General features: G+C 65.4%; 58 protein-coding genes (2 of these 58 only partly in view). 28 read left to right on the top strand and 30 right to left on the bottom strand.

Going from position 1 to position 55,615, the window contains the following annotated elements:
• The 3 genes from RJ527_04110 to queC form a co-directional block, all read right to left on the bottom strand.
• Positions 1–300, bottom strand: partial view of an adenylate/guanylate cyclase domain-containing protein gene (locus RJ527_04110; GenBank protein ID WND76935.1) — the 5' end (the start) only. It extends 1,881 nt beyond the left edge of the window; the window shows 300 of its 2,181 coding nt (coding positions 1–300); the start codon lies at positions 298–300; its stop codon lies beyond the left edge, outside the window.
• Positions 301–478: 178 nt separating this feature from the next.
• A complete protein-coding gene (queE, locus tag RJ527_04115; GenBank protein WND76936.1) occupies positions 479–1,108 on the bottom strand; it encodes a 7-carboxy-7-deazaguanine synthase in 630 nt (209 codons plus the stop codon).
• 273 nt (positions 1,109–1,381) lie between these two features.
• Complete coding sequence (gene queC / locus RJ527_04120) at positions 1,382–2,110, bottom strand: 7-cyano-7-deazaguanine synthase QueC (GenBank protein ID WND76937.1); 729 nt, start codon at positions 2,108–2,110, stop codon at positions 1,382–1,384.
• A gap of 78 nt (positions 2,111–2,188) precedes the next feature.
• Between queC and queG the strand changes: the two genes are divergently transcribed.
• Positions 2,189–3,268, top strand: a complete 1,080-nt coding sequence (gene queG / locus RJ527_04125; GenBank protein WND76938.1) for a tRNA epoxyqueuosine(34) reductase QueG — start codon at positions 2,189–2,191, stop codon at positions 3,266–3,268.
• Here queG and RJ527_04130 read toward each other — a convergent pair.
• Positions 3,265–4,248, bottom strand: a complete 984-nt coding sequence (locus RJ527_04130) for a CorA family divalent cation transporter (GenBank protein ID WND76939.1) — start codon at positions 4,246–4,248, stop codon at positions 3,265–3,267. The genes queG and RJ527_04130 overlap by 4 nt on opposite strands.
• Positions 4,249–4,375: 127 nt before the next feature.
• On the opposite strand from RJ527_04130, the gene RJ527_04135 reads away from it, so the two are divergent.
• Complete coding sequence (locus tag RJ527_04135; protein WND76940.1) at positions 4,376–5,221, top strand: formylglycine-generating enzyme family protein; 846 nt, start codon at positions 4,376–4,378, stop codon at positions 5,219–5,221.
• Positions 5,222–5,242: 21 nt separating this feature from the next.
• On the opposite strand, the gene phaR is transcribed toward RJ527_04135, so the two are convergent.
• Positions 5,243–5,836, bottom strand: a complete 594-nt coding sequence (gene phaR / locus RJ527_04140; protein WND76941.1) for a polyhydroxyalkanoate synthesis repressor PhaR — start codon at positions 5,834–5,836, stop codon at positions 5,243–5,245.
• Positions 5,837–5,983: 147 nt separating this feature from the next.
• On the opposite strand from phaR, the gene RJ527_04145 reads away from it, so the two are divergent.
• From RJ527_04145 to RJ527_04170, 6 genes are all read left to right on the top strand, one after another.
• Complete coding sequence (locus RJ527_04145) at positions 5,984–6,412, top strand: hypothetical protein (protein ID WND76942.1); 429 nt, start codon at positions 5,984–5,986, stop codon at positions 6,410–6,412.
• A gap of 16 nt (positions 6,413–6,428) precedes the next feature.
• Positions 6,429–7,472: an alpha/beta fold hydrolase gene (locus RJ527_04150; protein WND76943.1), complete on the top strand. Its 1,044-nt coding sequence runs from the start codon at positions 6,429–6,431 to the stop codon at positions 7,470–7,472.
• Between the two features lie 213 nt (positions 7,473–7,685).
• A complete protein-coding gene (locus tag RJ527_04155) occupies positions 7,686–8,861 on the top strand; it encodes an acetyl-CoA C-acetyltransferase (protein WND76944.1) in 1,176 nt (391 codons plus the stop codon).
• A 79-nt stretch (positions 8,862–8,940) separates the two neighbouring features.
• Positions 8,941–9,666 (top strand): acetoacetyl-CoA reductase, encoded by a 726-nt coding sequence (gene phbB / locus RJ527_04160; GenBank protein ID WND76945.1) that lies wholly within the window; start codon positions 8,941–8,943, stop codon positions 9,664–9,666.
• A 42-nt stretch (positions 9,667–9,708) separates the two neighbouring features.
• Complete coding sequence (locus RJ527_04165) at positions 9,709–10,722, top strand: VCBS repeat-containing protein (GenBank protein ID WND76946.1); 1,014 nt, start codon at positions 9,709–9,711, stop codon at positions 10,720–10,722.
• Positions 10,719–11,663, top strand: coding sequence for a DMT family transporter (locus RJ527_04170; protein WND76947.1), 945 nt, complete (start codon positions 10,719–10,721; stop codon positions 11,661–11,663). Before RJ527_04165 ends, RJ527_04170 begins: the two co-directional genes overlap by 4 nt.
• Positions 11,664–11,711: 48 nt before the next feature.
• Here RJ527_04170 and RJ527_04175 read toward each other — a convergent pair whose 3' ends face one another.
• The 3 genes from RJ527_04175 to RJ527_04185 are packed head-to-tail and all read right to left on the bottom strand — an operon-like array spanning position 11,712 to position 14,247.
• Entirely contained in the window at positions 11,712–13,091 is a 1,380-nt protein-coding gene (locus RJ527_04175; protein ID WND76948.1) for a hypothetical protein, read from the bottom strand.
• Positions 13,091–13,474 carry a hypothetical protein gene (locus tag RJ527_04180; GenBank protein ID WND76949.1) on the bottom strand — a complete coding sequence of 128 codons (384 nt, stop codon included), beginning with the start codon at positions 13,472–13,474 and terminating at the stop codon, positions 13,091–13,093. Before RJ527_04180 ends, RJ527_04175 begins: the two co-directional genes overlap by 1 nt.
• A gap of 5 nt (positions 13,475–13,479) precedes the next feature.
• A complete protein-coding gene (locus RJ527_04185) occupies positions 13,480–14,247 on the bottom strand; it encodes a hypothetical protein (GenBank protein ID WND76950.1) in 768 nt (255 codons plus the stop codon).
• 411 nt (positions 14,248–14,658) lie between these two features.
• Between RJ527_04185 and katG the strand changes: the two genes are divergently transcribed.
• Positions 14,659–16,866 carry a catalase/peroxidase HPI gene (gene katG / locus RJ527_04190; protein WND76951.1) on the top strand — a complete coding sequence of 736 codons (2,208 nt, stop codon included), beginning with the start codon at positions 14,659–14,661 and terminating at the stop codon, positions 16,864–16,866.
• Between the two features lie 24 nt (positions 16,867–16,890).
• Here the strand turns inward: katG and RJ527_04195 are convergent, their stop codons facing one another.
• The 3 genes from RJ527_04195 to RJ527_04205 are packed head-to-tail and all read right to left on the bottom strand — an operon-like array spanning position 16,891 to position 18,488.
• Positions 16,891–17,349, bottom strand: coding sequence for a MarR family transcriptional regulator (locus RJ527_04195; GenBank protein WND76952.1), 459 nt, complete (start codon positions 17,347–17,349; stop codon positions 16,891–16,893).
• Positions 17,350–17,400: 51 nt separating this feature from the next.
• Positions 17,401–17,856 (bottom strand): cupin domain-containing protein, encoded by a 456-nt coding sequence (locus RJ527_04200; GenBank protein ID WND76953.1) that lies wholly within the window; start codon positions 17,854–17,856, stop codon positions 17,401–17,403.
• A gap of 29 nt (positions 17,857–17,885) precedes the next feature.
• A complete protein-coding gene (locus tag RJ527_04205; GenBank protein WND76954.1) occupies positions 17,886–18,488 on the bottom strand; it encodes a glutathione S-transferase in 603 nt (200 codons plus the stop codon).
• A gap of 131 nt (positions 18,489–18,619) precedes the next feature.
• Here RJ527_04205 and RJ527_04210 point away from each other — a divergent pair, with 131 nt between their 5' ends.
• From RJ527_04210 to RJ527_04225, 4 genes are all read left to right on the top strand, one after another.
• Entirely contained in the window at positions 18,620–19,384 is a 765-nt protein-coding gene (locus RJ527_04210) for a methyltransferase domain-containing protein (GenBank protein WND76955.1), read from the top strand.
• 81 nt (positions 19,385–19,465) lie between these two features.
• A complete protein-coding gene (gene pheA, locus RJ527_04215; protein ID WND76956.1) occupies positions 19,466–20,359 on the top strand; it encodes a chorismate mutase in 894 nt (297 codons plus the stop codon).
• Positions 20,356–21,450, top strand: coding sequence for a histidinol-phosphate transaminase (gene hisC / locus RJ527_04220; GenBank protein WND76957.1), 1,095 nt, complete (start codon positions 20,356–20,358; stop codon positions 21,448–21,450). The genes pheA and hisC overlap by 4 nt, the downstream gene beginning before the upstream one ends.
• Positions 21,447–22,346, top strand: a complete 900-nt coding sequence (locus RJ527_04225; GenBank protein WND76958.1) for a prephenate/arogenate dehydrogenase family protein — start codon at positions 21,447–21,449, stop codon at positions 22,344–22,346. The genes hisC and RJ527_04225 overlap by 4 nt, the downstream gene beginning before the upstream one ends.
• A gap of 27 nt (positions 22,347–22,373) precedes the next feature.
• On the opposite strand, the gene RJ527_04230 is transcribed toward RJ527_04225, so the two are convergent.
• Both RJ527_04230 and RJ527_04235 read right to left on the bottom strand, forming a co-directional pair.
• Complete coding sequence (locus tag RJ527_04230; protein WND76959.1) at positions 22,374–22,892, bottom strand: copper chaperone PCu(A)C; 519 nt, start codon at positions 22,890–22,892, stop codon at positions 22,374–22,376.
• A 56-nt stretch (positions 22,893–22,948) separates the two neighbouring features.
• Complete coding sequence (locus tag RJ527_04235) at positions 22,949–23,395, bottom strand: hypothetical protein (protein WND76960.1); 447 nt, start codon at positions 23,393–23,395, stop codon at positions 22,949–22,951.
• Positions 23,396–23,539: 144 nt separating this feature from the next.
• Between RJ527_04235 and RJ527_04240 the strand changes: the two genes are divergently transcribed.
• Positions 23,540–23,953, top strand: coding sequence for a DUF350 domain-containing protein (locus RJ527_04240; protein ID WND76961.1), 414 nt, complete (start codon positions 23,540–23,542; stop codon positions 23,951–23,953).
• Between the two features lie 15 nt (positions 23,954–23,968).
• Positions 23,969–24,832 (top strand): serine protease, encoded by an 864-nt coding sequence (locus RJ527_04245; protein ID WND76962.1) that lies wholly within the window; start codon positions 23,969–23,971, stop codon positions 24,830–24,832.
• A gap of 26 nt (positions 24,833–24,858) precedes the next feature.
• Here RJ527_04245 and RJ527_04250 read toward each other — a convergent pair whose 3' ends face one another.
• A complete protein-coding gene (locus tag RJ527_04250) occupies positions 24,859–25,488 on the bottom strand; it encodes a YqgE/AlgH family protein (GenBank protein ID WND76963.1) in 630 nt (209 codons plus the stop codon).
• A gap of 46 nt (positions 25,489–25,534) precedes the next feature.
• Positions 25,535–26,632: a DUF2125 domain-containing protein gene (locus RJ527_04255; protein ID WND76964.1), complete on the bottom strand. Its 1,098-nt coding sequence runs from the start codon at positions 26,630–26,632 to the stop codon at positions 25,535–25,537.
• 203 nt (positions 26,633–26,835) lie between these two features.
• Here RJ527_04255 and RJ527_04260 point away from each other — a divergent pair, with 203 nt between their 5' ends.
• On the top strand, positions 26,836–27,366 hold the full coding sequence (locus tag RJ527_04260; GenBank protein ID WND76965.1) for a gamma-glutamylcyclotransferase: 531 nt from the start codon (positions 26,836–26,838) through the stop codon (positions 27,364–27,366).
• A gap of 16 nt (positions 27,367–27,382) precedes the next feature.
• Here the strand turns inward: RJ527_04260 and RJ527_04265 are convergent, their stop codons facing one another.
• The 5 genes from RJ527_04265 to ftsE form a co-directional block, all read right to left on the bottom strand.
• Entirely contained in the window at positions 27,383–29,680 is a 2,298-nt protein-coding gene (locus RJ527_04265) for an adenosylcobalamin-dependent ribonucleoside-diphosphate reductase (GenBank protein ID WND78011.1), read from the bottom strand.
• Between the two features lie 233 nt (positions 29,681–29,913).
• On the bottom strand, positions 29,914–30,675 hold the full coding sequence (locus RJ527_04270) for a lysophospholipid acyltransferase family protein (GenBank protein WND76966.1): 762 nt from the start codon (positions 30,673–30,675) through the stop codon (positions 29,914–29,916).
• Positions 30,676–30,686: 11 nt separating this feature from the next.
• Complete coding sequence (locus tag RJ527_04275; GenBank protein ID WND76967.1) at positions 30,687–31,322, bottom strand: YdcF family protein; 636 nt, start codon at positions 31,320–31,322, stop codon at positions 30,687–30,689.
• The gene (locus tag RJ527_04280) at positions 31,322–32,203 is read right to left on the bottom strand and encodes a cell division protein (GenBank protein ID WND78012.1); all 882 of its coding nucleotides are present in this window, start codon (positions 32,201–32,203) and stop codon (positions 31,322–31,324) included. The genes RJ527_04275 and RJ527_04280 overlap by 1 nt, the downstream gene beginning before the upstream one ends.
• Before the next feature lie 11 nt (positions 32,204–32,214).
• A complete protein-coding gene (gene ftsE / locus RJ527_04285; protein WND76968.1) occupies positions 32,215–32,985 on the bottom strand; it encodes a cell division ATP-binding protein FtsE in 771 nt (256 codons plus the stop codon).
• A 264-nt stretch (positions 32,986–33,249) separates the two neighbouring features.
• On the opposite strand from ftsE, the gene RJ527_04290 reads away from it, so the two are divergent.
• Positions 33,250–34,221 (top strand): DUF3426 domain-containing protein, encoded by a 972-nt coding sequence (locus RJ527_04290; GenBank protein WND76969.1) that lies wholly within the window; start codon positions 33,250–33,252, stop codon positions 34,219–34,221.
• Positions 34,222–34,250: 29 nt separating this feature from the next.
• Here the strand turns inward: RJ527_04290 and RJ527_04295 are convergent, their stop codons facing one another.
• From RJ527_04295 to argH, 4 genes are all read right to left on the bottom strand, one after another.
• Positions 34,251–36,929 (bottom strand): TIGR02302 family protein, encoded by a 2,679-nt coding sequence (locus RJ527_04295; GenBank protein WND76970.1) that lies wholly within the window; start codon positions 36,927–36,929, stop codon positions 34,251–34,253.
• Positions 36,930–37,061: 132 nt separating this feature from the next.
• Positions 37,062–38,327, bottom strand: a complete 1,266-nt coding sequence (lysA, locus tag RJ527_04300) for a diaminopimelate decarboxylase (GenBank protein ID WND76971.1) — start codon at positions 38,325–38,327, stop codon at positions 37,062–37,064.
• A gap of 55 nt (positions 38,328–38,382) precedes the next feature.
• On the bottom strand, positions 38,383–38,622 hold the full coding sequence (locus RJ527_04305; GenBank protein ID WND76972.1) for a hypothetical protein: 240 nt from the start codon (positions 38,620–38,622) through the stop codon (positions 38,383–38,385).
• Between the two features lie 40 nt (positions 38,623–38,662).
• Entirely contained in the window at positions 38,663–40,093 is a 1,431-nt protein-coding gene (argH, locus tag RJ527_04310) for an argininosuccinate lyase (protein ID WND76973.1), read from the bottom strand.
• 63 nt (positions 40,094–40,156) lie between these two features.
• Here argH and RJ527_04315 point away from each other — a divergent pair, with 63 nt between their 5' ends.
• The gene (locus tag RJ527_04315) at positions 40,157–40,786 is read left to right on the top strand and encodes a TlpA disulfide reductase family protein (protein WND76974.1); all 630 of its coding nucleotides are present in this window, start codon (positions 40,157–40,159) and stop codon (positions 40,784–40,786) included.
• A 56-nt stretch (positions 40,787–40,842) separates the two neighbouring features.
• Entirely contained in the window at positions 40,843–41,169 is a 327-nt protein-coding gene (locus RJ527_04320) for a hypothetical protein (protein ID WND76975.1), read from the top strand.
• Positions 41,170–41,279: 110 nt separating this feature from the next.
• Here RJ527_04320 and RJ527_04325 read toward each other — a convergent pair whose 3' ends face one another.
• Positions 41,280–41,744: a DUF1127 domain-containing protein gene (locus RJ527_04325; protein ID WND76976.1), complete on the bottom strand. Its 465-nt coding sequence runs from the start codon at positions 41,742–41,744 to the stop codon at positions 41,280–41,282.
• A 268-nt stretch (positions 41,745–42,012) separates the two neighbouring features.
• On the opposite strand from RJ527_04325, the gene RJ527_04330 reads away from it, so the two are divergent.
• The gene (locus RJ527_04330) at positions 42,013–43,821 is read left to right on the top strand and encodes an aminopeptidase P family protein (protein WND76977.1); all 1,809 of its coding nucleotides are present in this window, start codon (positions 42,013–42,015) and stop codon (positions 43,819–43,821) included.
• Here RJ527_04330 and RJ527_04335 read toward each other — a convergent pair whose 3' ends face one another.
• A complete protein-coding gene (locus RJ527_04335) occupies positions 43,822–44,343 on the bottom strand; it encodes a class I SAM-dependent methyltransferase (GenBank protein WND76978.1) in 522 nt (173 codons plus the stop codon).
• Positions 44,344–44,433: 90 nt separating this feature from the next.
• On the opposite strand from RJ527_04335, the gene RJ527_04340 reads away from it, so the two are divergent.
• Entirely contained in the window at positions 44,434–44,862 is a 429-nt protein-coding gene (locus RJ527_04340; protein ID WND76979.1) for a hypothetical protein, read from the top strand.
• Positions 44,863–44,940: 78 nt separating this feature from the next.
• Positions 44,941–45,525, top strand: a complete 585-nt coding sequence (locus RJ527_04345) for a TetR/AcrR family transcriptional regulator (GenBank protein WND76980.1) — start codon at positions 44,941–44,943, stop codon at positions 45,523–45,525.
• 18 nt (positions 45,526–45,543) lie between these two features.
• Here the strand turns inward: RJ527_04345 and RJ527_04350 are convergent, their stop codons facing one another.
• Positions 45,544–46,329 (bottom strand): DUF2971 domain-containing protein, encoded by a 786-nt coding sequence (locus tag RJ527_04350; GenBank protein ID WND76981.1) that lies wholly within the window; start codon positions 46,327–46,329, stop codon positions 45,544–45,546.
• A 208-nt stretch (positions 46,330–46,537) separates the two neighbouring features.
• Complete coding sequence (locus tag RJ527_04355) at positions 46,538–48,565, bottom strand: protein meaA (GenBank protein ID WND76982.1); 2,028 nt, start codon at positions 48,563–48,565, stop codon at positions 46,538–46,540.
• 226 nt (positions 48,566–48,791) lie between these two features.
• Here RJ527_04355 and ccrA point away from each other — a divergent pair, with 226 nt between their 5' ends.
• From ccrA to RJ527_04370, 3 genes are all read left to right on the top strand, one after another.
• Entirely contained in the window at positions 48,792–50,072 is a 1,281-nt protein-coding gene (ccrA, locus tag RJ527_04360) for a crotonyl-CoA carboxylase/reductase (GenBank protein WND76983.1), read from the top strand.
• Positions 50,073–50,118: 46 nt separating this feature from the next.
• Positions 50,119–51,792 carry an acyl-CoA dehydrogenase family protein gene (locus tag RJ527_04365; protein ID WND76984.1) on the top strand — a complete coding sequence of 558 codons (1,674 nt, stop codon included), beginning with the start codon at positions 50,119–50,121 and terminating at the stop codon, positions 51,790–51,792.
• Between the two features lie 143 nt (positions 51,793–51,935).
• Complete coding sequence (locus tag RJ527_04370) at positions 51,936–52,301, top strand: hypothetical protein (GenBank protein WND76985.1); 366 nt, start codon at positions 51,936–51,938, stop codon at positions 52,299–52,301.
• Positions 52,302–52,303: 2 nt separating this feature from the next.
• On the opposite strand, the gene RJ527_04375 is transcribed toward RJ527_04370, so the two are convergent.
• A complete protein-coding gene (locus RJ527_04375; GenBank protein WND76986.1) occupies positions 52,304–53,011 on the bottom strand; it encodes a ribonuclease activity regulator RraA in 708 nt (235 codons plus the stop codon).
• A gap of 106 nt (positions 53,012–53,117) precedes the next feature.
• Between RJ527_04375 and RJ527_04380 the strand changes: the two genes are divergently transcribed.
• From RJ527_04380 to RJ527_04390, 3 genes are all read left to right on the top strand, one after another.
• Positions 53,118–53,315: a twin transmembrane helix small protein gene (locus tag RJ527_04380; GenBank protein ID WND76987.1), complete on the top strand. Its 198-nt coding sequence runs from the start codon at positions 53,118–53,120 to the stop codon at positions 53,313–53,315.
• 30 nt (positions 53,316–53,345) lie between these two features.
• Complete coding sequence (locus RJ527_04385) at positions 53,346–53,930, top strand: cob(I)yrinic acid a,c-diamide adenosyltransferase (protein WND76988.1); 585 nt, start codon at positions 53,346–53,348, stop codon at positions 53,928–53,930.
• A 179-nt stretch (positions 53,931–54,109) separates the two neighbouring features.
• The gene (locus tag RJ527_04390) at positions 54,110–54,991 is read left to right on the top strand and encodes a 3-hydroxybutyryl-CoA dehydrogenase (protein ID WND76989.1); all 882 of its coding nucleotides are present in this window, start codon (positions 54,110–54,112) and stop codon (positions 54,989–54,991) included.
• A 28-nt stretch (positions 54,992–55,019) separates the two neighbouring features.
• Here the strand turns inward: RJ527_04390 and RJ527_04395 are convergent, their stop codons facing one another.
• Positions 55,020–55,615, bottom strand: the 3' portion of a protein-coding gene (locus tag RJ527_04395; GenBank protein ID WND76990.1) for a dipeptidase. It continues 424 nt past the right edge of the window; the window shows 596 of its 1,020 coding nt (coding positions 425–1,020); its start codon lies off the right edge, out of view; the stop codon is at positions 55,020–55,022.

The following is a 55,615-nucleotide window of genomic DNA, read 5'->3' on the forward strand; positions in this document are numbered from 1 at the left end:
GAAGTAGACGGAGGAGACCTGGGGATTGACCTCCATGAAGCCGGCGACATAGCGCCTGGCATCTGGACCGAAAGGCTCTCCCGACGCCGACCACGCCAAATCCTCGGCGTCGGCGGCAAGAGCCAGGGCCGGTCTGAGCGTCCCGTCGACCCGAGCCTTGATCCGTTGCGCCACATCGCTGATCGACTTGGCCGTATAGCCGTAGGTCAGGGCGGCGTTATGATAGTGATTGAAGTAGATGATGGCGGAAAACACCGCCAGCGTGATCAAGGCAAACGCAAGGATCAGGCTCCACGCCATGGGAAGCCTGAAAACACGCTGTTTTACCTTTACCTTGGGGTCAGCGGAAATAGACCCCAATTCATCATCGGGCATGGCCGAACAGCCTGGAAACCATGACCCCCCCGCATTAGGTAATCATAAAGCATCGTGATTTCATAGCGTTGTGTCGTTCTGCCGGCCGCATCGGCCGGTCAGGTCAGGGAATGCCCAGCAACTTGTGGGTCTGCAACGACAACCGCCATTTCGGATGCGCAAGGCAGAAATCCACGGCCGCCCTGGTATGGGCATCCCGATCGGGGCCGTCCATGGGCTGCAGCAGAAAGTTGGCGAACCCCCAATCCTCGAACCGCTGCGGCTCGGCACCCGGTTGGGGAAACACCAACTTCAATTCATCCCCGGCGCGCTGCACCACCTCGGTTCCGGCCTTGGGACTGACGCAGATCCAGTCGAGCCCTTGGGGCGCCTTGAGCGTGCCGTTGGTTTCCACGGCGACGCGGAAACCTGCATCGTGAAGGGCTTCGATCAACGCCTCGTCAACCTGCAACAAGGGCTCCCCGCCCGTGCAGACGACCAAAGGCTCCCCCCCGCCCGGCCAACTTGCCGCCACCGCCGCCGCCAGGGCAGCCGCATCCTTGAAGACGCCGCCGCCCGGACCGTCCGTGCCGACGAAATCCGTGTCGCAGAACCGGCATTGCGCCGCCGCGCGGTCCTGTTCGCGCCCGGACCACAGGTTGCATCCGGCGAAGCGCAGGAACACGGCCGGGCGGCCGGTCTGCGCGCCCTCGCCTTGCAACGTGAAATAGATTTCCTTGACCGAATAGGTCATCGCCCGTTCCCGGTTTCAGCACCCCGCACCGTGCCGGGCCGCGTTGCTATACGCCTCTCGGCGTGCAATTTGCAAATTTTGTGACCCAGGTCACGGACCGCAACCACATCCATATGTAATTTAGAAAAATATGATTTGTCCCGTTTGAATTTCGGAGGCGGCCATGCCGATCCTCAAGCCATCCACCTTACGCAAGGCGCTGAACGCGGTGCTGCTCGGCATTGGCGCCTTGTTGGGCCTGATGCTCGCCTTCTCGGCCGGCGGCGCGCAGGTCTAGACGGCGTAGGCCGTGGGGTCGGCGACCCCGGCCTCGGCGAACCCCTTCTTCCGCAGCAGGCAGGAATCGCAGCGCCCGCAATGGACCGGCATATCCGTGGCGCCGCCCGCACCCGGATGCGGGTCGTAGCAGCTCCACGTCTGCGCGTAATCGACGCCCAACGTCATTCCGTGCTGGATGATTTCCGCCTTGGTCATGTCCATCAGCGGGGCCTGCACATGGAATGGGCCGTCCGTGCCGCGGGCCATGGCCTCGACCCCTTCCTTGGTCGCCAGATTGGCCAGGCGCTGAAACGCCTTGATGAAGGCCGGGCGGCAATCGGGATAGCCGGAATAGTCGAGCGCGTTGACGCCGATGAAGATGTTCTTGGCGCCCCCCGTTTCGGCCAGCGCCAGGGCATGGGCCAGGAAGATGGTGTTGCGCGCCGGCACGTAAGTGACGGGAATGCCGTCGGCCATGGCGTCGGCATCGCGGTCCTTGGGCACGTCGATGTCCGCGGTCAGGGCGGACCCACCGTAGATCGTCAGGTCGATGTCGGCGACGGCATGACGGGCCACCCTCATGCGCCGGGCGACGCGGGCGGCGATGTCCAATTCCACGGAATGGCGTTGCCCGTAACGGAACGACAAGGCCAGAACGCGGTAGCCCTTGTCCCGCGCGATGGCCAGGACGGTCGTGGAATCGAGTCCGCCCGACAACAAAACCACGGCTGTTTCACCGTTCACCACGGGGTCATTCTCCAGGTATGTCTGTATGGTAGTGTCCCCTGCCTAGCACATTGCCGCGATGCGCACGAGAACCGGATGAACCCGACTGCACCAGACCTTCTGAAACGTCGCCTGATGGACGAGGCCAGGGCCCTCGGCTTCGACGCCGTCGGGGTCACCGACACGCGGGCGGCACCCCGCGACCGGCAGGCGTTGGAGGCCTTTCTCAAGGCCGGGCATCACGGCGACATGGCCTGGATGGCCGACGGCCCCCGGGGGGCGGTGCGCGGCGACCCGCAAGCCATGGTGCCGGGCGCGCGCACGGCCATCGTGCTGGCCCGCAACTACGGCCCCCCGGGCGATCCCATGAACATTCCCGGGCAGCCGGACAAGGGGGCGATCAGCGTCTACGCCCAGGGCAAGGATTACCATGACGTCATCAAGAAGCGCCTGAAGCAACTGGCCCGTTGGCTCCAGGCCGAAGCGGCCCAGGACCGGGACGACCCGCCCGACGTGCGGGTTTTCGTCGACACGGCGCCGCTCATGGAAAAGCCCCTGGCGCAACGCGCCGGAATCGGCTGGCAGGGCAAGCACACCAACCTGGTGTCGCGGCCCCATGGGTCCTGGTTGTTCCTGGGCGAAATTCTGACCACGTTGGAACTGCCGCCCGACCGGCCGGAAGCCGACCATTGCGGGTCCTGCGACGCCTGCCTGCGCGCCTGTCCGACGGACGCCTTTCCCGAACCCTACCGGCTGGATGCGACGCGCTGCATCAGCTATCTGACCATCGAGCACAAGGACGCCATCGCGCCCGACCTGATGGCCCGCATGGGCAACCACGTCTATGGCTGCGACGACTGCCTGGCCGCCTGTCCGTGGAACAAATACGCGCATCCGACGGACGAGCCCGCCTTCGCCCCCCGCCCCGACCTGGACGGACCGCGCCTCGCCGATCTGGCGCGGCTCGACGACGCGGCGTTCCGAAAGATGTTCGCGGGTTCGCCGATCAAGCGCACGGGCCGCGACAGGTTCGTGCGGAATGTGATGATCGCCCTGGGCAATTCGGGCGACCCGGCGCTGGCGCCGGTGGCGGAAGATTTATGCGGCGATGCATCGGACCTGGTCGCGGGGGCCGCCCGCTGGGCCCAGGCCCGCCTGACCGGGACGAACGGCTAGAGATAGCGGCGGTTGCGGAAATAAAGCCAAAGGGCAATCCCAAGGACCAAAAGCCCGCCGCTGATGGCCCAGAACCCGGCCTTCGATTCCGCAAGCGGTATGCCGCCCACGTTGATGCCGAGAAGCCCCGTGACGAAACCGAGCGGCAGGAAGATCGCCGCGACCACGGTCAACGTCGTGGTGATGTCCGTCGCCCGCTGGTTTTCCAGGGAACGCAATTCGTCCTGGGTAACCTGCGCGCGGCCCAGGATGGCTTCGATATCAGCCGCAAGGCGCCCGAATTCGGCCGACAGTTCCGCCAGTTCGTCGGCCGCAGAATCGTCGACCCAGGCCGGACGCCGTTCGGCGATATCGGCAAAGGCGGCGCGCTGAGGCTTGAAGAAGCGGTGCAGCTGGATCGCCCGGCGACGCAGCCTAGCGATCCGCGGACGCAGGGTCTTGGTCTCGTCGGCCTGGGCCAGGTCCTCGTCGATCTCGTCCAAGTCCTCGATCACGCCGGCGAGAATCTCGGCCTTCTCCTTGGCCATGTTGCGGCCGACGGCACAGAGAAATTCAGAAACGGAGCCCGGCCCTGATTTCTTCGCCAGGGCGATCTTGATGTCCTCGATGGCGGCAAGGTGGCGCAGGCGGGCGGAAATGATGCGCGCCGGCCCGATCCACAGACGCAGCGAAATCATGTCGTGGGGATCGGCGTTCTCGTGGGTGTTGACCTCGCGCAGGATCAGCAGGATGCCGTCGTCCAGCTCGGCATATCGTGGCTCCGTATCCGGCGCCAGAAGCCCCTCGACCGCAAGCTCCGGCAGGTCCGGCTGGTCGTGCAGCCATTGGCGGGCGGGTTCCTTGGTAATGTCCAGGTGCACCCATTCGACCCGGCCTTTTTCCTGCTGCACGGCAAGCTGATCGACCTCGAGCAGGCGCGCCCCGCCCTCGCCGTCCAACACCCCGGTGAACACAAACCCTGCATCGCTCGCAGCCGTCATCGTCCTAAACCCTCGTCGTTTCGCACCCGCCACAGGTCGCGGGATATCTCCTGCCGCCATCGACCGCACGGTCGTATATGATTATCCTAACAGAACCGGATTCCATTTTTGGGCAAATCAACACGTCATGATCTCCCGCTTTCCTCCCGTCCTCCGCATCACGGTCCTCCTGCTGGCCCTGTCCGCCGTCCCGGCCCTGGCCCAGACACCGGCTGCCCCGGCCTCTAAACCGGCGGTCAAGCCGGCGCCCGCGCCGCCCAAGGTGTTCAAGGACTGCGACGTCTGCCCGGAAATGGTCGTGCTGCCCAAGGGGGCGTTCATCATGGGCAGCGACCTGCTGCCGGCGGAACAGCCGAAGCACCCGGTATTCATCAAGAAGCCCTTCGCCATGAGCCGGTTCGAAATCACCTTCGACAATTGGGAGGCCTGCCTGGCCGACAAGGGCTGCACGCACAATCCCCACGACCACAACTGGGGCCGTGGCCGTCAGCCGATCATGAACATCGATTTCCACATGGCCGAGGGCTACGCCAAGTGGCTGTCGCAGAAGACCGGGCACAAATACCGCCTGCCGACGGAAGCGGAATGGGAATACGGTGCGCGGGCCGGATCGACCACGGCCTATTGGTTCGGCGACAACCCGGACGACGGCCTGATCAATTGCCGCAAATGCGCCGGCGCCGTGCCCGGCCACCGCAACGCCCCGGTCGGCCAGTACAAGCCCAATCCCTTCGGGCTCTACGACATGCACGGCAACGCCTATGAGTGGGTCTCGGACTGCTGGATCCCCAACTATAACGGGGCGCCGCGCGACGGTTCCGCGCGGACCGAAGGTGACTGCGACGTGCGCGTGATCCGGGGCGGGTCCTGGTATTACTTCGCACGGCAGTCGCGTTCGTCGTCACGGGCCAAGAACGCCGCGGCGGTGAAAAGCTATTGGCTGAGTTTCCGGGTCGTCCGGGAACTGGACTGAGGCGGGAGGCTCCCGAAACGCCTACTTCTTGTCGCCGGACAGGGAATCAAGCTGACGCTGCATCTCTTCCAGCTTGGCCCGCATGTCGTCGATGTCGGCGCCGCTCTTCGGCGCGGCGCCACCTTTCGGCGCGTCAGTCGGCTGCGTCGGCATGGGAAACGGCGAGAACATCTTCATGGCGTTCTCGAACAGCACCATGTTCTGCTTGGACACTTCCTCGAACTGACCGAACGGATTGAAGCCCCCGAGCGCGTCTTCCATCGTTTTGCGCAGCGCTTCCTGATTGGTCGCGAAGGACTGCATCGTCTGTTCCAGGTAATTGGGCACCACGGCCTGAAGGCTGTCGCCGTAGAAGCTGATGAGGTGGCGCAGGAAGCCGATGGGCAGCAGATTGGTGCCCTTGCTTTCCTCTTCGACGATGATGTGGGTCAGAACCTGGCGGGTGATGTCCTCGCCGGTCTTGGCGTCGTTGACGACGAACTCGTCACCATCCTTGACCATCTGGGACAGGTAATCGAGCGTCACATAGCTTGACGTCGCCGTATTATAAAGCCGCCGGTTGGCGTACTTCTTGATGATAATCGGCTCGCCCTCGGCAGGCTTTTTTTCCGCCATGGGTCTCCCCCAGGTAAACGCGTTGCGACGCGGCAAAATACCGCGTCCATTGCTGCGCCGCAATGAAAGTTTCCCCGCCCCCGGGGCGGGCGGTATAGTGAGCCCACCGGACACCCCAGCGACACGCGCGGAGACAAGGAAGCCGCCATGGCCGATCAACCGGACTTGGACCAACTGGCGAAACAATACCTGGATTTGTGGCAGGACCACATGCAGTCCATGGCCGCCGATCCCCAGGTCACGGAAACCATGTCGCAGATGACGCAGATGATGACCGGCTCGGCCACGGCCTTCGCGGCCCTGGCGCAGCAGGCGCTCAACGCGGGAAAGCCCCCCGGCCAGACCAGGGAAACCCAGACCCATGACCAAGCAGACGACGGACGCGGCCCGGCCGCCCCGCCCTCCGGCGGTGCCGGGGCCCCGGCCCCTGGCGCTGCACATGGCGGTGCAGACCTCGACATGGCTGAGCTCGCTCGCCGCCTTGACGGCATCGAACGGCGGCTTGCCGCCCTTGAGGCCGGAACTGGCGGCGCGCGCAAGGGAACTGGAAAAAGCCCTTCAAAACGTTCCGCCTGAGGTCTTCTACAAGGCCGTGACGGAGGAGGCGCGCCGGCGCCTGGACCAATTCTCCCGGGGCGTGCGCAAGTACCGCACGGCCCCCCGCACGGCCCGCCCGGCCGAACCGCCGGTGATCTGGCGCGAGGGTTCGACCCGCCTGCTCGACTATGGCGCCGTGCCCGAGGCGGCGGCCCCGGATGGCCCTGTCGTCCTGGTTATTCCCTCCCTGGTCAATCGGTTCTGGATCCTCGACCTGGACCACGACCAAAGCTTGCTGCGCTCCCTCGCGGCGCGCGGCCTGCGCCCCCTGGTCATCGATTGGGACGCGCCCAAGGGCGCGGAGACGGCCTTCACCCTTTCCGATTACATCGCCGGGCGGCTGGCCCGCGCGCTTGACGTCGCGGTCGCCCTCAATGGCGGGCCGGTGGCGCTGGCCGGCTACTGCATGGGCGGGCTGCTGGCCCTGGCCCTGGCGCAGCTTCGCATCAAGGATATCCGCGCCCTCGCCCTGATGGCCACGCCCTGGGACTTTCACATCGCCCGCGGCGACCTGGTGCGCGTGCTGGCGGGCATGATGCCCCGGCTGGAGGACACGGTGGCCAAGGCCGGCGTGTTGCCGGTCGACATGATGCAGGCGATGTTCGCGAGCCTCGACCCTTACATGACGCCCGCCAAGTTCCGCCGCTTCGCGGAGACGGCCCCGGACACCCTGGAGGCCAAACGCTTCGTGCAGTTGGAGGACTGGCTGAACGACGGCGTCGTGCTGGCCGGGCCGGTGGCGCTCGAATGTTTCCGCGACTGGCATCTGAACAACACGCCGCCCCGGGGCGAATGGATCGTCGGCGGCGACGCCATCCGCCCGGACCGGATCACCTGCCCCGTCCTGGTCGTGGTGCCGGAAAAGGACCATCTCGTGCCGCCGGGATCGAGCCGCGCCCTCGCGGCCGGCCTGCCCGACGCCGAGGTCCTGTCCGTCAACGCCGGCCATATCGGCTTGGTCGCCGGCGGCAGCGCGCATCAGACGCTGTTCGCGCCGCTGTCCGACTGGCTTTTGTCCGCCCCCGCGCCCATATCTTGACCTGCGTCAAGGTGGCCCGGGGATCATCCTTGTATCCATCAGGGATGCGCCATATAACCGACAGAGGGACGAAGGCCGCCTGAAGCGGCCACGCAAGGCAAACATCCAAACGGTTTCAATTCGGCGCGGTGCCGTAAAACCGCGTATTTGCAACCGCCTCGCGGGGCCACGGTCCATGCCTGGGGGATGTATTCATGTTGAGGAGAGAGAAGAATGTCTGAAGTCGTAATCGCCAGCGCCGCGCGCACCGCCATCGGCGCCTTCAACGGCGGCCTGAGCTCCGTCCCCGCCCATTACCTGGGCGAGGTGGCCATCCGCGCCGCGCTGGAGCGCGCCGGCGTCGCCCCCGAAGACGTCAACGAAGTCATCATGGGCCAGATTCTGTCGGCCGGCGCCGGCCAGAACCCGGCCCGCCAGGCCGCCGTCAACGCCGGCATCCCGGTGGAGGCCACGGCCTACGGCATCAACCAGCTGTGCGGCTCGGGCCTGCGCACGGTGGCGCTCGGCTTCCAGGCGATCAAGCTGGGCGACGCCGACGTAGTCGTCGCCGGCGGTCAGGAAAGCATGAGCCAGGCGCCCCACGTCATGAATCTGCGCAACGGCACCAAGATGGGCTCGGCCGAAATGATCGACAGCATGATCAAGGACGGCCTGACCGACGCCTTTCACGGCTATCACATGGGCAATACGGCGGAAAACGTCGCCCAGCGCTGGCAGCTGACGCGCGAGGAACAGGACGCCTTCGCCCTGTCGTCGCAGCAGAAGGCCGCCGCCGCCATGGAAGCCGGCAAGTTCAAGGACGAGATCTGCCCCGTCACCATCAAATCCCGTAAGGGCGAGACGGTGATCGACACGGACGAACACCCCAAGCCGGGCACCACGGCCGAGGCCCTTTCGGGCATGCGCACCGCCTTCGACAAGGAAGGCACGGTGACCGCCGGCAACGCATCGGGCATCAACGACGGCGCCGCCGCGACCGTCCTCATGACCCTGAAGAACGCCGAAAAGCGCGGCATCACGCCGCTGGCCCGCATCGTTTCCTGGGCCACCGCCGGCGTCGACCCCGCCATCATGGGCACGGGCCCGATCCCGGCGTCCAAGGCCGCCCTGGAAAAGGCCGGCTGGTCGGTGGCCGACCTGGACCTGATCGAGGCCAACGAGGCCTTCGCCGCCCAGGCCTGCGCCGTCAACAAGGACCTGGGATGGGATACCGCCAAGGTCAACGTCAACGGCGGCGCCATCGCGCTCGGCCACCCGGTGGGGGCCTCCGGCACGCGGGTGCTGACCACGCTTCTATACGAAATGCAGAAACGCGACGCCAAGAAGGGCCTTGCCACGCTGTGCATCGGCGGCGGCATGGGCATCGCCATGTGCGTCGAACGGGACTAGCCACGGGATGACGGGACGCGGGCCGGGTCCCCGGCCGGCGTCCCGCGCCACCACGACAAAAAACCCAAGGGAGGCAGACATGGGACGCGTCGCATTGGTTACGGGAGGAACACGCGGGATCGGCAAGGCCATCAGCGTCGCCCTGAAGGAAGCCGGATACACCGTCGCCGCCAACTATGCCGGCAATGACGAAGCCGCCGCCAAGTTCAAGGACGAGACGGGCATTCCCGTCTACAAGTTCGACGTCGGCGACTTCGACGCCGTCGCCGCCGCCCTGACCCAGATCAAGGCCGACATCGGCGCGGTCGAAGTCCTGGTCAATAACGCCGGGATCACCCGCGACGTGCCCTTGCACAAGATGAGCAAGGAACAATGGGATGCGGTCATCAACACCAACCTGTCGGGTCTGTTCAACCTGACCCGCAACGTCATCGACGACATGCGGGGCGCCGGTTTCGGGCGGATCGTCTCGATCAGTTCGATCAACGGGCAGAAGGGCCAGTTCGGGCAGACCAATTATTCCGCCGCCAAGGCGGGCGACCTGGGCTTCACCAAGGCCCTGGCCCTGGAGACGGCGTCCAAGGGCATCACCGTGAACGCCATCGCGCCCGGCTACATCGCCACGGAAATGGTCATGGCCGTGCCCAAGGACGTGCTGGACACCAAGGTCATCCCGCAGATTCCCGTGGGCCGCCTGGGCCAGGCCGAGGAAATCGCCCGCTGCGTCGTGTTCCTGGCCTCGGACGAAGCCGGCTTCATCACCGGCTCGACCATCTCGGCCAACGGCGGGCAGTACATGATCTAACCTTCTGGCGCAGGTCAGGCAGTTTTGTTAAGACGGCGCGTCATGGTACGCGCCGTTTTTCTTTTCGCCCTCAGTGCCGTCCTGTCCGCCGCCTCGACCGCCGAGGCGATGGACGTGCGCGAATTCGGGGCCGAACTGCCGAGCCCCGTGACATGGGTCGGGCGCATCGACGGCGCGGCCGTGATCAAACTCGCCGACGGCAGCCACCATACGGTCGGCCTGGACGACCAGGGCGTGACCTTGACGCCCCGCCCGGAACCCCTGCCCCCCGTGGGATCGAGCGACCGCGCGCCCATGCCGGACGAGGTCGTCGTGACGGGCACCCGCAACATCCGCGCCGCCTGGTACCGCAAGCCGACGGACCGCTACGGCCACGGCGTGCTGGGCGACGCGATCGAGGCGGGCGGCCTGGCCCTGCGGCTCAAGGGCGGCTACCTGGAAACCCTGACCCTGACCACCCAGGCCGTGTTCGAGGACCGCTTCCCCCGCATCGTCGACATCGACGGCGACGGGGTCGACGAGATCCTGGCCGTCAAAAGCTATACCAAGGCAGGCGCCGCGCTGGCCGTCATCGAGACCTCGGACCGGGGCCTGCGCCAGGCCGCGGAATCGGAGCCCATCGGCCAGCCCTTCCGTTGGCTCAATCCCGTCGGCGTCGGCGATTTCGACGGCGACGGCCGGCGCGAAATCGCCGCCGTGGTCACGCCCCATGTCGGCGCGGTGCTGACGCTTTACGAATGGCGGGGCGAGCGGCTGGAGGTCGAACATCGGGCCCCCGGCTTTTCCAACCACGCCATCGGATCCCGTGAACTGGGCCTATCCGACGCCGCCGACATGGACGGCGACGGCATCCCCGACCTGATCGTCCCCGATGCCGCCCGGCGCAACCTGCGCGTCGTGACCTTCGCCTTCGGCACCTTCCGCCAACTGGCCGAGGTCCATAACACCGGCACCATCGATCTTGCCGTGGTGGTTCAGGATCTGGACGGCGACGGCCGGCCCGAGGCGGTGATCGCGCCGGGTGGGCGGCTCAAGGTCGTCAAATTCCTGCCATGACCGCCGCGACCGCCGCCGCCACGGCACGAACGCGGGCGACCCTAGTCGGCGCCACGGCTGTCCTCATGTGGGGCATGCTGGCGTTGCTGACCACGCTGACGGGTCATGTCCCGCCGTTCCAGCTGGTCGCCATGAGCTTCACCGTCGCCACGGCGATGATATCTCTCAAATGGATTATCAAAGGGGAACGGCCCTTAGCCTTCCTGCGTCAGCCCTTGGGCGCCTGGGCCCTCGGCGTGGGCGGCCTGTTCGGCTATCACTTCTTCTATTTCATGGCGCTGCGCAACGCGCCGCCGGTCGAGGCCGGGCTGATCGCCTACCTGTGGCCGCTGTTGATCGTGCTGCTCTCGGCCCTGTTGCCGGGCGAACGGCTGCGCTGGTGGCATGTGGCGGGGGCGTTCGCGGGCCTTGCCGGGACCGTCGTGCTGGTGACCGATGGGGCGGGTATCGGCGGCTTCAAGTCCGAATACACGTTGGGTTACGCCATGGCCGGGGCCTGCGCCCTGACCTGGTCGGCCTATTCCGTCGTCAACCGGCGTTTCGGCACGGTGCCGACGGATACGGTCGGCGGGTTCTGTGCCGCCACCGCCGTGCTGGCGGCGATCAGCCACCTGGCGTTCGAGACGACGGTCTGGCCCGCCGACGCGGGCGAATGGCTCGCCGTGCTGGGCCTGGGCCTGTTGCCCGTGGGGGCCGCCTTCTTCGCCTGGGATCACGGCACCAAGCACGGCGACATCCAGGTACTGGGGGCGCTTGCCTATGCCGCGCCGCTGATCTCGACGGTTCTACTGATCGCCTTCGGCCGGGGCGAAGCGTCGCTCTCCGTGGGGCTCGGCTGCCTGCTGATCGTCGGCGGCGCCGTGCTGGCGTCGAAGGACATGCTGCGAATTCCCTCTCAGAAAAATCCGACCTCCGGCATTGCCAATGGCCCGGATGCATAGCCCTTTGGCACGGCGTGCGGCCTACAACACTCGATAGGGACAATCGCGTCAGAAGAAGGTGTCTCGGAACCTGAACGTGTGATCCTCTTGGTTTCGGAGTGCCTCCATGATCATGTTCTCATGATTGCTGTCGCCAAGCGCGCCGAAACCTTCCGAGAGCACCCTGAGTCCGCAGCCAAGAATGTCCAGCAAGGTCCACTGCTTCGCCGAAAGGTGCGCGACGCCGGGACTTAGGTAGTCATGCATCTCGCCGTTCGAGTATGTTCGCACCAGAACGCTGGGGAGCGCGGAATTCACAATCGCCCAAGGGTACATGTTGAGATTGGTGAACCCATTGGGGTGTCTGGTTACGGTTTGCAGCATCAACTCAAAAGAGGCGCGGAGACCTTCATGCGCCTTCCTGATCTCCTCGTAACCGCCGCCGGTCTTGCTTTGCAATCTCCGGTCCATGTTTGCGGTGAAGTACTCCCCCATTTCCAACGGAGTCATCAGGTCCCATTCGCTACAAAATGCATCCACCGCCTTAATCGCGTCTTCCAAGTGCAACACGTCCGGGTGGCGACTTGCTACCTCGACAATTCCTTCGAAGGCAATGACTGGGTTGAGACCATCTGCCATAGACTGGCCATGCGGTTTCAGGGCCATCAACGACGACCAGATGATATAGGTCAAGGCGTCACTATGCACTTGAGTGAAGCCTTTGCTAGCCAAGTAATCGGCGACGCTATTGCGTGCCCGCAGATAGCGGTTCGCCGCCGGGCTGCGGGCGATCAGTTCGGTTACCCGAAAGGTGTTTTCAGCACCGAAAAGTTCATGCAAAACCGTAAGCTGCGCATTGCAGGCGCTGGCCTCCAGAAGGTCGACCGGCGTTAGCCAATAGGGAGCACCGAACGGTCGTTGGAACCCCCTGAAGTTTTCAACCGTATTCCGATATTTGTTTAGGATGGTGACCGAGTCGGGGCTCAAGGCTTCGAACTGTTCCGCCGGCGGCAAGGGCACGGGAATGTCCTTGCCGGTGGCAACCTGCCATTTCTTCAGATCGTTCAGCAGGTAGGCCGTATTCTGGTAACAGTTCGCAAGCAGGAACAGTATGTCCTGCCCGCAACAGCTTCCGAGCAAGTCGTGGGCGTGGCGCAGTTCGTGAAAGTACCCCGAAAGATACATCAGGAATAAATCGTGCTGCCGCCGGGAGGGATTTTGTCGAAGGATTCTTTCCGAATGATCCCTGACAACCTCGTCCCAATCGTTCCGCGCGAACTGCTCCGGATTATCTTCCGGGCGGGACAGAAAGGTGACATGCCGGATCGCCCTTTCGGTCTCCGGATCAACCCTGCCGGCCTGATTGGCGTCGAAGCTTATGGCGACGGCGAGCGTGTCTTGCGTCGCACGGCCCAAAAACGCCGACTCATTTAACGTCAAGACTGTCATTACGATTCTACTTCGAACTCGTCCATCAGTTCCTTCAGTGCGGCCGGGTCCTTGGCGCTGAAGCGCACCCGCTTCCCACTCGGCAATCTTACATCCAGTTTGAATTCCTCGTTTTGCTTGCCATACGCCTTGTATTTGTCCCACAGGTGGTTGGAGATAAGATTCAAGGCGATGGTGCCAGCAATCGGTCCGACGACATTGATGACAAGCCAGCCAAGGGTGCCGGCCGTCGCCAAGTCGAGCGAAAGCGCCTGATCCGATGGCGACGCATCCCGCATCTCGCCCTGAACAATCGTCGTTCCGTCTTTGGAGCCTTGCAGTTGTTCCAGATCGGCAACCGATTTCGGAACCAGGATCGCGAATTGAACTTGAGTCTTAGCCATGTCGATTAATTCCTTTCCTTTTTCCAATCATCGCGAATTTTCTGGGCCAATTCGCCATGACCCAACCCCGAGAGCCGCGTGGCCAAAGCGACGGCAGCCTCCAGCGATAACTGCGGCAACACCTGTTTCAACAGCTCGTCCGGATCGCCCTCGCCAGTCTCGATGCTCATATGCAGCGCCCCCGCCAGATCTTGAAGAGCGGCGTAAGCCTGACCGGCGTTCTGGGCGAGCTCCCTTCGCACGTCTTTCGGAATATGGCCGCCGTGGGTTTTGATCGCCATCTCGTAGTGGAAAATCCGTAATTCCGGGCAGCGCTCCATCCCTTGTCCCAGGACGAGGTGCGCAGCCGCACGTTCGTCTTCGCCGCATGGAAGCGGAACCACCAGAATGTGCCTATAAATTTTCTCGGCCTCGTCCAGGTCCCCCCGGTAGGCAAGCAAATTGCCGTAGGTCAGAAGGTTGGCAAAGTACCGATCCGGCGCCTTGGCGACCAGAGCCGCTTCCACCGCCAAAATCGCAAGACGCTGGCGGATGAAGGGAACGTCTTCATACTGGTCGCTTTCCGCGAGGCAGCCGAGTTGGAATGCCATCCAAGGCGTAACTTCGCAAATGGTCTCAAGTTCATCCAACCGCGGATCAGTCGGGTTTGCCTCGAGGAGGTCGAGCAAAAGTTGGAGTGCTGCGATTTCATTTTCTTTGTTAACCGGCTCCGGCGTCGGACGAGTGGAGACCCGCAATCGGTTCCATTCGGTGGGAGCTTGGTCTTCCATCATCAATCCCCACGCTCTAACTGTCGGGTTAGGCGGCGAAAGCACCCTCAGTGGCTATGCCTTAAGCAGGAGCCATCAGTCCACGACGACCAAAATAACGTAAATTAATTGAATTATGATATAAAAATTCCCGTTTCGATGATCTGAAGGAAAAGGACTGGTCGGTGGATTCTGCGCCGCAACGGCGGTGCTAAAACGTCGCGCGTCGGCCCCGGCGTCCCCGGAATCGTAAGCCCCCGTTTTTTTCCGATGGCGTCTGGCGTCCAGCGCCGTGCCGTGGCACACTCCTTTTTTAGAATGACTCTAATATGCGTCGTTTGACACGGGTCAACGCGGCGCTGCCATAAAACGGCAAGAATACCGACACAGACTGTCCAAGTTGAAATCGAACGCAAGCCATCAGGGAGACATCACATGGTCGCGAAAGCCACGAACACGGCGGGCAAATGCCCGGTCATGCACAACGCCCCGTCCAACGCGACCTTTTCGGGCCGCTCCAACCGGGACTGGTGGCCGAACCAGTTGAACCTGGGCATCCTGCATCAGCATTCCGACCTGTCCAACCCCATGGGCCCCGGGTTCGACTACGCCAAGGAGTTCAAGAAACTCAAGTACAAGGCCCTGAAGAAGGATCTGTACGCGCTGATGACCGATTCCCAGGACTGGTGGCCGGCCGACTGGGGCCATTACGGCCCCCTGTTCATCCGCATGGCCTGGCACAGTGCCGGCACCTACCGCATCGCCGACGGCCGCGGCGGGGCCGCGACCGGCAACCAGCGGTTCGCGCCGATCAACAGCTGGCCCGACAACGGCAATCTGGACAAGGCGCGGCGTCTGCTGTGGCCGATCAAGCAGAAATACGGCAACAAAATCTCCTGGGCCGACCTGATGATCCTGGCCGGCAACTGCGCCCTGGAATCCATGGGCTTCAAGACCTTCGGCTTCGGCGGCGGCCGCGTCGACATCTGGGAGCCCGAGGAAGACATCAACTGGGGCATGGAGACCGAATGGCTGGGCGACAAGCGCTATTCCGGCAAGCATGAGTTGGACAATCCTCTGGCCGCCGTGCAGATGGGCCTGATCTACGTCAACCCGGAAGGCCCGGGCGGCAAGCCCGATCCGGTCGCGTCGGGCCTCGACGTGCGCGAGACGTTCGCCCGCATGGCGATGGACGACGAGGAAACCGTGGCCCTGGTGGCCGGCGGCCATACCTTCGGCAAATGCCATGGCGCGGGCGACGCCAAACTGGTCGGCCCGGAACCGGAAGCCGCCGAGATCGAGCAGATGGGCCTGGGTTGGAAAAACCGCTTCCGCTCCGGCAAGGGTCTGCACGCCACGACCAGCGGTATCGAAGGAGCCTGGAAACCCAACCCGACGACCTGGGACATGGGCTATTTCGACATGCTGTTCGGCTACGAATGGGAATTGGTGAAAAGCCCCGCCGGCGCCCATCAGTGGCTGGCCAAGAATCCGGCGCCGGAGCATATGATCCCCGACGCCCACGACCCGAAAAAGAAACACCGCCCGATGATGACCACGGCGGATCTGTCGCTGCGCTTCGATCCGATCTACGAGCCGATTTCGCGGCGCTTCCACAAGAACCCGGAGGCCTTCGCCGACGCTTTCGCCCGGGCCTGGTTCAAGCTGACCCACCGCGATCTGGGCCCGCGCGAACGCTACCTCGGCCCCGAGGTTCCGAAGGAGGAACTGATCTGGCAGGACCCCGTGCCCGCCGCCGACCACGCCCCGATCAACGGCAAGGATATCAAGGCCCTGAAGAAGAAGATCCTTGCCTCGGGCCTCACCGTCGCCGACCTGGTCTCGACCGCCTGGGCCTCGGCCTCGACCTTCCGCGGCTCCGACATGCGCGGCGGGGCCAACGGGGCGCGCATCGCCCTGCTTCCCCAAAAGAAGTGGGAGGTCAACCAACCGGCCCGCCTGGCGCGGACACTGACGGCCTTGAAGAAGATTCAGGCGGCGTTCAATAAATCCTCCGGCAAGCGCAAGGTCTCGCTCGCCGACCTGATCGTGCTCGGCGGTTGTGCGGCCATCGAGGCGGCGGCCAAGAAGGCCGGGCACAAGATCGAGGTGCCCTTCGCCCCGGGCCGCACGGACGCCACGCAGAAACAGACCGACGCCGAGGCCTTCGCGCCGCTGGAGCCGCTGGCCGACGGGTTCCGCAATTACGTGATGGCCGGCTTGAAGGTGTCGCCGGAAGAGATGCTGGTCGACAAGGCCCAGTTGCTGACCTTGACCGCGCCGGAGATGACCGTCCTGATCGGCGGCCTGCGCGTGCTGGGCGCCAACCACGGGCAATCCAAACACGGCGTGTTCACCGGCCGTCCGGGCGTGCTGTCCAACGACTTCTTCGTCAACCTGGTCGACATGAGCACGGAATGGAAGCCGATGGCCAAGTCCAAGGACCTATTCGAAGGCCGCGACCGCGCCACCGGCAAGGTGAAATGGACCGCCACCCGGGTTGATCTGGTGTTCGGATCGAACTCCCAGTTGCGGGCCCTCGCCGAGGTCTATGCCCAAAACGACGCGGAAAAGAAGTTTCTGCGCAAATTCGTGGATGCCTGGACCAAGGTGATGAACGCGGACCGCTTCGACATCGCCTGACCAACGCGGCACGAAGGGCGGCGCCTAGCGCCGCCCATTCCTGCCCGGCGTCCCCCAATCGGCCGAAAGGGTCGCGCGCAGGCCGGCCACCGCATCCTTGCCGATGCGACTCGACAGGTCCCGCTCCAGCGCGTCGATGGCCTGGGCCGCCTTCCGGTCCAGAGTACGGCCGAGCAGGGACAGTTTCACCAGCTTGACCCGCCGGTCCGTCGGGCTGTCGACCAATTCCACCAAGGCCGCCTTTTCCATCTCGCCGATCTGCTGATGCATCGCCTGGCGGGTCACGCCGACCCGGCGCGCCAGTTCGGCGATGGACGTGCCGCCGCCGTCCAGGCTGGTCAGGGTCATGAACTGGGTGCCGGACAGGCGCGGCAGATGGGCCGTGTCGGGGTCCGCCGCCAAGCCTTCCTCGAACCAGCGGAAGGCCCGGACCAGAAGGGCCCCCAGGTTGCCCGCGCCGTGCAGGGTCGCGTCCGCGGCCATGGCGGCCTCCACCGAAAAATTGTCAACTGGCTTTACGGTAATCCCGGCGTCTTAAGATTTCCAGTCTTCCGGCGCCCAGCCCGGGGGCGCCATTTCGAAACCGGCGAAATCGAAGGCCGGAGCGACCGTGCAGCCGACCAGAACCCAGCCGCCCGGCGCCGTATCGGCCAAGGCCGCCGCCTGCCAGCAGCCGGCGGGCACGACGGCCTGCGGCACCTGCCCGGCGGCCAAATTTTCGCCCAGCCGGTGGGTTTGAACGGACCTGCCGTCCGGCGACAGAGACAGATCCAGACCCGCCCCGCTGCCGCCCGCGGCATGGAAGTTCCAGATTTCCACGGCGTCGACCCGATGCCAGTGAGACCGTTCGCCCGCCGCCAGCAGGTAATAGATGCTGGTCACCGCCCCGCGCCCGCCGTCCGGCGGCGCGTCGCGGTAAATTTCGCGGAAATGGCCGCCTTCCGGATGGGGGGCGAGGTTCAGGGCCCTGATGATGTCGGCTGCCTGCACTTCGCCCCCTTGTCTCCGTCCGGTTTCGGTTATTCCTTGGGCTCGGTCGCCGTCATGGACGGGCGGGCCGAAAACCCGGCGTACCAATCGGCGAGGGCCGGGCAGTCGTCGCGCCAGCCGAAATCGCTGAACCGCAGGTCGAGCCAGCCGATGGCGCAGCCGACGGAAATCTGGCCGATGGTGACCGGCCCGGAAAGGGCATCGACATCGTCCTCAAGCGCCTTGAAGCAGCGGCCGAGAACCTTGTTGGCGCGGTCGATCCAGTCCTGACGCGGGCTTTCCTTCCAGAACCGGCCTTCGAGCAGACGCCGGATGCCCGTTTCACACATGCCGTCGCCGAGCGCGTTCAGGCGCAGCGCCCGCCAGCGGGCCCCACCCACGGCGGGAAACAGTTTCTGGCCGTCGTGCAGACTGTCCAGGTATTCGCAGATGACGGAGGAATCGTAGAGGATTTCGCCGCCGTCGGTGACCAGGGTCGGCACCTTGCCGACCGGGTTGTCCATGCCGATGTCCGTATCGGTGGCCCAGACGTTGGTCGCGACGTTTTCGATCTGACCGATCAGGCCTGTTTCGTGGGCGGTCACCGTAACCTTGCGGACGAAGGGCGACGTGGCGGAAAAGCGCAGTTTCATGGATGGATGTCTCCGGGATGGTGGTGGTCGTTTGGCTGCGACCTTAACACCCGTTCCCGGGCCGCGCCACGGCTTGCTAACCCGATACACGGCGTTTTGAGCAGGGCACATATGCTCTATGCTCCTGTCCCATGTGGATTGACGTTGTAGACCTGCGCGACTTTTACGCCGCCCCCCTGGGGCAGGCGGCGCGGCGCATGATCCGGCGCAAGATGCGCGCCATGTGGCCCGACATGAAGGGCCAACGGGTTCTCGGCATCGGTTATGCCGCCCCCTACCTGGAAGGCTTCCGCGACGAAGCCGACCGTGTCATCGCCGCCATGCCGGCGCGCCAGGGGGTTCTGCGCTGGCCCGCCCAGGGCGGCGGCCAGGCAACCCTGGTGGATGAGCTCGACCTGCCGTTTCCCGACCTGTCCATGGACCGCATCATCCTGGTCCACGCCCTGGAATGCGCCGAACAGGTCGAACCGCTGATGCGGGAAATCTGGCGGGTGCTGACCGATTCCGGGCGCCTGATGGTGGTCGTGCCCAATCGGTCGGGCCTGTGGGCACGGTTCGAGCGCACCCCCTTCGGCCACGGCCGGCCGTTCTCGCCACGCCAGCTGTCGCGCCTGCTCAGGGAGTCCATGTTCACGCCGCTGACCACGGACCGGGCCCTCTACATGCCGCCGTTCCGCACGGCGCTTCTGGTCCGCTCGGCCCCCGCCTGGGAGCGCGCGGGCGCCGTGTTGTGGGGGTCTTTCGCAGGCGTCGTGGTCATGGAGGCGGTCAAACAGATCTATGCCGCGACACCGGCCCACCCGGCGCGCGGCCGGCGCGCCTACCTTCCCATGCCCGAGCGGCGGGGCGCCGCCGCCGGGCGGGTCGGCCTGAAACCAGGGCCGGGCGCGCGTTAGCACCTGATTTGCCTTTGATTTCCGCCCGCCATCCCAGTATCACTACGCAGCTCCCCGCCACCATCGACGATCCGAAACATCATGACGAAGCCCCGCAAACCCACGCTTGCCGACCTGCGCCAACAGATCGACGACATCGACGAGAAGCTTCATGACCTGATCATGCAGCGGACCGAGGTGGTCGAGAACGTGCGTGAGATCAAGAAAGGCGAAAGCGTCAAGATTCGCCCGGCCCGCGAGGCGGAAATCATCTACCGCCTGATGGAACGTCACAAGGGCCCGTTTCCGCGCCGCGAACTGACGCGCATCTGGCGCGAACTGATCGTCGCGACCCTGAGTTTCGAGGGGCCCTTTTCCGTCGCCGTCATGGTTCCGGAAAACCAGACCGGGTACTGGGACATGACGCGCGACCAATACGGCAGCTTCACGCCCATGCGCCGGTTCACCACCAGTGCCAGGGTGGTCGAGGCCGTGCAGCGCCAGGAATACACGCTCGGCGTGCTGCCCCTGCCGCGCAACGACCAGGACTCCGATCAATGGTGGCGCCACTTGGTATCGACGGCCGAGGACGCCCCCCGCATCATCGCCCGCCTGCCCTTCGCCGGGCCCGGCAACGGGTTCGAGGCTCAGGGCCTGGAAGCGCTTGTCATCTGCCCGCTGGTCAAGCCCGAACCGACGGGCCGCGACCGCACCTATCTGGCCGTCGAATGCGAAGAGGACATCCCCTTCCGCACGATCGGCAAGGCGCTTAACGGGCTCGGCTTCTCGCCCGTGTACAATCAGCTTTGGCACGAACCGGCGCGCCCGGCGGCCTGGATCCATCTGGTCGAGGTGTTCGGCTTCGTCGATCCGGACAAAGGCCACCTGGACGCGCTCAAGGAAAACGTGAAGGGCCGGATCAGCCGGGTCATCCATCTGGGTGCCTGCGCCACGCCGCTGGGCCCCCAGGAACTGGATCCGGGGAAAAAGCGATGAGCACGCCCCGCCCGCAGCCCGGCATCATGAACATCGCCCCCTACAAGGGCGGTGAAAGCAGGATCGCGGGTGCCGACACCGTCATCAAGCTGTCGTCCAACGAAGGTGCGTTCGGCCCCAGCCCGGCCACCGTCAAGGCGCTTCAGGACGCAGCGTTGACCATCCACCGCTATCCCGACGGCCATGCGCCGGACCTGCGCGCCGCCATCGCCCAGCGCTACGGCCTGGAGCCCCAGCGCATCGTGCTGGGTGCCGGATCGGACGAAATCATCAACATGCTGTGCCAGGCTTATGTCGGCCCCGGCGACGAGGTTCTGTATTCGGAACACGGGTTCCTGATGTACGGCATTTCCGCCATGGCCGCGGGTGCCACGCCCGTGAAGGCGCCGGAAACGGACCTGACCGCCGACGTCGACAACCTACTGGCGGCGGTGACGGAAAACACGCGGCTGCTGTTCGTCGCCAATCCCAACAACCCGACCGGCACCTTCCTGACCGAAGGCGAACTTCAGCGCCTGCGCGACGGCCTGCGCGACGACATCATCCTGGTCGTCGACGCCGCCTATGCGGAATACGTCACCGGCACGCCGACCTACACCGACGGCATGGACATGGTGCGGAACGCCGACAACGTGGTGATGACCCGCACGTTCTCGAAAATGTACGGCCTGGGCGGGGCGCGCCTGGGATGGGCCTACATGCCCGAAGCCGTCGCCGGCGTGCTCAACCGCGTGCGCGGACCGTTCAACGTGTCCGTCCCGGCCCAGGCGGCGGGCCTGGCCGCCTTCAACGACACGGCCTTCACCGACATGTGCCGGGCGCACAACGACGAATGGCTGAAACGCACACAGGACGCGCTGCGCCAGTTGGGCCTGTTCGTGCCCGACGGCGTCGGCAACTTCGTGCTCGTCCGTTTCGCCGACGTCGCGGCCGCCGAAGCCGCCGACGACCATCTGAAATCGAAGGGCATCATCGCGCGGCGGGTCGCGGGCTACGGCCTGCCGGATTGCCTGCGCATCACCATCGGCAAGGCCGACGAAATGGAGGCGGTGATCGCGGCGCTGCGTGAATTCATGGGGGCCGACACATGAGCGTCACAGAAAAGAACGGGCAGATGTTCGGCCGCATGGCCTTCATCGGGATCGGGTTGATCGGCTCGTCCCTGGCCCGCGTCGTGCGCCGCGACGGCCTGGCCGGCGAGATCGCCGTGGCCGCGCGGCGCCAGGAAACCCTGGACGCGGCATTGCGATTGGGCCTCGCCGATCAGGTCACGACCGACCCGGCCGAGGCCGCGCGGGACGCCGACATCGTCGTGATCTGCACGCCCTTGGGCGCCTATGCCGCCGTGGCGGCGGCCATCGCCCCGGCCCTGAAGCCGGGCGCCATCGTCACCGACGTCGGCTCCGTCAAACGCGCCGCCATCGAGGCCATCAAGCCGCACCTGCCGGTGGGCGTGCATCTGGTGCCGGGCCACCCGCTGGCCGGGACCGAGCATTCCGGGCCGGAATCAGGCTTCGCCGAACTGTTCGAAGGCCGCTGGCACCTGCTGACGCCCGAAGCCGGGACGGACGCGGCCGCCGTCGCCAAGGTCACCGAGCTATGGCGGCGCGCCGGCTCCAAGGTCGAGATCATGGACCCGGGCCATCACGACCAGGTGCTGGCCATCACCTCGCATCTGCCGCACCTGATCGCCTACACCATCGTCGACACGGCGACGCAGCTGTCTACCGACCTGCAAAAGGAAGTGATCGAGTTCTCGGCGACGGGCTTCCGCGATTTCACGCGCATCGCGGCCTCGGACCCGGTGATGTGGCGCGACATCTTCCTGACCAACCGCGAGGCGGTGCTGGAAATCCTCGGCCGTTTCACCGAGGACCTGACCGCCATGCAGCGCATGATCCGCAAGGGCGACGGCGACGGGCTGGAAGAGGTGTTCACCCGCACCCGGGCCGTGCGCCGGGGCGTGATCGACGCCAAGCAGGCGTAATTCCCACACCCCGGCGGCGTCCAGGCGTCAGTGTTTGTGCGCGCCGTGGTCCATGTTTCCGTGATCCTGGGCCGCCTTCTTCATCACCATGACGTTGACGGTCACGTTGCCGGCCTTCTCGAAGGTCAGGGTCAGGGGAAAGCTGTCGCCTTCATTCAAGGGCCCCTTCAGGCCCATGATCATGACGTGATAACCGCCCGGCTGGAACACCGCGGGCTGGCCGGGGGCGACGGCGACGCTGTCGACCGGGCGCATCTTGGCGACGCCGTTTTCCATGACGTGGCGGTGGAGTTCGGCCTTCTCCGCATTCGCGGTCTTGGCGGCGATCAACTTGTCTTCCCCACCTGCGATGGCCGCCTGGAAATAAGCGGCGCTGATGCGCATCTTGGCGATCGTCGGGCGCGCCCAGGCGCCGGTCACGGTGATGCCGTGTTGGGCCGTCGCCTCGTGGCTTTTCGCGTCGTGCGCCCAAACAAGATTGGGCAGGGACAGGCTCAAAACAGCGGCGAACAGCGCCGCCATGGGGCGGCTGGTCATGGTCTTCATGGTGATATGTCCTCGAAATCGGAAGGGGCGGAAGCCCCGGAATGGGTCGGATCGGTTCAGGCGCGGCCCCGAACCGGCGGTGCCCGAGGATGCGCCGCGCGCTCGATGACCAGCCCGGCAATCAGGGATGCGGGTGCGGGCAGGACAACCGTATGTGCCGCCGCCTGGACCGTGCAATCACCCTGCATCTGCGGCGCGCCGTGGACGGGCGTGCAGCAGCACCGCGCACAATCGAGCAGGTCCATGCCGGCCGACTTCGGAATACCGTCGCCGCCGCCGTCCGATGATTCAACGACCTTGATCCCGCCCGAGGAGCAGATAACGTGCAGAGCTGCCAACAGATCCCGTTCCGGCGAACCAGCCCCGTCGCGGGCCGCCTGCGCGGGTTGGGCCAACCCCAGGGCGACGACAAAGACCTTCAGCCACAGGGCGGCAAGAAGCGCCGTGCCCCAGGCGCGCCGGCGTCGGATGCGTGACCCGAGTACTGTGTTGACTGCCGTCACCCGCGGACTCCCGTTCGATCTGAGGGGACGCTAGTTCCCCACCCCCGGCAAGTCAACCACGCGCCAAGGCATGTCGCCAACCGTCCGCAACTTGAGGTAGGGTTCCCCTCACCGGCCTCCGCCGGGTCCACTTTGGGGGAATCCATGCAAGCCGTTATCGAAAGTTTCCTGAGCGGTTTTCCCGTTCTCATGCTCCACTCGTCGGTGACCTTGGCGATGCTGGCCGTCGCCGCCGTCGTCTATATCCGCATCACACCCTATGACGACATCGAACTGATCCGCGACGGCAACCAGGCCGTCGCCGTGTCCCTTTCGGCGGCCTTGCTGGGCCTCGCCCTGCCGCTGGCCTTTTGCATGGCGACCAGCGTCAATGTCTGGGACATCGTCGTGTGGGGAGCCGTCACCCTGTTTCTGCAACTGGTCGCCTACCGCGTCGTCGACCTGTTGCTGCGCGGCCTGCCCCAGCGCATCCAGAATGGCGAAATCGGCGCCGCGACCTTCCTGGCCTCGGTCAAGCTGAGCACCGCCGCCGTCAACGCCGCCGCCGTGGTCGGCTGACCGGGGCGGCGGACCATGCGGCGCTGGGACTATTTCGCGGCGATCCTGCTGATCTCCCTGGTGCTGAACAGCCTGTTCACCGGCGGCGAGCGCCGCGCACCCGTCGCGGAAGCCCCCAGGCGGCCGCCGCCGACGGTCATCGCGCACCCCCCCGCGCCACAGGCGCCGTCCCCCGGACTGCCCCTGTCCCGTGTCGAACACAAAATGAAATCTCGATCAACGGCGGGCACCGCCTTTGCCGTGGATGACGTCGGAACCTGGCTGACCGCGCGTCACGTGGTCGACGGTTGCGACCGGGTCGGCATCATCTACGACCACAAGACAAAGCGGGCGGAGCGCATGACCCTGCGCGCGGTGCATTCCAATGCCGATGTCGCGGTGCTGTCCGGCCGCGTGCCGGGCAACCCCAGGCCGGTCGCCCTGGCCGCCGCCCTTGACGGAGAGACCGAAGCCTTTCACGTAGGATACCCGAAAGGCCGCCGCGCGGTCCTGCATTCGGCCTACCTCGGGCGCTGGCGGCTGGTCGGATTCGGAAGATTCCGCAATGACGAGGAAGTCGCGGTCTGGGGTGTGATCTCCCGCTTTCCCGCAGACCTTCCCGGCTTTGCCGGGATCAGCGGCGGCCCGGTGTTCTCCGCCGACGGGCGGGTGATCGGCATTTCCGTCGCCGGTTCGGACCGGCGGGGACGTGTCATCGCCAGCCTGCCCCGGTCGTTCCACCAAGCCCTGGATGCGGCGGGCGGAACGCCGCCGCCAAGGCCGGGTGATCTGCGCTTCACAGGCGCCGATTATCGCGCGGTCGGCGAACGTCTGCTCGACGGCCTGCGCGTGGCCCGGGTGTTCTGCAAAGTGACCACGACATCAAAGACCGGCGGCTGAGACACCCCCGGACGACATGAGGCCGACTACATGGGAATGCCCGCCGACTTCCGCGCCCGGTCCCATTTTCCGGCGTCGTCGGTGGCGAACACGGTGTCCTCGTCATAGGGCGCGATCTGCCAATCGCCGCGGCGCATTTCGGCTTCCAACTGCCCCGATGTCCAGCCCGCATAGCCCAGCAGGATCAGGTAGCGGCGCGGACCCTTGCCCAGGCCGATGTCTTTGACCGCCTTCAGGCTGGCCGTCACGGCGACCTTGCCGCGCAGCATGCCCGTGGTTTCGGTCTGGTAGTCGTTGGTGTGCAGCACGAAGCCCGCCCCCGGCTCGACCGGGCCGCCGGCATGGATGCGCACGTCGCCGGAAATATCTTCCGTGGGGTTCGGCGTCATGCCGAGACCAAGCAGGAAATCGCGCACGGGTCCGGCACCCACCGGCCGGTTGACGATCAGCCCGAACGCCCCCTCGGCGTCATGGTCGGCGAGATAGATCACCGCCCCCTGAAATCGCGGGTCGGGCATGGTCGGCCCGGCGACCAGAAGCTGGCCCGAATAGTAGGGGCCGTATTGCGGCGCGGGGGGGCCGGCCTTGGCCGCGTCGCCGGCCAAGGCCGGGGATGCCGCCGTCAGCAGAAGCGTCAGGATCAATGCGCGGATCATGGAACCAAGCATAACAGACCGGGCAGCCGATTTCGAACCGGGCGGGTCAGGACCCGGATGGCGTGAACCAGTCGACGGGCTTGAGCCGCAGCAGCGGCACCGCCCCCAGGCTGAACGTGCGGTCTTGCAGGGTCATCGGCACGTCGAGGGTACGGGGGCCGCCCGCCGGCCCCCGGGACAGCAGACCCAGAATGACCTGCACGGCGTCGGCGGCGCGGTTTTCGACGATACCCGCCTTGCGCAGGGCCTCGACCGTTTCCGCGAAGCCCGTGACGCGGGCGGTGAAGGCCCCTTCGGGCTGGCCCGCGGGGTCGATGGCAAGCGTCCCCTCCCCGGTCAGGTTCAGGGGGCCGTGAACGATGCCCAGTTGTTTGATTTCCAGCACCCCGCCGGCATCGCGCCACGCCAGCGCCGGTTCGGGCCAGGGGCCCTTGCCGACAGGGCCGTTGAGCGACATTTCCAGGGTCAGGCGGTCGATGCCGTGCCCCAGCACCGTGCCCAGGCCGGGCGGCAGGGTCACGCCCTTGGCGTCGATGGAAATGGGCAGGCGTGGCGTGGCGTCGCCGGCGGCGGGCGCGTCATCGGGCCCGGGCGGCAGGATATGGACCAGCAGCCCCCGCGCCGTGACCGGGCCGCCGGGGGCGGTGTCCGGCAGTTCCAACGCGCCCTCGGTCAGCCAGGCTTCGACGCGGGGCAGGCCGCCCCTGCCCGCCTCGCCCCAGCCTTCCAGATGACGGGCGGTCAGCGACGCCTTCTGCACCTTGTCGTCCTTGCCCGTCCAGGTGACGTCATGGACGCCGTCGGCCCGCCAGTTGAGGCGCCGCCAGTCCCAGGGCGCCGCCGACAGCATCAGTTCCGGGCCGCGCCAGGTCCCGCCCGGCCAGGCGGCGGCGGGGGCCGCGATGCGGACGTCGACGCGGAAAGGAAAGCCGCCGGTCGCGAACGCGCCATGGGTGATCGTGATCCCGTGCGCCGCCTGGGCCTGGGTCCAGGCGCGGACCTGTTTTTCCGCGACGCCCGCGACCGTGAACCAGAACACCGCGTACCCCAGGATCGCCACCAGCGGCAAGGCAACGGCGATGCGGCGCGCCATCGGCGGGGCGGCGCGCAGGCGGTTCAGCGATGGGCGGGGATTCAAAGCCATTGCCCGTTATAGGCGCAATGGGCCAGCGCATGAAAGAGGTCGCGCGCGTCTCCCCCCTCACCCCGGCCCTCTCCCCCACCAAGGCGGGGGAGAGGGAGAAAGATTGGGCGAACGTCCCCTCTCCCCCTTGGGGGAGAGGGTTAGAGTGAGGGGGGCCGGGATTCTCCCTGGCGGCAAGCGGGCATGACAGCTAACAATGTGGCATGCCGACACCGACCGACGATTTCTGGCTGTTCGCCTACGGCTCGCTCATGTGGGACGCGGATTTTCCGTATGCGGAAACGCGGCCCGCGCGGCTTCATGGCTATCACCGCGCCCTCTGCCTCTATTCCTTCGACTACCGGGGCACGCGTGAGATACCGGGCCTGGTGCTCGGCCTCGACCTGGGCGGGTCCTGCCGGGGGCTGGGCTTTCGTATTCGCGGACGTGACCGTGACGCCGTGATGGCCCATCTGCACGCCCGCGAAACGTCGGAGGGCGAATACCATCTGAGATGGCTCAAAATGACGGTCGGTAATGAGACCGTCACCGGCGCCGCCTTCGTGGTCAATCACGCCAGTGACTATTATGCGGGTGCCCGGCCCGTGGACGAGGCCGCCCGCATGGTCGCCCAGGGCCAGGGCAAGCGCGGCGCCTGCGTCGATTACCTGAAAAACACCGTCGCCCATCTGCGCGAGATGGGCATCCGGGATCAGGGGTTGGAGCGGGTGTTGCGCGAGGTCGGCCGCAATTAGCCTTTAGGATTTGCGGCTAGCCGCACTTGGAATACCCACACGACGTGCAGGTATCGCAGCCTTCCTGGCGCATCAGCGACGCCTGGGCGCACTTCGGGCATTGCCGGAAGGGGGCGGCGCCGGACAGCAGCGGGCCGTCGTGTCCCACCGCCTTGGGCAGTTCCTGAGCCTCGCGGTCCTGCTTGTCCTTGTCCGGGTTGGGCAGGAAGCCCGACTGGATCATGTGCTGTTCGATGACCCCGCCGATGGCCGCCAGCAGGGACGGCACGTAGCGCCCGCCCATCCATTGCCCGCCGCGCGGATCGAACACCGCCTTCAGTTCCTCGACCACGAAGGAGACGTCGCCGCCGCGCCGGAACACGGCGGAGATCATGCGGGTCAGGGCCACGGTCCAGGCGTAATGTTCCGTGTTCTTGGAATTGATGAAAATCTCGAACGGGCGGATGCGGCCCTGGTCGTCCATCACGTCGTTGATGGTGATGTAGAGCGCATGGTCGCTTTCCGGCCATTTGACCTTGTAGGTCCGTCCGGGCAGTTCGCCGGGCCGGTCCAAGGGCTGGAACATGCGCACGACGGAGCCGGAATCGCCCTCGTCCACGGGCAGCACCTTGCGCGTCGCCGGTTCCAGCGGCAGTTCGGGTTCGTCGGCCTTCGCGTCCTTCTTGATCTCCAGCACGGCGCCGGTGACGTCGTTGGGTCGATAGGTGGTGCAGCCCTTGCAGCCCAGGTCGTAGGCCTGCATGTAGATGTCCTTGAAGTCGTCGAAGGCGATGCTTTCCGGCACGTTGATGGTCTTGGAGATCGAGCTGTCGATGTACTTCTGCACCGCCGCCTGCATGACCAGATGGTCGTTGGGGCTGAGGCTTTGCGCATCGACGAAGGCGTCGGTCAGCACCGCGTCCTCGCCCCGCATGCGTTTGAACAGGCGATAGGCGTAATCGGTGACCTCTTCCTCGCGGCGGGTGCCGTCGGGCATCAGCACGTGGCGGGTGTATTTGAACGAAAACACCGGCTCCAGCCCCGAGGACACGTTGTCGGCGAACAGCGAGATCGTGCCCGTGGGGGCGACCGAGGTCAAAAGCGCGTTGCGGATGCCGTGTTCATGGATGGCGTCCTTCACGTCCTGGTCCAGGGTCTGGACATGCTCGCCGGCCAGATAGGCGTCCCGGTCGTAGAGCGGGAAGGCGCCCTTTTCCCGGGCGAGATCGACGGAGGCGAGATAGGCCGAGCGCTGGATCGCGCGCAGCCATTGTTCGGTCATGCGCACGGCCTGCGAGCCGCCGTAGCGCGCCCCGCACATGATCAGCGCATCAGCTAAACCTGTAACCCCGAGCCCGATGCGGCGCTTGGCCTGGGCCTCGTGGCGCTGGGCTTCCAGCGGGAAGTTGGAGGCGTCGACCACGTTGTCCATCATGCGCACGGCGGTGCGCACCAGCTTGTCCAGGGCATCGGCGTCGACGCCCGCGCCGTCCTCGAACGGGCGGTCGACCAGCCGCGCCAGATTGACCGAGCCCAGCAGGCAGGCGCCGTAGGGCGGCAGCGGCTGTTCGCCGCAGGGGTTGGTCGCGTGAATGGTTTCGCAATAGGCCAGGTTGTTGCGGGCGTTGATGCGGTCGATGAAGATCACGCCCGGCTCGGCATAGGCGAAGGTGCCGCGCATGATCTTGTCCCACAGTTCGCGCGCCGGCAGGGTGCGGTAGGCGGTGCCGCCGAAGGTCAGTTCCCACGGCGCGTCTTCCTTGACCGCGCGCATGAACGCATCCGTGACAAGAACCGACAGGTTGAACATGCGCAGCCGCCCGGGCTCGCGCTTGGCGGCGATGAAATCCTCGATATCCGGGTGGTCGCAGCGCATGGTCGCCATCATGGCCCCCCGGCGCGACCCCGCGGACATGATGGTGCGGCACATGCTGTCCCACACGTCCATGAACGACAGCGGCCCCGAGGCGTCGGCGCCGACGCGCTTGACCAGGGAGCCCTTGGGACGCAGCGTCGAGAAGTCGTAGCCGATGCCGCCGCCCTGCTGCATGGTCAGGGCCGCTTCCTTCAGGTTGTCGAAGATGCCCGACATGTCGTCGGGGATCTCGCCCATGACGAAGCAGTTGAACAGGGTCACCATGCGCTCCGTCCCGGCGCCCGAGATGATGCGCCCGGCGGGCAGGAACTTGAACCCGGTGAGCGCTTCCTTGAAGCGCGGCGCCCAAACCTCGGGATCGGCTTCCCCGGCTGCCAAGGCCGTCGCGACCCGGTTCCAGGTGTCGTCGATGGTCTTGTCCACGGGCCGGCCGTCCGGCGATTTCAACCGGTACTTCATGTCCCAGATCTGTTGGGAAATGGCGGCGATCGGCGCGCTCGGCGTGGCAGGCGGTTGAGACACGGGCCCGTAATCCTTTGTGCTGGGGAATTTCGAGTAAATGTAAGCGTTTACCGCTATCCGGTCAAACGCTTGTTCACTTTATGTTTCCCACAGGAAGCCGCAAAAAGCCCCCAGAACGGCCCACAGGAAAGGGGGCCGGAGCGCGGTGCTGAGCGGGCGGTCGGAAAGTTTTACCCGTTTTCCACAGCGGGCCGGGGAGCAGGCAGCCAGGGATAGCGCGCGCGCTTTTCCGCCATCAGTTTGGCGCTTTCGCTCTCGACCCGGCTTTGCAGCAGGCCCAGGAATTCGCGCCGGTCGCCGCCCGGCTGGATCGGCTCCATGAACCGGATGGTGATCTCACCGGGATATTTGAGCGCCGCCATGCGGCCCCAGAACAGGCCGGAATCAAGCGCCACGGGCACCACGGGCACGTTGGCGTCGCGGTAGATGGCGGCGATGCCCGGGTGGTAGTCGACCTTCTGGTCGGGGGCGGTGCGCGTCCCCTCCGGGAAGATCACGACCTGGCTGCCGCGGGCCAGGGCGACCTGCACGCCGATGACCAGATGCTTGAGCGCCTTTGCCCCCGCCTTGCGGTCGACCACGACGCAGCCGGCCTTGTAGAAGCCCCAGCCCCAGAACGGAATGTGGGTCAGTTCCTTCTTCACGACATAGACCGGATCGGGCAGCAGCACATGGAACACCATGGTGTCCCACGCACTCTGGTGCTTGGAGGCGATCACACAGGGCCCCGGCGGAATGTTGTCCAGGCCCTCGGCGCGCCAGGACAGTCCGACCACCCATTTCAAGAGGAAGCGCACACCGACGCCCCAGACCTTGACGATGGTCTGCATGAACTTGCGCGGAAAGATCAGCGAGATCGGCACGAAGATGGAGCACAGCGTGCTCCACGGAAAGAACAGCCCCCCGAACAGGATCGAGCGGACGAGGATCATGGCCGGCCCCCTCATTTCAGGATCGTGCGGGGCGCCGCGAAGATGCTGGAAATCCAGTGCCGGGCACGGGCGAACAGCCACTTGTTGTATTCCGAGACGATCAGGCTGGCCGTGCCGGGCCAGGCCCACCAGTATTTCTGCTTCACATGTTCGGGAAACACCGGATTGGGGATAATCTTGACCCCCGGCATGAAGAAATGGAATTCGGCGAGCGAGCGCGGCATGTGATAGGCCCCGGTCACCAGGCGCAGCGACGTGAACCCGCGCTTGGCCATCCAGACCCGCGTTTCCGCCGCGTTGCCCACGGTATTGACGGCGTTGCCGATGCCGATGCGGGGCTCCAGGCCCTCGGGTTCGCGCTTGGAAATCTGCACCAGACGTTCCACGTCGAGCCCGTGATAGACGCCCGAGACGAACAACTGCCCGGCCAGATCGCGGGCCAGCAGGTCCAATCCCTCGTCCAGCCGCCCGCTGCCGCCGGTCAGGACCACGATGGCGTCCGTGCGCGTGCCCGGGTCCTCGACCTTGGCCGGAATGGTGTCGGCGAACTGGAACAGGCCGACGCCCCAGATCACGGCGACCACGACCAGCATGGCCAGCAGCCGGCCCGCCCCCACCGGGGTGCCGCGGCGTGGTCGCCGGCTCATCAGGACATCCGCTTCAGGTTGCGCATGACGGTCGACCGCGCGGTCATCATGGCAAGCAGCGCCACGGCGACGGGAAGGGTCAGGAACCCCAGGACCTTGAAGAACCCCAGATCAGGCTTGGGCACCATGGTTGCCCCCGTTTCCATTGCAAGGTAGCCGATCCCGGCCAGGGTCGGCACGGCGAGTGCGAGACCGAGAAACCCGCCCTTGAGCCCCAGGCCGAGAGCGCGGGACGCGAATTGGCGCGCGATATAGGCATCCTGGGCGCCGATCAGGTGCAGAACCTCGATGGCTTCCCTGTGGATGGCCAGGCCCGTGCGGGTGGTGAACACCACGGTGCCGATGGTCGCCAGACCGATCAGGCCCAGCACCGCCCAGGCCAAGATCTGGATCACCGTGACCAGACGCACGAGCTGGCTGAGCCAGACCCGATGGTCGTCGACGGACACCCCCGGCACGCGGGCCTGCAGTTCCTTGGCCAGGGCCTGGACGTCGATCACCGCGTCGCGGTCCACGGTCACGTCGATCAGCATGGGGATCGGCAGGTCCTGGGCTTGGCCGGCCTCGCCGATCCAGGGTTTCAGCAGGTCGAGCAGGCGGTCCTTGGACAGCGTCTCGTAGCGCTCCACCCCCGGCTTGGCGGCCAGCACGGCGAGCACCTGGGCCAGGCGCTGTTCATCCTCGCGGGCGTTCGCACCCGGCGGCACCTGAACCGAGACAGTGGCGTTGAGCCCCGTGTCCCAACGCTTGACCGCGTCGTTGAGGATCAACATCCCGGCCAGCGCCAGGGCCGACAGAAAGACCATGAAGGCGATCAGCCAGGGCAGGAAGCGGCCCAGGGTGTCCTCGTTCATCGGCAGGTCGGAGCGGCGGCGAAGCATCACGGTCAGCGTCAATGAATGCGGGAGAAGCCGGGGCCGGCGGGAGCGGCACCGGCGCCGATGCCCGGTTCGTCCAGGCCCAGGTCGGAAATGATTTCCGCCTCGTCCGTATTCAGGCGCCCGTTTTCCAGGCGCATGACGGGATGCGCCATCTGGCGCACGATACCCAGGTTGTGGGTCGCCACGATCACCGTGGTGCCCAGCTTGTTCAGTTCCTCGAACAGATGCATCAGGCGCAGGCCCATCTTGTCGTCGACGTTGCCCGTCGGCTCGTCCGCCAGCAGAAGCTTGGGCCGGGTAATGACGGCCCGCGCGATGGCGATGCGCTGCTGCTGGCCGCCGGACAGGGTCGGCGGGCGCGAATTCAGGTGGTCCTTCAGCCCGACCCAGGACAACAGTTCCTCGACATGGCGGCGCACGTCGCTTTCCCGGGCTCCGGCCACGCGCATGGGCAGGGCCACGTTGTCGAAGGCGGATAAATGATCGAGCAGGCGGAATTCCTGGAACACGACGCCGACCCGGCGCCTGAGACGCGGCAGTTCGCCCCTCGACATGCCGGCGACGTTGCGCCCGAACAGCGATATCTGCCCCCGGGTCGGGCGCAGGGCCATGTAGAGAAGCTTCAGCAGGGAGGATTTACCCGCGCCGCTTTCGCCCAAAAGAAAGCGAAAGGACGACGGCCCCAGGGAAAAGGTGATGTCCTGCAGCACCTCCGGCCCCAGTCCATAGCGTAGTCCGACGTTTTCGAAGCGGACGATGCTTTCGGGATCGCTGTCTCTCACCTTTGGGGGCACCTTGATCGGGCTCTCGGGGACTTTAGGGAAAAATTCATCAATGATCGGCTATTCCCTTTAGGGAACAATGCCATGGGGCCGCGTCGGCGTCCAGGGAAGGGACCGAAGCCCTTGGGTTTGCTCGGCTTGCTTTCCTATTTGCCGACGCATATAAAGTCCGTGGGTGGAATCGGGGTAAATATGCTGGTTACCTGTCCAAATTGTCGCACGCGCTACATGCTGCAACCCGCGCAGCTTGGGCCAGGGCGAAACGTGAGCTGCTCCAACTGTAGCCATGTGTGGTTCGCCGACCCGCGCGATGCGCTGCCCGATCCGGCGCCCACGCACCGTCACGCCGCGGCGCCCGTCGGCTATCCGCCCCAGCAACAGATGTACGCGCAGCCCGGCTACGGCGCGCCACCCGCGCCCTATCCGCCGCAAGCCTATGCGCCGGCCCCCGTGCCGCCGGCCGCGCCCGCGCCGGAACCGGCCCCCATGCCGGCGCCGCCGGCGCCGGAACCGGCGGACGCGCCCGATCCCATCATCGAGCCCGACACCATGATCGCCGACGACACGGATGACGGCGACATGGGCGTGCTGCCCAACGACATCAACGACATGTTCGAGGACGACGACGACATCGAGCCGTTCGAATCCCTGATCAACAACGATGACGAGGAAGACGACCTGGAATCCATCGAGTCCCCGGACCAGATGGACGACCCGGACTACATTCCCGACGTGTTCTCGGCCGAGGAACAGGACCCGGACGACGACCTGCCGAAGAAAAGCATCCTGGGCAAGGTCATCGTCCTGTTCTTCGTGCTGCTGATCGGCGGGCTGGTCGCCGGCACCTTCTTCTTCAAGGACGAACTGGTCGCCAAGGTTCCGCAGCTGAACGACGTGTTCAAGATGATCGGCTTCCACCAAATCGGCGACGGCCTGCAAATTCAACGCGTCGAGCATGCCCAGGAAACGGACCAGGGCCTGGAAGTCCTGGTCATTCGCGGCCAGATCGAAAACGTCGCGGACGGCCCCCGCCCCGTTCCCATGGTCCGCGCGATCCTGTTCGATTCCGAAGGCGAGCCGATCCAGCACACGGACGTGGCGCCCCTGAAGAGCGAACTGGCGAAGGGCGACAAGATGTCCTTCAAGATCCGGGTCCGCGAGCCGTCGCCCCTGCGCCGGCGCATCACGGTCACCTTCATCGATCCCAAGGACACGGCGGCGCCGGCCAAGCATTAGGCGCCGGCCTTCCCCGTTGATTGCAAAAATCAGAACTGCTTGAGCAGGCGGTCGATGTAGTCGCGTTCCAGCGGCGGGCGTTGGCGTTCGCCCGAGCGCTTGCGCAGTTCATCGAGGATTTCCCGGGCCCGGCGCATTTCCATGCGTGACGGCACGTCGACGTCGCCGTCGACCGAGGCGCCGAAGGCCCCGCCCGAACCGCGGCCGAACGGGTCCTGGCCGCGGCCGGGCCCGCGTTGACCTTGCTGTCCGGGGCGCAGGCCGAGCTGCGGGCCGAACTGCTGCGCCATCTTTTGCGCCATCTGGTCCTGGGATTTCTGTAGATGTTCCAGGGCTTCCGTCTGATTGGGCACCGCATTGCCCGGCTGCCCCTTGCCGAGGGCCCGCGACGCCTCGCGCATGGCGCGCTCCGCCTGGCCCATTTCGCCCGGGATGTTGCCCAGCATTTCATCCATTTGCAGCATCAGGTCCCCCAACGCCCGGCGCAGGGCTTCCTGCTGAGCACGGCCTTGCAGGTTGGGATCACCGCCCATGCCCGGCCGGGGCGGACCGTCGGGACGGGCCTGTTGCCGCTCACCTTGTCCGTCGCCCGGTTGCTGGCCCTGGCCTTGCTGCGGCCCCTGGCCGGGGCGCCTTTCGCCCTGGCCCTGGTTGCCGTCCCGCGGCAGCGGCATGGCGCCTTCCGGGCCCTGGCGGCCGCGCGGCGTGAGGCGGTCCTGCTGGGCGCGCTGAAAGGTTTCGTCAAGCAGGCCGCGCTGGCGTTCGGTCAGCTCGCGCAGCCCGTCCATCAGGCGTTTGGCCTCGGACATCTGTTGCTGTTCCTGGGGCGCCATGGCCATGCCGCGGCGAATTTGGTCGAGCGCCTTCTGCAATTGCGCCAGCATCTGGCGGGCCGCGTCCATGGCGCCGTTCTTGGCCAGTTCACGGGCCCGGTCGAGCATGTCCTGCAGGTCGCGGCTTTGCAGCGATTGCATGTTGGGGTCGAAGGCCGGCAGGTCCTTGAGGTCCTGGCGCGTCAGCTGCTCGGTCAGCGCCTTGAGGTATTCATCCAATGCTTGGCGCAACTGCTCCATCAGCTGTTGAACTTCCTGGGAATCCGCGCCGTCCCGCATGGCCTTCATGACCTTGTCCTGAAGATCCATGAGTTCCCGTTCGGCGACGGCGAAGTCGCCGTCCTCGATGCGCAGCGCCGTATCCCACAGAAGCTTCTGGACACTGGCGATCTCCGTATCCTTGTCGCCGCTGTGCAGCAGCCGCGCGCCGGCCACGTTGATGGCGAGGAACACCACCGTATCGTTGAAAAAATGGTCGGGCTTATGAAGCAGGTCTTCCAGAACCTCGACCACTTCGGTGATCACGTCGGGCGAAACATCGGACAGCTTGCGCCGCTGTTCGACCAGCGCGCGCGCGACCGGATGATTGAAGGTGCGCTGCGGCAACAGGAACTTCAGGTCCTCGCTGGCGCCGACCTGACCGCGGCCGTCCGTGGCCTCGATGCGGCCGACGACCTCGATCCCCGCCCAGGGATGGGCGCTCAGATCGTGGACGCCGACGCCCTGGGTCAGCACGGTCCCGGGCTCCGCCAGCGGCAGGGCGAGGCGCACGATCTCCTCGCCGCCGGGAACGGGGCGGCCATTGGGATGGCGGATGGTCAATTCCACGGAGGCCAGGCCGTAATCGTCCTTGGCCTCGAACTCGGTCTTGAACGACGCCCGTCCGGCCTGTGACGGCTTGGCGATGAATTCCGCCGTCGGCGGGGTATCCGCGACCACGATCAGGGGCCAGGCCGCAAGCCCGCGCCCGGCGACGGTGATGTTGATGTCCTGAGCACCCGGCGTGTCGAGCAGGGTTTCCAGGCGAAAGCTGCCGGCCTCATGGCCGCTGCCGATCGGGATGAAGGAGGTTTCGACGCCACCCAAAGCCAGGTCGGGGGTGCGCCCAACGCCGCTGGCCTGAGCCAGCAGGGTCGAGCCCTGGGGCACCGATATGGCGGCGGCGGACGGCCGGTCGCCGGGCGGCGGCACCTTGCCGCCACCGTTCAGTTCCAGATAGATCGGCGCCTGACGGGTATAGGCGGGGGGCGTGATCCACACGGACAGGCTGAGCTGTTGACCCATGGCCGCCGCCCCCAAGGGGGTCATGGCCCGCAGCAAGCGCCCGCCCGCATCGTGTCCGCCGACGGCGATGCCGAGCACCAACAGCACCAGCAAGGGGGCGCGGAACGCCCGGGGGTCATGGCCGGCCACGTCCGGCGACGGCGCCCCCAGCCGCATGCCGGCGATGCGTCCGGCCATGCGGTCACGGTGGCGCTGCCACAGGCGGCGGGCCAGGCGGTCGTCCATGCCGGCCAGCAGCCGATCATCCAGGGTCGCGAGGGGGCGATGATCGAAGCCGCTGTCGTCCTCCAGCCGGTGACGGGCGGCGGCGCGGCTGACCACGGGCAGGTTTTCCCATGCCCGGCGCAGGGTCAGGGCCAGGCCCCCGGCGAAGGCGACCAGCACGATGCCGTGCAGCCAGTGCGGCAGATAGGGAAGGATGTCGAGCAGGGCCAGGCCGACGAACAGAGCAAGGACGGCCAGCACGGGCCAGGCCAGCGGCCAGATTCTTTCAAAGAAAATCACGGCCCGCGCCAGCGGCAGCAGCAGGCGGTAGCGCAGACCCAATCCGGTGTCCGTCCGGCCGGTCGCCGGTGACGGCGCATCCAGCATGCGGCGGGCTCCTTTCAACCCCGAGCGGAGGCGCGTGCCCACGCTCCCCTTAAGATTGGGGCCGCCTGTCGCGGCCCGCAACAGGAATCTGACCGCCACGGAGCGGAACGGCGGGACGCCCGGGGACGGACGTCAGCCTTCCAGCCAGGGCGGCAGGCTGTCGAAGGCCATGAATTCTTCCGGCTCGACACGGCGGCGGACCACGGCATGGTCGCCGCCCGATACCAGAACTTCGGGCACCAGGGGCCGGCCGTTGTAGGTCGAGGCCATGACGGCCCCATAGGCGCCCGCGGACCTGATCGCCAGAAGGTCGCCCGGCTTTACGGCGGGAAGATGGCGCTGCACGGCGAAGGTGTCGCCCGTCTCGCAGACAGGTCCAACGACATCGACAGGATGGCGGTCGCTGCCCGGCGCCGGTTCCGCCACCGGCACGATGGCGTGATAAGCGTCGTAGAGGGCCGGGCGGATCAGATCGTTCATGGCCGCGTCGACGATCACGAAGCGGCGGGTCGAACCGTCCTTGGCATAGAGCACGCGGGTCACCAGCACACCCGCGTTGCCCGCGATCAGGCGCCCCGGCTCAAACGTGACATGACAGCCGAGCGACCCGACGACGTCCTTGACCATGGCGCCGTAATCGGCCGGCGGCGGCGCCTGTTCGTCGTTGTAGGGAATGCCGAGCCCACCGCCCAGGTCGAGGCGGCGGATGTCGTGACCCCGAGCGCGCAGGTCGAGGGCGACGTCGCGCAACCGCTCATAGGCCCGGCGGTAGGGCTCCAGATCGAGCAATTGGGAGCCGATGTGGACGGCGATGCCGCCGGCATCGATGCCCGGCAGATCGCGCGCCTTGGCGTAAACCTCCGGCGCCCGGTCCCAATCGATGCCGAACTTGTTTTCCGCCCGGCCCGTCGTGATCTTGGCGTGGGTCTTGGCGTCCACGTCCGGGTTGATGCGGATCGCCACCTGGGCGGTCATGCCCTTGGCCGCCGCGACCTGGGACAGGGCGACCAGTTCCGGTTCGGACTCCACGTTTATCTGATAGAGCCCGGCGTCCAGCGCCTGGGCCATTTCGGCCTGGGTCTTGCCGACGCCGGAAAACACGATCTTCGACGCCGGCACGCCCGCCGCAAGGGCGCGCAACAGCTCGCCGCCGGACACCACGTCGGCCCCCGCCCCCAACCGCGCCAGGGTCTTGATGACGGCGACGTTGCCGTTGGCCTTGACCGCGTAACAGACGGTGTGGTCCAGGCCCGCGAGGGCATCGTCGAATACCTGGAAGTGACGCTCCAGCGTCGCCCGCGAATAACAATAGAACGGCGTGCCCACCTGGTCCGCCAGGTCGGCAAGGCTCACGTCCTCGGCTGACAACAGCCCGTCTTTGTAGGTGAAATGGTCCAAGGGTCGGTTTCCGGTCTTTATTCAGCGGCGGGCCCGATGAGCGGGCGCGGCCGGGTTATCTGGTGCGGTCCGGGATCGTGTCCAGTTTGAGGAACTGGGATCTGTCCACGGGCTCGGCGTCGCCTTCGGCCGGTTTCACCGGCACAGGGTTCCGTTTTTCCGGCGGGAAATAGGGATAGCCATGGGGAAATTCCGATCCCGGCGGATGCTTCGGCTGGTTCTTGCGCCCACAGGCCGTGAGCCCGGCGACCGTCAGGCCGGCAAAAAGCGTCGAAAGGAACTGTCTGCGTGTCATCGCGTCCGATCTTCCCGAATGTCCAACCGCGTCCCGGACCCTAGCCCAGGAACCGCGCGCGCGCATCCTTGGCCTGGGCGCGCACGTTGTCCGGCGCCGTGCCGCCGTAACTGGTGCGGCTGGTCACGGAATTCTCGACGCCAAGCACCGAATATACGTCCTCGGTGATGGCCGGGTCCACTTCGCGCATGTTGGCGATGCTCAACCCCTCAAGTTCGCAGCCCTTGGCTTCGGCCATGGCGACAAGCGAGCCGGTCACATGATGGGCCTTGCGGAAGGGCATGCCCAGCACCCGGACCAGCCAGTCGGCCAGATCCGTCGCGGTTGAAAAACCGCGCGAGGCGTCGGCGGCCATGCGGGCCTTATTGAACTTGACGTCGCGCACCATGCCCGCCGTCGCGGCCACGGCCAGGGCGACGTTGTCGGCGGCGTCGAACACGGCCTCCTTGTCTTCCTGCATGTCCTTGCCGTAGGTCAGCGGCAGGCCCTTCATGACGATGACCAGACCCTGAAACGCGCCCGCGATGCGCCCGACCTTGGCGCGCACCAGCTCGGCCGCGTCCGGGTTGCGCTTTTGCGGCATGATGGAGGATCCGGTCGAAAAGGCATCGGTGAACTGGGCGAAGCCGAACTGCTGCGAGCACCAGATCACCATCTCCTCGGCGAAACGCGACAGATGCACGGCAAGGATCGTCGCGGTCGAGAGAAATTCGAGCGCGAAATCCCGGTCCGACACGGTATCGAGCGAATTGGCCGTCGGCCGGTCGAAGCCGAGCGCCGCCGCCGTCATGTGGCGGTCGATGGGGAACGAAGTTCCGGCCAGCGCCGCCACGCCCAAGGGGCATTCGTTCAGCCGTTTGCGGGCATCCATGAGGCGGCCCCGGTCGCGGCCCAGCATTTCCACATAGGCCAGCAGATAATGGCCGAGGGTCACCGGCTGCGCGCCTTGCAGGTGAGTGAAGCCGGGCATGACGGTCGCGGCCTCGGCCTCGGCGCGCTCGATCAATGCCGCCTGCAGGTCCTTGACCCCCGCGTCGAGCGCATCGATGGCGCCCCGCACCCAAAGCTTGAAGTCCGTCGCCACCTGATCGTTGCGTGACCGCGCCGTATGCAGGCGGCCCGCCGGTTCACCGATCAGCGCGGCCAGGCGGCTTTCCACGTTCATGTGGATGTCTTCCAACGCGCGCTTGAATTCGAAGTCGCCCGCGGCGATTTCCGCCTTCACGGCGGCCAGGCCGTCGGCGATGGCGTCGGCGTCGGCTTGCCCGACGATGCCTTGCTTGGCCAGCATGCGGACATGGGCGGTCGATCCGGCGATGTCCTCGTTCGCCAGCCGCTTGTCGAATTCGATGGAGGCGTTGATTTCCTCCATGATGGCGTCGGGACCGGCGTCGAAGCGCCCGCCCCAGATGGTCGAGGCGCCGGAAGCGTCGTTTCCGGTCGATCCGGACTTGCCCGTAGTGCGCGCCATGGCTATCTCCTTAAGTCCAAGGCGATGGTGTAGACGATCAACGTAAACGGACAGTGAACCCGCATGGCGACCCGGACGAAACCCCAGACCACCCGTAATGCCCTTGCACCCGCCGCGTTCCTGCGGGCCCTGGCCACCGCCGTCTTGTTGAGTGGGGCGATTTTCATCATTCCCGGCGGCATTGCAAGGGGGGCTGAGACAGCCTGTTCCGCGCCGCCGCCGGCCTTGGCCAAGTTCAAGACGGCGGATCCGGCGGGCGCGCCCGTGACGGAAGCGTTTCAGACCGCGGGGGGCGCCCCCGTCACCATCGCCGAACGGACCCGGGGCAAGGGGGCCGTGATCAATTTCTGGGCCACCTGGTGCGCCCCCTGCATCAAGGAAATGCCGCATTTGGATGCCTTGAAGGCGGATCTGGCCCAGGACGGGATTCCGGTGATCGCCGTCAGCCAGGATCGCGGCGGCCTGGACGTGGTCAAACCGTTCTACGACAAACAGGGATACAAGAACCTGGCGATCCATCTGGACCCCAAAGGCACCTTCGCCCGCGCCAACAAGGTGCGCGGCCTGCCGACGACGATCCTCTATGACGCCGAGGGCCGCGAAAAGGGCCGCCTTGAAGGCATCGCCGAATGGAATGCGCCGGAGGTCAAAGCATTCATCCGCGCCTGCCTGAGCGGCTCCAAAGGCGGCTGAGCGGCGATCCAGCCGCCCTGGTTTATCACCGGCGGCGAACGCGCTAGGATAACGCCATGACAACACAAAGCCTGAAGTTCATTTGCGCGGGTGCCCTGGTGCTGGGCCTTGGTGCGTGCAGCGTCACCGAATGGACCCTGCCCGGCGGGTCCGAGGACCAGCTTGCCTTCGACCGCCAGGAATGCCGGTCCCTGGCCCGGCGGGAGACCGACCGCATCCTCAAGCGCCAACCCCTGCCGCAGCCCGATTCAGGGCCGCTGATCGGCAGCGAATACGATGCCGCCATGGCGCGCTATGACATGTCGCGCCAGAGCGACCGGATGTTCGTGTCCTGCATGGAAAACCGCGGCTACCGGCGGACCAGCCGGTCGCTGTTCGACTAGGCATCGGCCGGTGGGCCCGGCGCACGGCTCATGCCATCGATGCGGATAAACAAAAACGGCGGCGCCCCGCGTTGGGCGCCGCCGTTTTCTTGTTCGCGAGTCGCGCTGGCTTAAGCGGCCAGGCGATCGTTGCCGCGGCCCGTCGGCTGCGTCGCCGCCGGAACGAGGTAATAAAGTTCGGCCGCGCTGCGGGTGGAACTCGGCACCCGGTCGTTGCCCGAGAAGGCGCCGGCGACGAGAGCGGAAATGTCGTCGCGGCGGATGCCGATGTCACGCAGCATGCGGTCGTCGAGGGCCAGCAGCTGGCGGCGCATGGCGCTACGGCGCAGGCCGACGATCACGCTCTGGATGAGGGACTGCACGCCGTTGACCAGCGGCAGGAAATAGCTGTCTTCCTGCATGAGGGCGGGCTGCTGGAACAGATCCGGCTGAACCACGTCCGCCGCCTTGCGGCGAGCCGGGGAAATGGCCTGGATCGCCTTCTTGATCCCGCGTGCGAAGGCTTGCGCCCGCAGCACACGGGCTTGTTCGATGAGGTCCTGAACGGACAGGTCGGTTTGGCTGTAGGGCGCCATGGTCGTTACTCCTGAATTGATGCCGTGGGCGGGCCCTTTATGGACATTGCCGGCGACGTGTTGAGCGAAACCTATGCCTGTCCAATTCATGCGAAAACCGCAAATGCTGCACCGCAGCATTGCACTAAACGCATGACTGAATGTGCGGAATATCACCGTCAGCCCCCGCCCCCGCATGTCTCCGCTTGCCACCCGGGCCGGGGCTTCCTAGCTTGTCCCCATGGACGCATCATCATCCGCCAAAACCCGCCGGGGAAATTCCCGCACCGTGGGAACCCCGCCGCCCGCCGCCGGGCACCTGACGCTGCTGCGCGCCGAACTGGCGAAACGGGGCCTCGACGGCTTCATCGTGCCGCGCGGCGACGAACACCAGGGCGAATACGTCGCCCCCCGCTCCGAACGCCTGGCCTGGTTGACCGGGTTCACCGGATCGGCCGGGATGGCGGTTGTGCTGACCCGCCGGGCGGCATTGTTCAGCGACGGCCGCTACACCCTACAAGCCGCGAAACAGGTCGATGGGGGCCTGTACGACCTGCGCCACATCACGCAGGAACCCGCCGTCGACTGGATCGCCCAGACCCTGCCCAAGGGCGGCAAGCTGGGATACGACCCCTGGCTGTTGACCCCGGCCCAGGTGCCCCGGTTCCGCGAGGCCTGCCAGCAGGCCGGCGGCGAGCTGGTGCCCGTGGACGGCAACCCCATCGACGCCGTCTGGGCCGACCAGCCCGAACGCCCCGCCGCCCCCGTGCGCGCCCATCCCCTGAAGTACGCGGGGCTGGGATCGGCGGACAAGCGGCGGACCGTCGCCACGATGCTGAAGTCCCAGGGTCAGGACGCCCAGATCCTGTCGGCCCCCGATTCCATCGCCTGGCTGTTGAACGTGCGCGGGACCGACGTGCCGCGCACGCCCTTGGCCCTCAGCTTCGCCGTGATCCACAAGGACGGCTCCGTCGACTGGTTCATCGACCCGGCCAAGGTGCCGGCGGCTGTGACGCGCCACCTCGGCAAGGACGTGCGCATCAAGACGCCGGACGCCCTTGGCCCCCTGCTCGACCGGCTGGCCGCGAAACACGCGAAAGTCCGCATCGACCCCATGGCCGACCCCATGTGGATCGCCGCCCGTCTGGCCGACGGCGGGGCCGTGGTCGAGCGCGGCCCGGACCTGTGTATCCTGCCCAAGGCCTGTAAGAACGATACGGAAATCGCGGGCATGCGCGCCGCCCATCTGCGCGATGGCGCCGCGGTGGTGAAATTTCTCGCCTGGCTGTCGGCGGAAGCGCCCCGAGGCGGGATCAGCGAGCTGGACGCATCGGACCGGCTTTATGCCTTCCGCAAGGAAAACGACCTGATCCGCGACCTCAGCTTCGACACCATTTCCGGCAGCGGGCCCAACGGCGCCATCGTGCACTACAAGGCGACCCCGGCGTCCAACCGGCGGCTGCGGCCGGGCGACGTCTATCTGGTCGATTCCGGGGCTCAGTACCTGGACGGCACCACGGACATCACGCGCACCGTCGCCATCGGCCCGAAAACCCCGCCCCGGGAAGCCCGCACGCGCTTCACCCTGGTGCTCAAGGGTCATATCGCCCTGGCCCGGGCGCGCTTTCCCAAGGGCACCACGGGCTCGCAGTTGGACCCCCTGGCCCGCCAGTTCCTCTGGGCCGAGGGCCTGGACTTCGACCACGGCACCGGCCACGGCGTCGGCAGCTACCTTAGCGTCCACGAAGGCCCGCAACGCATTTCCAAGGCCCCCAGCACGGTCGCGCTGGAGCCCGGCATGGTGATCTCGAACGAGCCCGGATATTACAAGACCGGGGCCTACGGCATCCGCATCGAGAACCTTGTCCTGGTCACCGCCGCCACCGCGCCCCGAGGGGCGGAACGCGATGTCCTGGCGTTCGAGACCCTGACCCTGGCCCCCATCGACCGCGACCTGATCGAGGTGACGCTGCTGGACACGGCGGAACGGGACTGGCTCGACGCCTATCACGCGCGGGTCCGCAAGTCCTTGTCGCCCCTGGTCGACGCCAAGACGCGGGCCTGGCTGAAACAGGCGACGGCGCCGCTCGACGGCTAGTCACTTGCGATACAGATAAACCGCCGAGCGGTGCAGGTCGTCGACCCGCGCTTCCTTCACCGGCGTCCAGCCCGGCAGGGCGAAGGCGTTGGACAACACCCAGGCGCCCGGTTTCAGACCGCCTTCCAACCGGGGGGCCAGTCTGGCCATGGCCGGCGGGCAGAGAAAGCAGACCGCGAGATCGGCATCCGAGAAATCGGTCTTCATGACGTCGCCAAAGCGGACCTCCAGGTTGGCCGGACCGAACAGGGCCCGGCGCAGGCGGCAGATCGCCCAGGGCAGGGGCGAAACCTCGGTCGCAACGATGCGGGCATCGGGAAACCGCCGGGCAAGGGCCGTCGCCAGGCCGCCCCATCCGGCACCCAGTTCGTGAATACAGCGCGGTTCAAGGCCCTCGGTCATCGTGAACATGCAGGCCCGGACGGCGGGGGATGTCGGCATCGGCGGCACCCCGGTCCGAACGGTCCCGGCAAGGATCAAGGCAATGGCGGCAAGCACCAGAAAAAGGGCTAAAAATTCCATCGACAGGCCCCCTTTTCGCCGTCACATTACCGGCCCATATTAGGATCATCTTCGGAATTCAGCCGGATTTCCGGAGCAAGAGAAGAAAACATGTTCTTTTTTAATACAGCAAAGAAAATGAGCCAATTGGGCAAGCCGGTTGATCCCAACTGGGTGCGCAATGAAAAGGGCAAGTTTTTCCGCTTCATCAACCTGAACCCCCAGGAACAGAACCTGGAGGGACAGACCGCCGTGTTCATCATCTGGCACGGCGGCGTGCGGCCCGCCTGGGTCTATGTCGGCACCTCGCGCAACCTGGCCCGCGACCTGCAGGAGTGCAAGGAGAACGAGGACATCCTGTATTTCGAACGGTTCGGCGGCCTGTTCGTCAGCTGGTGCTACATCAAGAAGGAATTTCAGGCCGGCGCCGCGCGCTATCTGATCCAGATCGCCAAGCCGCAGGTCGACAATCCGCTGGCGCCGTCGGCCGCCGTCGATGCGATCCCCGTCATGCTGCCGGGCGCCAAACCGACCGTTTGATCCCCTTCAATCCAACCCCGCCGCGCCTTTTCCAACAAATCGATTGACGCGGCGAACCAGAACGAAAATTCTGATTATATGGCCCGCACCCGTGAATTCGATCCCGACGACGCCCTGGACAAGGCCATGCGCCTGTTCTGGGAACGCGGATTTCAGCATACCTCGATGGAGGACCTCGTCCGCCATACGGGCGTCAGCCGCTATGGCCTGTACGGCACCTTCGGCAACAAGGATGCGATCTATCATCAGGCGCTGATGCGCTATATCCAGATCAAGAAGGACGAAATGCGCCGGGCCCTGCGCGCATCGGGCGCCGGGCGGCAGGCGCTCGAGGCCTATTTCCGCGATATCGAGGCATTCGTGTCCTCGGACGAGGGCCGCAAGGGCTGCATGGTCTACAACACGGCGGCGGAACTGGCCCCCCATCATCCGGAACTGGCCGAGTACCTGCGGGGACTTCACGCCGAGGTGCGCGATTTGTTCGAGCAGGTCATCCGCAACGGCCAGACCGCCGGCGACATCCGCACGGACATCCCGGCCGCCGACCTTGCCATGGCCCTGTTCACCATGGAGCAGGGCATGGCCGCCCTGAACCGCGGCGGCACGGCCATCGACGACCTGATGTCCTGCTATGACACCTATCTGAAGTTTCTCGACGGTTGATACTTGGACTCTTGTAGCCTATCGCAAAGGTATGTTCGATACGAAGACTCTGCTTTCTGGTGACTCAACACCAGCGTCCCCTAGTAGCATTGTAAAAGCCTCACGTAAGGCATCAGGAAATTCAGTGGGACCAATGATAATTCTATCGATCAATTGTGGGATTTCAGCGCCGACAAACCCTTCATCCGGATAGTCTTTCAACGGGATTTTATACACCGGTTGAGGAACTCCATTTATCACTTCAACAGATTTGACGAGTTTATCAGACGCTCCTAAAAACGGAGAGTATATCACCCTCCATTCGCGCTCTTCCTTAAAACCAGGATGTTTTGTGCTGTATATAGAAAACCTCAACATTTCAAATGCAAAGTTAATTATATAATCTTTTGGTATTTCTTTTAAAAATTGAATATTATTTTCTATGTTTAATATTATTTCGTTAAATTTATGCTCGAATTCATCTTCAGCAAGATATTCAACTGGGCTAGTGTATGCCTTTAAAGCATCACTTGGGCTTAAAAACGGCGTATTGTTTAGTACTATTGCGACACCAGTACTTTCACTATACGCCCGCCACATAGACAATCGCCCAAATTTATCCTCGTCATCTAAGTGCTCTGAGACGCATGCAATATAGCTCTCTGTCTCGAAGTACCTCCACCACCCGTCAGCTAATTTCTCAAACTCTTCAGCCATACCCGGGTGGATATCATTCAATAACTCTTTAAATCGTTTGCCGATATCTCCGTTATATGCCCGCCTTAAACAACTTTGGCCATGAACGACTTCTGAAAAGTCGTTCATACAATTTGTTTTCCGCATCCAAACTTCTTGGTTTGAAAGTATACTCATCGCCGCATTTGCGTTCGTGTAATGCACCAAACGCATGCGAGATACAGACGCCTTTTGCATCCGTTCAAACGCAAACGGATGGAAAATGCGTGAAGCTCGTTCGAAATCGAAAGACTGATGGCTCATCAACTAAGTTTAGCACACTTTGCTTAACTCAAGATCACTCCGCCGCAGTCTTCAGCCCTTCCGCCGCCAGATCGACGATCTGGTCCATGATCGCCGTCAGGTCGTAGTCCTTCGGCGTGTAGACGCGGGCGACGCCCGCGGCCTTCAGGGTTTCGGCGTCGGCGGGCGGGATGATGCCGCCGGCGACCACGGGAATGTCGTCCAGGCCCTCGGCCCGCATCAGATCCATCACGTCCGTGACCAGGGCCACGTGCGATCCCGACAACACCGACAATCCCACCACATGCACGGCCTCGTCCCGCGCGGCGGCGACGATCTGTTCGGGGGTCAGGCGGATGCCTTCGTAGACGACCTCCATCCCCGCATCACGGGCGCGAACCGCGATCTGCTCCGCCCCGTTGGAATGACCGTCGAGCCCCGGCTTGCCGACCAGAATCTTGATGCGGCGGCCAAGGGCGGATGACACCTCCTCGACCCGCTTGCGCACGGCCGTGATATCGCCGGCCGCCCCCAGGGCGGCGCCGGAAATCCCCGTCGGCGCGCGGTATTCGCCGAACACGTCGCGCAAGGCCTGGCCCCATTCGCCCGTGGTCACGCCCGCATGGGCGCATTGGATCGAGGGCTCCATGATGTTGGCGTCGGATTTCGCGGCCTCGGTCAGGGCCTTAAGCGCCGCCTGCACCTTGGCGTCATCCCGCGATTCCCGCCAGGCGTTGAGCGAGGCGATCTGCGCCGCCTCGACCTCGGGGGCGACGGTGACGATGGCGCCGGACTCCCCAACCAGGGGCGAGGGCTCGGCCTCCTTGTACTTGTTGACGCCGACCACGATCTGCTCGCCCGCCTCGATGGCGGCCAGGCGCTTCGCGCTGGCCTCGACCAGACGCTGTTTCATGTAACCGGCCTCGATGGCGTGGACGGCGCCGCCCATGGCGTCGATTCGGGCAAGCTCGTCTTTCGCCTGTTGTTTCAAATCGTCGACCTTGGCGTCGATTTCCTTGGAGCCGTCGAAGATGTCGCCGAATTCCAGCAGGTCCGTCTCGTAAGCCACGATCTGCTGCAACCGCAGCGACCATTGCTGATCCCAGGGCCGCGGCAGGCCAAGCGCCTCGTTCCAGGCCGGCAACTGCACGGCCCGCGCGCGGGCGTTCTTCGACAGGGTCACGGCGAGCATTTCCAGCAGGATGCGGTAGACGTTGTTTTCCGGCTGCTGCTCGGTCAATCCCAGGGAATTGACCTGAACCCCGTAACGGAACCGCCGGTATTTCTCGTCCTCAACCCCGTAGCGGTCCCGCGTGATCTCGTCCCACAGTTCGGTGAACGCGCGCATCTTGCACAGCTCGGTGATGAAGCGCATCCCGGCGTTGACGAAGAACGAGATGCGCCCGACCAGACGCGGGAAATCGGCGTCCGCCACCTGGCCCGAGGCCTTGACCGTATCCAAAATCGCCTGCGCGTTGGCCAGCGCATAGGCCAGTTCCTGAACCGGCGTCGCCCCCGCCTCCTGCAGGTGGTAGGAGCACACGTTGACCGGGTTCCACTTGGGCACCTCGCGGCAGGTGAAGGCGATGGCGTCCGACGTCAGGCGGAGCGACGGCGCCGGCGGAAAGATATAGGTGCCGCGCGAGAGGTATTCCTTCAGCACGTCGTTCTGCGTCGTGCCCGCCAGGTCGGCGCGCTTGGCCCCCTGGCGTTCGGCGGCGGCGATGTAAAGCGCCAGCAGCCAGGCCGCCGGGGCGTTGATGGTCATCGACGTGTTCATCTGGCCGAGCGGAATGCCGTCGAACAGCTGCTGCATGTCGCCCAGGTGGGAAATCGGCACGCCGACCTTGCCGACCTCGCCCTTGGCGAGCGGATGATCGGCGTCATAGCCGGTCTGGGTCGGCAGGTCGAAAGCGACGGACAGGCCCGTCTGCCCCTTTTCCAGGTTCGAACGGTACAGCGCGTTCGATTCCTTGGCCGAGGAATGGCCCGAATAAGTGCGGAACAGCCAGGGCTTATCCCGCGCCACCGCCTGTTGCGCCGCAGCGGATCCGCCTTTTGCGTCTGCTAATTCGCCACTCATAGCCTTCTCCTTGAAATGACAGAAACTCGCCATTCTCTAAAAATTATTGTAATTTTATTTCGTATCTAAATCACAAAACGAAAGATAGAATTTTGTGCATTGCGAAGAAAATGTAAAGCGGATATGACCAATAGGACAACAAAAATGGCCGCATGCCGAACAATAAGATACAGGCGAAAACGCGGACCGTTGGGGATGGCGTAACTATGTGGAGAAGGAGGCAGCAATGTCGGATGCCGCCGAAGTGATCGAATTGAACCCGAACCAGCCCACGAAAGACCTGTACGAGGTCGGCGAAATCCCGCCGCTGGGTCATGTCCCGAAACAGATGTACGCCTGGGCGATCCGCAAGGAACGCCATGGCGAACCCGATACCGCCATGCAGGTCGAGGTCGTGGACGTGCCCGAACTGGACAGCCACGACGTGCTGGTCATGGTGATGGCCGCCGGCGTCAACTACAACGGCGTGTGGGCCGCGCTCGGCACGCCGATCTCACCCTTCGATTACCACAAGGCGGAGTACCACATCGCCGGCTCCGACGCCGCCGGCGTGGTCTGGGCCGTGGGCTCCAAGGTCAAGCGCTTCAAGGTCGGCGACGAGGTCGTGGTCCATTGCAATCAGGACGACGGCGACGACGAGGAATGCAACGGCGGCGACCCCATGAACTCGCCGTCGCAGCGCATCTGGGGATATGAGACCCCGGACGGGTCCTTCGCCCAGTTCTGCCGCGTCCAGGACCGCCAGTGCATGCACCGGCCCAAACATCTGACCTGGGAGGAAAGTGCCTGCTACACCCTGGTCCTGGCCACCGCCTACCGCATGCTGTTCGGCCATCGCCCGCATATTCTGCGCCCCGGCCATAACGTGCTGATCTGGGGGGCGTCCGGCGGCCTGGGGTCCATGGCGGTGCAGCTTTGCGCCGTATCCGGGGCCAACGCCATCGGCGTGATCTCGGAGGAAGACAAGCGGGAATTCGTGCTCGGCCTGGGCGCCAAGGGCGTGATCAACCGCAAGAACTTCAACTGCTGGGGCCAACTGCCCGAGGTCAACGGCCCGGGCTTCAAGGAATACATGGCCGAGACCCGCAAGTTCGGCAAGGCGATCTGGGAGATCACCGGCAAGGGCAACGACGTCGACTTCGTGTTCGAACATCCGGGCGAGGCGACCTTCCCCGTCAGCTGCAACATCGTCAAGCGCGGGGGCATGGTCGTGTTCTGCGCCGGCACCACGGGCTACAACCTGACCATGGACGCGCGCTTCGTGTGGATGCGCCAGAAACGCATCCAGGGCAGCCACTTCGCCAACCTGATGCAGGCGTCCCAGGCCAACCAGCTGGTCATCGAACGGCGCCTGGATACCTGCATGTCCGAGGTGTTTTCCTGGGACGACATTCCGGCGGCGCACATGAAGATGCGCGCCAACCAGCACAAACCCGGTAACATGGCCGTCCTGGTCCAGGCCAAGCGGCCCGGCTTCCGGACCCTCGAGGACTGCATTTCGGCTTAACGCCCCTTCGGCGGCAAAGCCGCCCGATGATTTAAGGAGACGCGTCATGGACGCCAGCGGACCCAGCGGCGGCATCCTGCTGCCCGACCTTCTGACCCTTTGCCGCGCGGCGCAGACCGCCACCGACGACGTGTTCGCGGCCGCCCGCCGCCGCGTCACCGACATGTGCAGCGAAAACGGCAAGGTGTCGGGCGCCCTGGTCGATGCCAATCAGGTGGCGGCCCACGGCCTGTCCTGGCTGGCGACCTATGTCGAGGGCCTGCGCCAGATGCTGGGCTGGGCCGAACGCCTGGAGGGCGCGGGAGCCTTCGGCGAGATGGAACAGATGATGGTCCAGGCCGCGTTCGGCGAATACCTGGCCCAGATCAAGGGCGGCATCGCGCTGTCACAGGTCGAAATCGTGCGCCCGGCGGACCTGGGCCTAAATGCGGACGACCTCGCTCCCCTCGACGCCGCCGCCGCCAAAGCCCTGATCGCGGGCGGCAACACGCCGGCCCTGCGTGCCCGCATGGGCGAGATCATGGCCGAGGGCCATTTCGGCGCCCTGGGCCTGGACGACGAAATGCTGGACATGGTGCGCGACCAGTTTCACAAGTTCGTCGAGGATCAGGTCATGCCCCATGCCCATGAATGGCATCTGGCCGACAACCTGATCCCCATCGAGATCGTCGACCAGATGGCGGAATTGGGTGTGTTCGGCCTGACCGTGCCGGAAGAAGGCGGCGGCCTCGGCATGGGCAAGATCGCCATGTGCGTGGTCACGGAAGAACTGTCCCGCGGCTATATCGGCGTCGGCTCTCTCGGCACCCGTTCGGAAATCGCGGCGGAACTGATCCGCCTGGGCGGCACCCCGGAACAGCAGGCCCATTACCTGCCCAAGATCGCGTCCGGCGAAATCCTGCCGACGGCGGTGTTCACGGAACCGGGCACGGGCTCGGACCTGGCGTCCCTCAAGACCCGCGCGGTCAAGGATGGCGACGTCTACAAGGTGACCGGCAACAAGACCTGGATCACCCATGCCTCGCGGTCGGACCTGATGACGCTCTTGGTCCGCACCAACCCGGACGAGCCGGGCTACAAGGGCTTGTCCATGTTGTTGGCGGAAAAGCCGCGCGGCACGGAGGACAACCCCTTCCCCGCCCCCGGCATGTCCGGCGGCGAGATCGAGGTTCTGGGCTACCGGGGCATGAAGGAATACGAGCTCGGCTTCGACGGCTTCGAGGTGCCGGCGGGCCAGTTGCTCGGCGGCGTCGAGGGCCAGGGCTTCAAGCAGTTGATGGCGACCTTCGAAAGTGCCCGCATCCAGACCGCGGCGCGCGCCGTCGGCGTGGCGCAGAACGCCATGGAACTGGGCCTGCAATACGCCCTGGAGCGCAACCAGTTCGGCCGCGCCATCCATGCCTTCCCCCGCGTTCACGGCAAGTTGGCCTGGATGGCCGTGGAAACCATGATCGCCCGCCAGCTTACCTATTTCGCCGCCCGCGAAAAGGATTCCGACCGGCGCTGCGACATCGAGGCCGGGATGGCCAAGCTTTTGGGTGCGCGCACCGCCTGGTCCAACGCCGACAACGCGTTGCAGATCCACGGCGGCAACGGCTATGCCATGGAGTATCCGATTTCGCGGGTACTCTGCGACGCCCGCATCCTCAACATCTTCGAGGGCGCCGCCGAAATCCAGGCCCAGGTCATCGCCCGCGGCCTGATGTCCGGGCGCAACTAGAACTCTCCACTCAACCGCCAGTTCCCGTCCCTGCGGCCTGTCGCCGCAGGTTGGCCCGATCCTTGCTTTCTCACGATGAGTTCCTGTGTAACCGCCTCCGAACATCCTTCGGCCGGCGGCCCGGCAAAAGTGAGGTTAAAGCCATGAGCATCGAAGAAGTTCGCCATTATTTGGACGCGTTGGACACCCTGAGCCAGGAGATTCGGCAATCTCCAGAATTCGCGATCATCCCCGGCCGATTGAGCCGCGCGGAGCTGCGGCATCGTTTCAATTTGCATCGCGCGTTGACCGACCTGCTTCATTACGCGACCATTCACATGGTCCGCGCCGATGCCCACGACTACGATGTGGAAAGCGAGCGATGGATTCTCAACGCCCTGGACAAGGCGTCGGCGGACATCCGCGAGAGCCTTGCCCGGCCTGTGTCGGCCGACGTGCGGACCCTTGTCCAGCGGTCCCAGAATCTGGTCAACCAGATTCTCGCCGACATCCACACAATCGCCGCCTGAGATCAGGCGTCTTCGGGATCGCGCCAGCTTTCGTATTCCTTCTGGGTTTCCGGACTGGGCGGATAGACGCCGATGATCGGCCGGCCCGCCTGGATCTTTTGTTTGGCGAAGCGCTCGAACCGTTCCTGGGCGACGCCGTCGGCCGCGACCTCCGCCGCCATATCGCGGGGAATCACGACGACGCCGTCGCCGTCGGCCTTGATGATGTCGCCGGGGATGACGGCGACCCCGCCGCAGCCGATCCGGGTTCCCGTGTCACCGGCCGCAAGCCCCACGATATGGGCCGGGGCCGCCGGTCCCGCCGCGAACACCGGCAGGCCCACGGCGATGGCCTCGGCCGCGTCGCGCACGCCGCCGTCGGCGACCACCCCGGCGACACCCCGAACCTTCAGCCGTTCCAGGATCAGGTCGCCCAGCACCGCCGTTTCCGCATCGCGCCTTGCGTCGATCACCAGCACGGCGCCCTCGGGGACATCCTCGATGGCGTGGCGCGGCACATAACCGTCCGCCCCCAGAACGGCGGGGGCCGACAGATCCTCCCGCGCCGGAATGAAGCGCAGGGTGAAGGCCTCGCCCAACAGCGGTTTGACCGGCGCGTTCAAGGGCCGCACCCCCGCCATGACGACCCGCCGCAATCCCCGCTTCAACAACTGCATGGACACGGTGGCGACGGAAATACGTTCCAGGTTTTTGCGGGTTTCTGCGTCCATGGCGGGGCTCCTTAGGTCTGGGACAGTCCGGCATCTTAGCCGCGGGCATCGCGAAACGACCGGGAAAATCGGTGACGCCCGCCAGCGAAAGGACTATATCTCGGAAATGGAAGGGTTCTTCACGATCCTCATCGTCATCGCCCTGGCGCTGACCCTGCTGGTGCTGTTCGTCGGCATCGGCGCCTTTGCCGTGGGCGGCAAGTTCAACGCGAAATATTCCAACAAGCTGATGCGTGCCCGCGTGCTGATGCAGGGCATCGCCATCATTCTGTTCGCCGTTCTCATGCTGCTGAGCGGCAAATAGGCGCCCATCCGGCGCGGGAGGACGCATTTCTTGGTTACCTTGTCGAAGATCTACACCCGAGGCGGGGACACGGGCGCAACCTCGCTGGGCTCCGGCGACCGGCGGCCGAAGCACGACATCCGGGTCGCCGCCTACGGCACCGTCGATGAGGCCAATTCGGTGATCGGCCTGGCGCGGCTCTACACCGGGCCGGGGGGCAGCGACGCGGATGCCGCGGCCGACGCCATGCTGGGCCGCATCCAGAACGACCTGTTCGACCTGGGCGCCGACCTGTGCACGCCCGAAGACGGCAGGCGGTCCGAGGGCGCGCTGCGCATCCAGGCCTCGCAGGTCGCGCGCCTGGAGACCGAGATCGACGCCATGAACGCGGATCTGGAGCCGCTGAAATCCTTCATTCTGCCGGGCGGGCGGGCGGCGGCGGCGCACCTGCACCATGCCCGCACGGTGGCGCGCCGGGCTGAACGCCTGATCACCGAACTGGCGACGGCGGAGGCGATCAACGCCGAGGCCGTGAAGTACGTCAACCGCCTGTCCGATCACCTGTTCGTGCTGGCCCGCCGGCTCAACGACGGCGGACGCGCGGACGTTCTTTGGGTCCCCGGGGCGACCCGCTGAGCCCACCGGAGAGCCTTTGCGTCCGGGCCGTTCATTACCTTGGAATCATGTATACCAAAGGGCCGAACGGGCCTTGACCACCCCTGGGGGTAAGCCTATTGTGCGAGTGCGAACAGCCTGATTCCGGCATAAAGACCGGAGCGGGGCCGTGCGCACCGGAGTGTGGAGATTAGAAAATAATGTCGGATAAGATTAAGAAGATCGGCGTCATCGGCGCCGGCCAGATGGGCAGTGGCATCGCGCATGTGTGCGCCCTGTCGGGGCGCGCCGTCTACATGCTGGACGTCAGCGACGACGCCTTGAAGCGGGGCATGCAGACCATCGAGCACGGCATGAGCCGTCAGGTTGAACGCGACCTCATCTCCGCCGACGAAATGAAAAAGGCGTTGCCGCTCATCAAGACCGGCACCGATTACGCCGGCATGAAGGATTGCGACCTCGTGATCGAGGCCGCCACGGAAGACGAAGAGGTCAAGAAAGCGATCCTGCGCTCCCTCGCCGACCATCTGGGCGACAACACGATCATCGCCACCAACACGTCCTCCATCTCCATCACCCGCCTGGCGGCCCAGACCGACCGGCCCGAGCGCTTCGTCGGCATGCACTTCATGAACCCGGTGCCGCGCATGGATCTGGTCGAACTGATCCGCGGCATCGCGACCAACGAAGAAACCTTCGCGGTGATCCGCGAGTTGACCACGGACCTGGGCAAGAAGCCGGTCAACGCCGAGGATTTCCCCGCCTTCATCGTCAACCGCATCCTGCTGCCGATGATCAACGAGGCGATCTACACCCTGTACGAAGGCGTCGGCTCGGTCGAGGCCATCGACACGGCCATGCGGCTCGGCACCCGCCATCCCATGGGCCCGCTGGAACTGGCCGACTTCATCGGCCTGGACACCTGCCTGTCGATCATGCACGTGCTGCACGACGGCCTGTCCGATTCCAAGTACCGGCCCTGTCCGCTGCTGGTGAAGTACGTGGAAGCCGGCTGGCTCGGCCGCAAGACCGGCCGCGGGTTCTACGACTATTCCACGGAAGTTCCCGTTCCGACCCGCTGATCGTCCGCCGGACAGCCTACCCGTTCGTTCAGCCGCCCCATACCCGGCGGAACACGCGCAGCCAGTTTTCTCCCATGATCTTGCGCACGTCGGCGTCGCCGTAGCCGCGCGCCAAAAGGCCCGCGGTCAGGTTGCCGAGGGCCGTCGGCGTTTCGATCCCTTTGGGAAAATAGTGCGGTGGCGGCGGATAGACCGCGGCATCCCACCGCCCGGTCTTGATCGCGTCGTCGTAGCGCGCCCGCGCCTTGTCCGCCGGGATGATCGGGTCCATCCCCATGTAATAGTCGATGCCCAGGCCGACATGGTCGATACCCATCAGCTCGACCGCGTAGTCGATGAATTCGATGAAGCGCGCCAGGGAGGGCCTTGGGTCGTCGCCGAGGAAGCTGGGGAAGCCGTTGATGCCGACCACCCCGCCGGTCTGGGCGCAGGCCTTCATCTGGTCGTCGGTGATGTTGCGCGGTGACGGATGCAGCGCCTTGGCGTTGGCGTGGGAGAACACGAAGGGGCCGTCACAGATTTCCATGGCGTCCATCGTGGTCTTGAACCCGGTATGGCTGCCGTCGACGATCAGGCCCAGGTCGTTGCAGCGCCGGACCAGATCCTGGCCGAACAGGCTGAGCC

It is taken from the genome of Thalassospiraceae bacterium LMO-SO8, assembly GCA_031655335.1.
GTDB lineage: Bacteria > Pseudomonadota > Alphaproteobacteria > Rhodospirillales > Casp-alpha2 > UBA1479.

Excerpts from the sequence above, each read along its gene's own strand:
- pheA (WND76956.1), top strand. The coding sequence starts at position 19,466 with ATGACGAAGCCCCGCAAACCCACGCTTGCCGACCTGCGCCAACAGATC.
- RJ527_04250 (WND76963.1), bottom strand. The coding sequence starts at position 25,488 with ATGATCCGCGCATTGATCCTGACGCTTCTGCTGACGGCGGCATCCCCG.
- RJ527_04295 (WND76970.1), bottom strand. The coding sequence starts at position 36,929 with ATGCTGGATGCGCCGTCACCGGCGACCGGCCGGACGGACACCGGATTG.
- queG (WND76938.1), top strand. The coding sequence starts at position 2,189 with ATGAACCCGACTGCACCAGACCTTCTGAAACGTCGCCTGATGGACGAG.
- RJ527_04320 (WND76975.1), top strand. The coding sequence starts at position 40,843 with ATGACAACACAAAGCCTGAAGTTCATTTGCGCGGGTGCCCTGGTGCTG.
- RJ527_04275 (WND76967.1), bottom strand. The coding sequence starts at position 31,322 with ATGAGCCGGCGACCACGCCGCGGCACCCCGGTGGGGGCGGGCCGGCTG.
- RJ527_04255 (WND76964.1), bottom strand. The coding sequence starts at position 26,632 with ATGGCTTTGAATCCCCGCCCATCGCTGAACCGCCTGCGCGCCGCCCCG.
- RJ527_04340 (WND76979.1), top strand. The coding sequence starts at position 44,434 with ATGTTCTTTTTTAATACAGCAAAGAAAATGAGCCAATTGGGCAAGCCG.
- RJ527_04315 (WND76974.1), top strand. The coding sequence starts at position 40,157 with ATGGCGACCCGGACGAAACCCCAGACCACCCGTAATGCCCTTGCACCC.
- RJ527_04375 (WND76986.1), bottom strand. The coding sequence starts at position 53,011 with ATGGACGCAGAAACCCGCAAAAACCTGGAACGTATTTCCGTCGCCACC.
- RJ527_04370 (WND76985.1), top strand. The coding sequence starts at position 51,936 with ATGAGCATCGAAGAAGTTCGCCATTATTTGGACGCGTTGGACACCCTG.
- RJ527_04185 (WND76950.1), bottom strand. The coding sequence starts at position 14,247 with ATGATGGAAGACCAAGCTCCCACCGAATGGAACCGATTGCGGGTCTCC.
- RJ527_04260 (WND76965.1), top strand. The coding sequence starts at position 26,836 with ATGCCGACACCGACCGACGATTTCTGGCTGTTCGCCTACGGCTCGCTC.
- RJ527_04390 (WND76989.1), top strand. The coding sequence starts at position 54,110 with ATGTCGGATAAGATTAAGAAGATCGGCGTCATCGGCGCCGGCCAGATG.
- RJ527_04335 (WND76978.1), bottom strand. The coding sequence starts at position 44,343 with ATGGAATTTTTAGCCCTTTTTCTGGTGCTTGCCGCCATTGCCTTGATC.
- RJ527_04180 (WND76949.1), bottom strand. The coding sequence starts at position 13,474 with ATGGCTAAGACTCAAGTTCAATTCGCGATCCTGGTTCCGAAATCGGTT.
- RJ527_04170 (WND76947.1), top strand. The coding sequence starts at position 10,719 with ATGACCGCCGCGACCGCCGCCGCCACGGCACGAACGCGGGCGACCCTA.
- ccrA (WND76983.1), top strand. The coding sequence starts at position 48,792 with ATGTCGGATGCCGCCGAAGTGATCGAATTGAACCCGAACCAGCCCACG.
- RJ527_04230 (WND76959.1), bottom strand. The coding sequence starts at position 22,892 with ATGAAGACCATGACCAGCCGCCCCATGGCGGCGCTGTTCGCCGCTGTT.
- RJ527_04380 (WND76987.1), top strand. The coding sequence starts at position 53,118 with ATGGAAGGGTTCTTCACGATCCTCATCGTCATCGCCCTGGCGCTGACC.
- RJ527_04205 (WND76954.1), bottom strand. The coding sequence starts at position 18,488 with ATGAAACTGCGCTTTTCCGCCACGTCGCCCTTCGTCCGCAAGGTTACG.
- phaR (WND76941.1), bottom strand. The coding sequence starts at position 5,836 with ATGGCGGAAAAAAAGCCTGCCGAGGGCGAGCCGATTATCATCAAGAAG.
- RJ527_04280 (WND78012.1), bottom strand. The coding sequence starts at position 32,203 with ATGCTTCGCCGCCGCTCCGACCTGCCGATGAACGAGGACACCCTGGGC.
- RJ527_04345 (WND76980.1), top strand. The coding sequence starts at position 44,941 with ATGGCCCGCACCCGTGAATTCGATCCCGACGACGCCCTGGACAAGGCC.
- RJ527_04210 (WND76955.1), top strand. The coding sequence starts at position 18,620 with ATGTGGATTGACGTTGTAGACCTGCGCGACTTTTACGCCGCCCCCCTG.
- RJ527_04155 (WND76944.1), top strand. The coding sequence starts at position 7,686 with ATGTCTGAAGTCGTAATCGCCAGCGCCGCGCGCACCGCCATCGGCGCC.
- RJ527_04305 (WND76972.1), bottom strand. The coding sequence starts at position 38,622 with ATGACACGCAGACAGTTCCTTTCGACGCTTTTTGCCGGCCTGACGGTC.
- RJ527_04365 (WND76984.1), top strand. The coding sequence starts at position 50,119 with ATGGACGCCAGCGGACCCAGCGGCGGCATCCTGCTGCCCGACCTTCTG.
- RJ527_04135 (WND76940.1), top strand. The coding sequence starts at position 4,376 with ATGATCTCCCGCTTTCCTCCCGTCCTCCGCATCACGGTCCTCCTGCTG.
- RJ527_04165 (WND76946.1), top strand. The coding sequence starts at position 9,709 with ATGGTACGCGCCGTTTTTCTTTTCGCCCTCAGTGCCGTCCTGTCCGCC.
- RJ527_04245 (WND76962.1), top strand. The coding sequence starts at position 23,969 with ATGCGGCGCTGGGACTATTTCGCGGCGATCCTGCTGATCTCCCTGGTG.
- queE (WND76936.1), bottom strand. The coding sequence starts at position 1,108 with ATGACCTATTCGGTCAAGGAAATCTATTTCACGTTGCAAGGCGAGGGC.
- RJ527_04130 (WND76939.1), bottom strand. The coding sequence starts at position 4,248 with ATGACGGCTGCGAGCGATGCAGGGTTTGTGTTCACCGGGGTGTTGGAC.
- RJ527_04265 (WND78011.1), bottom strand. The coding sequence starts at position 29,680 with ATGAAGTACCGGTTGAAATCGCCGGACGGCCGGCCCGTGGACAAGACC.
- katG (WND76951.1), top strand. The coding sequence starts at position 14,659 with ATGGTCGCGAAAGCCACGAACACGGCGGGCAAATGCCCGGTCATGCAC.
- phbB (WND76945.1), top strand. The coding sequence starts at position 8,941 with ATGGGACGCGTCGCATTGGTTACGGGAGGAACACGCGGGATCGGCAAG.
- RJ527_04240 (WND76961.1), top strand. The coding sequence starts at position 23,540 with ATGCAAGCCGTTATCGAAAGTTTCCTGAGCGGTTTTCCCGTTCTCATG.
- RJ527_04355 (WND76982.1), bottom strand. The coding sequence starts at position 48,565 with ATGAGTGGCGAATTAGCAGACGCAAAAGGCGGATCCGCTGCGGCGCAA.
- RJ527_04270 (WND76966.1), bottom strand. The coding sequence starts at position 30,675 with ATGATCCTCGTCCGCTCGATCCTGTTCGGGGGGCTGTTCTTTCCGTGG.
- RJ527_04350 (WND76981.1), bottom strand. The coding sequence starts at position 46,329 with ATGAACGACTTTTCAGAAGTCGTTCATGGCCAAAGTTGTTTAAGGCGG.
- RJ527_04225 (WND76958.1), top strand. The coding sequence starts at position 21,447 with ATGAGCGTCACAGAAAAGAACGGGCAGATGTTCGGCCGCATGGCCTTC.
- RJ527_04145 (WND76942.1), top strand. The coding sequence starts at position 5,984 with ATGGCCGATCAACCGGACTTGGACCAACTGGCGAAACAATACCTGGAT.
- RJ527_04175 (WND76948.1), bottom strand. The coding sequence starts at position 13,091 with ATGACAGTCTTGACGTTAAATGAGTCGGCGTTTTTGGGCCGTGCGACG.
- argH (WND76973.1), bottom strand. The coding sequence starts at position 40,093 with ATGGCGCGCACTACGGGCAAGTCCGGATCGACCGGAAACGACGCTTCC.
- RJ527_04325 (WND76976.1), bottom strand. The coding sequence starts at position 41,744 with ATGGCGCCCTACAGCCAAACCGACCTGTCCGTTCAGGACCTCATCGAA.
- RJ527_04195 (WND76952.1), bottom strand. The coding sequence starts at position 17,349 with ATGGCCGCGGACGCGACCCTGCACGGCGCGGGCAACCTGGGGGCCCTT.
- hisC (WND76957.1), top strand. The coding sequence starts at position 20,356 with ATGAGCACGCCCCGCCCGCAGCCCGGCATCATGAACATCGCCCCCTAC.